Origin of the sequence: Micromonospora sp. NPDC049204 (genome assembly GCF_040647935.1) — a bacterium.
Classification (GTDB): Bacteria; Actinomycetota; Actinomycetes; order Mycobacteriales; family Micromonosporaceae; genus Micromonospora.
The window spans coordinates 198,529-255,426 of the sequence record NZ_JBEZDC010000010.1 but is presented as its reverse complement, the minus strand read 5'-3'; the positions used below and the strand labels follow the sequence as shown (position 1 = coordinate 255,426).

Sequence of the window (56,898 nt, the reverse complement as noted above, 5' to 3'; positions counted from 1 at the left end):
CCAGCTTGGCATCCTCGCCCAGGATCGGGGCGACTACGCCGAGGCCGAGCGCCGCTACCTGCAATCGCTGACCATCAACGAGGAGCTGGGTAATCGGGCTGGCATGGCCAGCAGCTACGGTCAGCTCGGCATTCTCGCCCACCTTCGGGGCGACTACGCCGAGGCCGAGCGCCGCTATCAGCAATCGCTGATTATCGACGAGGAGCTGGGTAATCGGGTGGGCGTGGCCAGCAGCTTCCACCAGCTTGGCATCCTCGCCCAGGATCGGGGCGACTACGCCGAGGCCGAGCGCCGCTACCTGCAATCGCTGACCATCAACGAGGAGCTGGGTAATCGAGCTGGCATGGCCAGCAGCCACGGTCAGCTCGGCATTCTCGCCCACCTTCGGGGCGACTACGCCGAGGCCGATCGCCGCTATCAGCAATCGCTGACCATCGACGAGGAACTAGGCAATCGGGCTGGCATGGCGAGCTCAATCAGCGAGCTCGCGACCCTGCGTACCGAAGCAGGTGGATTCGCCGAGGCAGTGACCTTGCATTGCCAGGCCCTCGCGATACGGCTCGAAATCGGCGTTCCCCAGGCCGGTTTCGATATCGCTCGACTCCGTGACCTCCGCGGGAAGCTTGGAGAACGCAGATTTGGCGACATCGTCACCCCCATCTTCGACGAACAATCGTTGCAGACGCTGACGGCCCTACTCGATCAGGCAGGAAGTCCAGAAGAAGAAGACGGCACCTAGGCTCCCACCCGGCCCGGCGAACTCACGTCGCTTGTGGAATCAGGGATCCTTCATCCGCCGATTGCCACGCTGATGGTCGTCCCGCAGGATGGCCGCGTGGACGCCTGGCAGTCGATCGACGACCTCATCGTGCAACAACGGATCATCCTGGCGTTGCAGGCGATCTGTCGGGCCGAGGAATGCAGCCTCCGGCAAGCGATTGACCTCTTCGGGGACCGGTACGAGCTTCTCCGGCGGACGAGGCCCGATGACTTCCAGGTCACCCGCGACGAGTACGGGCACGGTGCCTATACCTGAGCGGTCGGGCGGCGCCTGCTCTCCCGATGAGCGGATGCCGCGACGATGGACGTGGGCGTAGCGTGCGGTTGATGGTCGGTGCTGCTTCTTCGGATCGGTTATCGTCTCCCTCATCGCTGTTGGCCGGGCTGGCGAGGAATCCGGCAGCGCCGATCGACGTGCTGCTGCGGCTGGTGGAGATGTGGCCGGAGCAGGCATGCGAGGGGCTGCGACGCCGCCGCGAGCTGCTGCCGCCGGTGCGGGACGCGATGCTGCGTCATCCCTCACCCACGATCCGCGGCGCGCTCGCCAGCCACCCGCAGGTCGACCCCCTGGCGCGTGCCCACCTGCTGGCCGACCCGGCGTGGCGGGTGAGACTTCGCGCGTTCGGCCGACCCGGTCAGGCACCGCTGCCGGACGACGTGCTGGTCAGGTTGTTGACCGAACTCGACGATCCCCCCTCCGACGTGCCGTTCAGCCGCGAGGAGTTGATCGACGAGTTGTTCGGCGCGATGGGGTACGACCGACGTCTGATCCGGCTGGCCGCCGTGCACCCTCGGCCGGGTGTGCGCCGGTACGTGGCCGGCTCCGCGATCTGGCTGGACGAGCGGTCGCGCCGGGCGCTGCTGGAGGATGAGGCGCCCGAGGTGCGGGCGGTCGCCGTGGCGTCCGACGCGCGCCGCCACCAGGTGATGGAGCCTGCGGATCTGCCGGACCAGCACTGTCACGCATTCTGGTACGTGCTTCAGCGTCCACTGTCCCCGGCGCTTGTCGATCAGGTGCTCGCCAGCGGCGACGCGGCCGCGCTGCGGGTGATGGCCGAGAACCCGAGCGTCCCACCGGACGTGGTCGAGACGCTGCTGCGCCACCCCGACCCGTCGGTTCGGCAGGGATTGGCCGGCCGCGTTGACCTGAGCGGCGACCAGCTTGTCCGGCTCTCCACCGACCCGACGGTCGAGGTCCGAACCGCGGTCTCCACCCATCCCGGCCTCAGCGAACCGCAGCGGGCCAGCATCGACATCGACGTGACCACGGTGCCGGACGACGGCCACTTCGGCTCCGCGGACGTACGTTGCCGCGAGATCCCCTATACCGACGGCGCCGCGCCGGAACTCACCGATGCGCTGCGCTGGGCACGCTCGGTCAACCCGCTGCTCCGCCGCCGCGCGGCCCGAAACTCCGAGTTGCCGCCGGACCTCGTCGACATCCTCGCCGAGGACCCCGACCTGGGCGTACGGGTCCTGCTCGCCCAGCATCACCCGGCCGCGCCGCCCGCGCTGCTGCTGCGCTGCTTCCTCGAGTACCACTGCTGCGGCCGGGACCGGTTGAGCGAGCTTCCGCAGTTTCCCACCAACGGGTTGGCCCGCTTCTCCGACGACCCCGACCCGACGGTACGACGGCTCGTCGCCCTCGATCCGCACGCCAACCCGGAAGTCGTCGATCGATTGAGCACCGACCCGAGCGCCTCCGTGCGACAGGCGATGGCCAGCAGCCCACGGCTCCCCGCACCGCGGATCGTCGCGCTTCTCGATGATCCCGAACTGGCCGAGGCCGCCGCGGCCAACCCGGCCCTGCCGGTCGATCAGATGCAGCGCATCCTGGACGGGACGCCCGTGGGCTGACACGAGGCGACCGACGCGTACGCCGGCCCGGCCCGGCCCTCACGCCGGGTGCTGATCCACCAGCCGGCCGGTCAGGCGCCTTTCAGGCCAGCGAAGACGACCGCGAGCGTACGGGCCTGCAGAGGCTCGTCCCACCCACCGTGCAGGGCCCCTTGGCAGACGCTGGCGAGGAGCGCCATCACTTCGGGTAGCCGTACCGGGGCGGCGACGGAGCCGGCGGCCTGGGCCTGTTCCAACAGCCGGGCCACCGCCTTCTCGAGGTGACCGACCGCGTCGGGCAGCCGGATGTTCACCCCGGACCCGGCGAGCAGGTCGACGACCGTCTTCTTCGCCGCGGCCTGTGCCACCAGGTGGGCAAAGAAGGCGAACAGGTCTCGCTGGGCGGCGTCTTCGACGAGCTGTGCGAGCAGTCGCTTCATGATCGCGGCGAGCAGGTCGTCCTTGGTGGGGAAGTGGCGGAAGACCGTACCGATGGCGACACCGGCGCGCCGGGCCACCTCCTCGGTGGAGGCTCGGGGACCGAACTCGGCGAAGACTGCCTCCGCGGCGTCCAGAATGCGTGCGCGGTTGCGCTGCGCGTCGACGCGCAACGGCGGACCCTCTACCAAAATGAGTCTCCACTCACTATTCTCGGCACAAGTCGAGTGCTGACTCATTATCAGGGAGGACGACCGTGACACCAAGAGCGATCTTCGAGAGCATGCGCGCCCAGTGGCTCGCGAACCAGCCCACCTTCGAGGCCGACCTGCTCACCGACGACGTGGTGATCGAGACACCGTTCGCCGCACCCGGGCGCCCTACACGTACCGAGGGAAAGCAGCGGGTGCTTGCGTACACACAAGGGAGCCAGGCGGTGTTCCCGGTCCGGTTCGACGACTGTCGTAACGTGGTCGTGCACGAGACCGCGGACCCCGAGGTGATCGTGGTCGAGTATGAACTGGTCGGCACTCACACAGAGACGGGGACAACCGCCTCGGCGCCGTTCATCGGGGTGCTGCGGACCCGGGACGGCAAACTGGCCCACTGGCGCGAGTACCAGCACACCCTCGCCATCGCTGAGGCCGTCGGTCAGGTGTAGGCCCGGATCAGGACCAGGCGTTGCGCCCTGCGATGGTCGTGGGGGAAGATCAGGTTCATGACTCACCGGAAAGGCGCCGCGCGCCTCGCAGAGTGAGACCGGCGGCGAGCGCCGGGCGCGCGTGCTGACCGGCCTCGATCGAGAGCTGGACCGCTACGCCTGGGCGGAACGGCTGGTAAACCGGTCCGAGCGCCCACAGGTCAGGCTCGAAGGCGTACGGATGGCGCTCGCGGCGATGCGTGAGTGGCGCGCCGCGCCCGCACGGCTGACGCCGATGCTGACCGGCCTCCTGCGGGACGACAGCTCCGAGGTGCGGTCGGCGGCGCTGCACACGTTGGCGGCTTCATTGACCGCGTCCCGTCTGGCCGCCGACGAGCTCGCGGGGCTGCTGGACGATCCTGAGTTCGGCGCGGTGGCCGCTACCGCGCTGGGCAGCGTCGGCGACCACCGGGCGGTGCCGCATCTGGTCCGGCTGATGCTGTCCAACAGCGACGAGCCGCGTCTGGCTGAGGCGTTCAAGGCGGTTGCCCGGACGGGTGCCGATGCACAGGTCCCGGTGGCCGCCGCCCGGCAGATCTTGGCCGTGCTACCGGATTCGTGCACGCCGGACCTGCCGATGCGGGTCCTGGCCGCGTTCGGGCCGGCCGCCGCTGCCGCAGTGCCGGAACTCATTGACCGACTCGAAGGGGCCGAGAACGACACCCCGGACTGGGCGATCCACGTTCTCGGACAGATCGGGCCAGCCGCCGCAGCCGCAGCAGCGCTGCTTCGGCGGCACCCGACGCAGTGCGCGACGCTTGCCCTTCTCAGCGTCACATCGGACCGGGCCGTGGCCGACCAGTATCTCGCCGGCCGGCCCGAACAACCTGGCCGCCGAGACCAGATCGCGCCAGCGGTGCTGACCTGGCTGGCCGAGCACAATGGGCTCACCGCCCGCCAGCACAAGCAGCTGCTGAGCCTGTTCCGGGCGCCCGGATTCACGCAGGTGAAATCGGCCGGCGCGGTTTGGCTCCACAACGGTCCTGCGGTGGCCGCGGAACTGCTGGGAGTTCTACCGGATTACCTGTCCGACGACCTGTACGGGCCAGAGGCGCTGCGGGTCTTCGCCGCGATGGGGTCGCACGCGCGACCGGTGCTCGACCGGCTGGATCGATTCGTGGCCTCCCGGCACCGAGTCGGCATGAACATCGGCGACTTTGACGCCGAGATGCGCGCGGACGAAAGGCTGCACGCTGCCGCCATCGCCACCCGCCGGATGATCGCCGAATAGGTCGCCCTCGTGAATCCGCTTCTGCCGGGTCGGTCGCTACGGGGTGGTGTCATGGCGGGCGCGCAGCGCCGAGGACCGCCAAGGTCGCCGACCGCCATCCGTTGACCGGGTGATGGAGGACGCCGGCCGGTTGCTGTTACTTTGCCGGCCGTGGATGATCAGCTGACGTGGATCGACCGAATCATCGACGTGACCGGATGGCACCAGGAGCCCGCGGACGGTGCTGGCTGGGAGCAGGTGGAGTCGGAGCTGGGCGTGGTGCTGCCTTCGGACTTCAAGGAGCTGTGTCGACGGTTCGTACCGGGGGCGTTCTCTGCGTACCTGGACCTTCTAGGGCCCACGGACGACTATGCGCAGCCGCTGCTTCCGACGTGGGCCTCCCTCCGGCAGTGGGCGGCCGGGCACGAGTCCGCGCGGCTGTGGGCCCCCTACGAGATGTACGAGCCCGACAAGGGGTCGGGGCTGATCCAGTGGGGCAGTGATCAGACCGAGGGAGAGTACTACTGGTTGGCGGACCGCTCAGTGGAGCCCGACCGGTGGCAGGTGATCGCGCGTCGGGAAACCGACCCGTGGCACCAATTCGACATGTCGACGGCCGAGTTCGTCTATCGGGTGATCGCGGATCCGGAGTTCAAGCCGTTCACGGTGGCCGATCCACCACGGCGACCATTCTATCTGCCGCACTGGGGGCCGTTCCCCACGAGCGCTGACGACTGGGACGCTCTCACCGACCCGAACCGAAAGAGCTGAACGACGTCCCCGGGACCGCTGACGCGGCAGGTGTTCGGCGCTCAGGTGGGCCGCTCGCGGCGACCTAGGATCGGCGGGTGCTGGCTGACGAGGATGGTGGGGTGGCAGCAGGAGCAGTGGTTGCACCATTGCCGAGACGCGGCGGAGTTCCATGGCGCGGTCGGGCGAACGAGTTGGCGACCACCCCGGACGCGCTGGAACACCTCCGGCTGACGTCGGCCGGGTCTGGCTGGTCGGCCGGTGACAGCGACTGGTATCTGCGAACGCTGAGCAAGGCCGGCCCGGTCACCGCCTATCTCTTCCGCTGCCGGCACTGCGGCAGTCACCTCGCGTATTCCGACTCGGCCTGACCGCCCGTCCTGGACGGGGAAGGTTGTTGTTGGCGGCCGCAGCCGTGACGGAATGGGGTCGCTGCCGAGCTGGCGGCCCCGCACAGCATCTCGTGCTGGCAGGGCCGCCATGGCTGTTCGCGAGAAGCGGCTTGCGTGAGACGCCGAGTCAGCCCAACGGCTCAGGTGCGACTACCGGCGCGACTACAGCGGCCGAGATCGCTGTGGCACATCGTTGTAGCGAGCGGTCAGCACTTCGAGCATGTGCTTGTCCGGCCCAAGAAAATACAGTCGCCGGCCGGTTCCGTCACGATTGACCTCGCCGACCTCCGACGGCCGCTTTCCGGGTGGGTCGGCGGTGTACGGCGTACCTTCGCGGTCGAAGCGGGCCTTGATGCGGTCGAAAAGTTCGTCTGTCACCAGGAAGGCGTAGTGCTGGGGCTGCACCTCGACCGGTGGGGCCGCGAAGTTGATGACAACCGAATCATCGAGTTGCACCGATTGGAAGAAGCCGTTCTCCCAGGGTTCGCGGAGGTCGAGCAGGCCCTTGAAGTAGTGGGCGGCAGCGTCGCGATCAGACACGGGGATGATCAGGTGGTGCAGGGACGCGGGCATTGTCGTTCCTTGATGTCGTGCCACCTCCATCACCACAACGTCGTTGCGGCCAGACGCGATGACACCTCGCGACGACGATAAACCAGCTGTACCCGACACCTCAAGCATGGCTGCCGGGCAGGTGGTCGCGGAATGGCGGGGCCGCTGCTGGCCGCCGTGGCCTCGCTGCCGGGAAGTGGACGTGGCACGTCGCGCCTGGTAGGCAGGCGGGTGTGCGCATCGTCTCCCTGCTGCCGGCGGCCACGGACATCGTGGCCATGCTCGGCCTGACCGGGCATCTGGTCGGGCGTACCCACGAGTGTGACTGGCCGCCGGGGACCCTGGCCGACATCCCGGCGGTGACGGCGACCTCCCTGCCGGAGGCCCTGACGAGCCGGGAGATCTCGGCGGCGATCGCTGGTGACGCGCACCGGGGATCATCGCTGTACCAGCTCGACGTCGCGATGCTGGAGGCCCTGAAACCGGATCTGATCCTGACCCAGGATCTGTGCGATGTGTGCGCGGTCTCCTACGAGCGAGTCAACGACGCGGTTCGCCTGATCGATCTCGACACCAGGGTGGTGTCCCTGGAGGCGCGGACCATCGACGGGATCCTGGACACGGTTGATGCCGTGGCCGCGCTGACGGACACCGAGGGCAGGGCGGTGGAGATCCGAGCCGACGCCGGGCGTCGCCTCGCCGCGTTGCCGGGACCGGTGACCGGCGCGCCGACGGTGCTGTTCGTCGAGTGGCTCGACCCGTTGATGCCCGGCGGGCACTGGGTGCCGGAGCAGATCGCCTATGCGGGTGGGCGGTCGCTGCTGCTCGGGCCGGGCGCGCACAGCACCCCGCAGCGGTGGTCGGTGGTCGCCGACCTGGCTCCCGAGGTGGTGGTGTTCGGGCCGTGCGGGTTCACGCCCGAGCGCACCTTCGACGAGCTGTCGGTGGCGGCCGCGCAACCCGCCTGGGCGGACCTGCCCGCGGTTCGTCAGGGGCAGGTGTGGGTGGTCGACGGGCCTGCCTACTTCAACCGCCCCGGCCCGAGGGTGGTCGACGGCGCGGAGATCCTTGCCGGCATCCTCGCTGGCCGTCCCGACTCCCGCGCTCGACAGGTCCCCCTCGACGTCGGTTGACACTGCCGCGCCCGACCGGCACGGTGTCGACCGGGGTGCCGTCGATGCTGACCCGGCCGAGGACGTCAGTGCTCCGGGAGGTCGTCGTCGACACCGACCAGCACGACCTCCAGTCGGCGGGGGCCGTGCACCCCCTCCACCCGGTTGAGCTCGATGTCGCTGGTCGCGGACGGGCCGGAGATCCAGGTCTGGGGTGCGCGTGCGTCGAGGCGGGTCAGCGCCTCCGGTAGCAGGCCGACGACCTGGTCAGCGCGGACGACACAGATGTGCCGGTCGGGCACCAGGGTGAGCGCTCGCCGCCCCTGCGTCGGGCCGGCGTCGAGGATGATGGTGCCCGTGTCGGCGACCGCCACTGCGCAACCGGTCAGGACCGCGTCCATGGCGTCGAGCTCGGCCGGTGCGAGTGGGGGAGCGTCGCGCCGCACCTGCCCGGCACAGCCGGCCAACCAGTCGGCGGGCACATCGGTGGGGACGGCGAGCCGGTCCACCTCGGCCAGCAGCCCGGCCAGGGCGCCGAGGCCCCGGTGGACCGTCGCCCGGTAGTCCTCCAGCCGGTCGACGAAAACCTCGACCAGGTCGGAGCGGTCGTCGGTCCGACGGTATCGGCGGGGCACCGCCACCGGTGGCGGGTTGTCGGCCAGGGCCGTCCGGAGCCGCGCCAGGATCTCGTCGCGCGCGTTCACTGCTGCTCCCACCACTCCCGGAAGGTCTGCGGTGCGGGCAGCGGCAGGTCCCGCGAACGGGTCCACGCCGAGGCGGGCCAGGGCAGCCGGCGCAGCGTTCGAGCGCCGGTGCGTCGTTCGCGGTACGCGCCGAGTGGACCCGCGCCCGTGCGGGCCAGCCGCAGGGCGGCGGCCCAGCGTCGAGGGCTGCGCATCACCCAGGACAGGACGCGCATGGCGGCCCGTTCCGCGAGTGGGTGCGGCGCCTGCTGGCGGAGGTGGACCAGGATCTCCGGAATGTTGATCTTCACGGGGCACACGTCGTAACAGGCGCCGCAGAGCGTCGACGCGTACGGCAGGGACGCGTTGTCGGCCACCCCGGTCAACTGGGGCGACAGGATCGCGCCGATCGGCCCCGGGTACACCGAGCCGTACGCGTGCCCGCCGGCCCGCTCGTACACCGGGCAGACGTTGAGGCACGCGGAGCAGCGGATGCAGGACAGCGCCGGCCGCCCGACCGGGTCGGCGAGCACCGCGGACCGGCCATTGTCGACAAGGACGACGTGTACGGCCTGCGGGCCGTCGCCGGGGGCGACGCCCGTCCACATCGAGGTGTACGGGTTCATCCGCTCACCGGTCGAGGACCGCGGGAGCAGTTGCAGGAAGACCTCCAGGTCGGTGAAGGTCGGCAGCAGCTTCTCGACGCCCACGACGCTGATCAGCGTCTCCGGGAGGGTGAGGCACATCCGCCCGTTGCCCTCGGACTCCACCACCACGAGCGTGCCGGTGTCGGCAATGGCGAAGTTGGCGCCGGACACGGCGACCCGGGCCGAGAGGAACCGTCGCCGCAGGTGGGCGCGCGCCACCTCGGCCAGGGCGGCCGGCTCGTCGCTGAGGTCGGCCGGCGCGTCGGGCATGCGACGCTGGAAGATCTCCCGGATCTGTGTCCGGTTGTAGTGGATCGCCGGCACCAGGATGTGCGAGGGGGTGTCGTCGCCGAGCTGCACGATCAGCTCCGCCAGGTCGGTCTCGTACGCGGTGATCCCGGCCGCCTCCAGGGCCTCGTTGAGCTCGATCTCCTGGGTGGCCATCGACTTGACCTTCACGACCTCGTCGGCCCCGGTGGCCCGGGTCAGCTCGACCACGATCCGGCAGGCCTCGGCCGCGTCCCGGGCCCAGTGCACGGTGGCGCCGGCGGCGGTGGCGGACGCCTCGAACTGCTCCAGCAACTCCGGCAACCGCCGTTGGACGTCCGCCTTGATCGCGGCGCCGGCGTCGCGCAGAGCCTCCCAGTCGGGCACCTCGTCGACGACCCGGGCGCGCTTGCCGCGGATGGTGCGGGTGGCCCGGTGCAGGTTGGCCCGCAGTTGCGTGTCGGCGACGGCCGGCTTCGCCGCGGTGGGAAAGGGCAGCGGCGTGCGGATCCGCCCGTCGCCGGTGGCCGGTGCGACCGGCCTGGTCACGAGTTGGCCCCCGTCGCGGCGAGGATCTCGGCGTAGTGCAGGGCCCGTACGCCGGAGCGGTGGCGGTCGAGGCCGCCCCCGATGTGCGCCAGGCAGGAGTTGTCGGCGGCGGCGAGCACCCGTGCTCCGGTCTCGCCGACCCGGGCGCACTTGTCGGTGAGCATCGCGGTGGACACGTCCGGGTTCTTCAGGGCGAAGGTGCCGCCGAAACCGCAGCACTCCTCGGCGTCGGCCAGCTCGACCAGCCGGATCCCGCGCACCTGACGCAGGAGTCGCAGGGGCCGGTCACCCAGCCGGAGCAGCCGCAGGCCGTGGCAGGTGGGGTGGTAGGTCACCGTTTCCGGGAACTCGGCGCCGACGTCGGTGACGCCGAGGACGTCGACGAGCAGCTCGGACAGCTCGTAGGTGCGGGCGGCCACCGACGTGGCCGGCGGGTGCAGCCGCGGGTACTGGTCGCGGATCATCGCGGTGCACGAACCGGACGGCACGACGACGGCGTCGTACGCGTCGAAGACGTCGACGTAGTTGCGCACCATCGGCATCGCCTCGGCCCGGTAGCCCGTGTTGGCGTGCATCTGCCCGCAACAGGTCTGGCCCGTCGGGAAGTCGACGGTGTGGCCGAGCCGGCGCAGGATGCGGGTGACCGCGATGCCGGTGGCGGGATAGGCGATGTCGTTGACGCAGGTGATGAAGAGGGCTATCCGCATGGCGGTGTCGACCCGCCTTGACTGTGTTGGTGTGAGCGAGTACACACTGGCGAGCAAGATCCTATCGGAAACGGCTCTGCCGCCACCAGGCACCGGAGGATGGTTCGTGAGATTCATGCGAGTCGGGCCCGTCGGGCGGGAACGCCCTGTCCTGTACGTCGACGGGCGGCACCTCGACCTCTCGTCGCTGACCGCCGACATCGATGCGGAGTTCCTCGGCGGCGACGGCATCCGGCGCGTCCGCGAGGCCACCGACCTGCCCGAGATCGACGTCTCCGGTCAGCGGGTCGGCGCGCCGATCGCCCGTCCCGGTGTGGTCCTCTGCGTCGGCCAGAACTACGCCGCGCACGCCGCCGAGTCGGGTGCCGAGCCACCCACCGACCCGATCATCTTCTACAAGGCGCCCAACACGGTCGTCGGCCCCCACGACGACGTCCTGATTCCGCGTGGCTCGACGAAGACCGACTGGGAGGTGGAGTTGGCGGTGGTGATCGGTCGGCAGGCCCGCTACCTCGCCTCGCCGGCCGACGCTCTCGGGCACATCGCCGGGTACGTGCTGTCCAACGACGTCTCCGAGCGGGACTTCCAGCTCGCCGTCTCGGGGGGTCAGTGGTCGAAGGGCAAGTCCTGCGAGACGTTCCAACCGCTCGGCCCGTGGCTGGTCACCGCCGACGAGATCGACGACCCGCAGGCGTTGCGGCTGCGCTCCTGGGTCAACGGTGAGCCCCGCCAGGACTCCAGCACGAAGGACATGATCTTCGACGTGGCGTACCTGGTCTGGCACCTGTCCCAGTACACCGTCCTGGACCCGGGCGACGTCATCAACACCGGTACCCCGCAGGGCGTGGCGCTCTCCGGCCGGTTCCCGTACCTGGCCGGCGGCGACGTGATGGAGGTCGAGATCGAGGGCCTCGGCCGGCAGCGCAGCACGCTGAGAGCTGCCTGATGGCGGTGCCTGTCGACGCGGAGGACTATTCGGGAGGGGAGAGCGGCATGCGGTGTGACGGTCTGGTGGCGGTGGTGACCGGAGGTGGTTCGGGGATCGGCCACGCCTGCGTGCGGGCGTTCCTGGCCGCCGGCGCCCGGGTGGGCGTGCTGGATCTGGATCTGTCGGGTCTCCCCGAGGACCCTCGCGTGCACGGCGTCCGCGCGGACGTGGCCGACCGGTCCTCCCTCGACGCGGCCGTCGCCTCGGTCGCCGACACCTTCGGCGGCATCGACATCCTGGTCAACAACGCCGCCATCTCCGCCGTGGGCACGGTGGAGGACGACGACGACGAGCGGTGGAGCCGGGTGCTCGACGTCAACGTCACCGGCGTGGCCCGGACGAGCGCCGTCGCGCTGCCGTACCTGCGCCGGTCGTCGGCCGCGGCGATCGTCAACATCTCCTCGATCGCGGCGACCGTCGGCCTGCCCCAACGCGCCCTGTACTCGGCGTCGAAGGGCGCCGTGCACGCCCTCACCCTCGCCATGGCCGCCGACCTGGTGACCGAGGGGGTCCGGGTCAACTGTGTCGCCCCCGGCACCGTGGACACGCCCTGGGTGGCCCGCCTGCTCGCCGGCGCGGCCGACCCGACGGCGGAGAAGCGGCACCTCGCGTCCCGCCAGCCAACGGGGCGGCTGGTGACCGCCGAGGAGGTGGCCGCCGCCGTCGTCTACCTCGCTTCGCCGGCGACCGGGTCGGTGACCGGGTCGTCGCTCCCGGTGGATGGCGGCATGTCCGGCCTGCGACTACCCGCTCGGGTCACCTCCGCGCCCGCCCCCGCCGGACCGGACGCGGTCGGCTCCTGAGGGGTCCGGGGGCGCGTGACATGATTGCGCCATGGGGAAACAGCAGGACGTCGGCGAGCCCGACCGTCACAGCGGGTCCGACGTCGCCGACCACCGTCCGATCGGTGGCAGCGCGGACGCACGGCTCGCCCTCGCTCAGGACCCCAACACGCCGCAGATGACGCTTATCGACCTGGCGTCCGATCCGTCGGCCGTGGTCCGCAAGGCGGTCGCCGCTCGGGCCGACGCGCCCGCACAGGCCCTGCGTCCGCTGACCCGAGACCATGATCGTCAGGTACGGGAGGCCGTGGCGAGGAACCCCTCCGCCTCGATCGCCAACCTCATGCGTCTGGTCAAGGACGCCGACCGGTGGATCCGCTGGGCGGTCGCCGGCAACCCCGCCTGTGACGAGTCGATCCGCCGGGTCATGTCCGAGGCGTCGGACAAGGAGCTTCGCGGTCTCCTCGCGGAGAGTCGTGAGCTGGAGCCGGAGTTGGCCGCCCGGCTGATCGACGACGTGTCACCCGAGGTACGCGAACGCCTCGCCACGCACACCCACGACCCCGATGTGATCACCGCCCTGTTGGCCGATCGCACCGCACGCGTACGCAAGGGGGTTGCCCGCAACCCGCGGACCACCGCCGCGCAGCGCAGCGCGCTCGCCGCGGACCCGGTGGTCGACGTCCGCGCCGCGCTGGTGCGTGCCGTCGAGCTGGGTGAGGCGGACCTGGCGCTGCTGCTCGACGACCGCTCGGTTCAGGTACGCCTGGCCATGGCCACGAGCGAGCTCGTTCCGCCGCACATCCGGCAGGCGCTAGCCCGCGACCCCGACGAGATGGTGGCCAGCGCGGCCCGCGACTTCCGCCCGGGGTCCGGCACCTCCTCGGCGGTCCGGGCTCCCCGCATCGCGCACCGGCCCTCCACCGCCGGCGCGGGCCGTCGCGGCGGCACGTCGCGGTAGGGCGGCGCCGGCCTCGCAGAGTGCAGCACCTGTACTCAGGATGGTTTCCAAACATTCACATGTGTCGTCCCGATCCTCTCTAGGCTGCGAATGTCCAGTTTTTGGGCGTATGTCGGCAGGAGAGGACCAGCGGTGCGTATCAGAAGATTCAGGTCAAGGTTCGTGGCGATGGCCGCGGCGGTGGCGGTCGCCGTGGCGGGGGGACCATTCGTCGGCGGTACGGCACACGCCGCCGCGCCCTCCCAGTTCAGCGTCGTGGGCGGTGCGATCCGACCGGCGACCGGCACCCCGGTGCCCGCCTCCGGAACGCACGCGTCGCTGTGGAGCAATTCCCATTACGCCACCACGAGCGTCAACGGCTCCGGGCGGGTACTGATCGGGGCCATCGGTGACAACTGCCAGGGCTGGCCGACCGTACGGGTGAGCGTCGACGGCGTCAGTGTCGGCCAGACCACGATCGTCAGCGCGACGAGTTACGGCACGTACCCGGTCGGCGCGGCGGTCGGCGCCGGCCAGCACACCGTGCAGGTCCAGTTCGTCAACGACTTCCGGGACGACGCCTGCGACCGCAACGTCCACATCGCGTACGCGCGGATGGAGACCGCCGGCGCCACCGACACGACGTTCAGCTTCGCCGTCCTGCCGGACACCCAGCAGGAGGTGCTCAACGGTAGCGACACCCGCTTCCTCAACCGCACGAACTGGCTGGTGCAGAACCGGTCCGCGCTGGACCTTCGCTTCGTGACCTCCTCCGGTGACGTGGTCAACTGGGACACCCCCGACCACTCGCAGTACGTCATCGCCCGCACCGCGATGCGGCCGATCGAGAACGCCGCCATCCCGTACGCGCTGGCACTGGGCAACCACGACACCCAGGCCACCGGCGTCGGCGGCTCCGCCCGCGACCCCGCCCACACCCGCGAACTGCTGCGCGACACCACCGTGTTCAACCAGTACTTCACGGTCAGCCAGTACCGGGCGGTCCGGGGACAGTTCGAGGCTGGCAAGGTCGACAACTCCTACTCGACCTTCGAGGCCGGCGGCGTGCAGTGGATGGTGCTGACCCTGGAGCTGTGGCCCCGGGTCGCGGCCGTGAACTGGGCCAGAAGCGTCGTCGCCGCCAATCCCCGGCACAACGTCATCGTCGTCACCCACGACTACATCGACGGCAACGGCAATATCGAGCAGAGCGCCGGCTACGGCGAGACCAGCCCGCAGTATCTCTTCGACAACCTGGTCAAGCAGTACGCCAACATCCGGTTCGTCTTCTCCGGTCACACCGGCATCGCCGGCAACCGGGTCGACACCGGAGTCCACGGCAACAAGATCTACTCGTTCCTCCAGACGTTCCACTCCAACAGCACCAACCCGGTCCGCCTGGTCGAGGTCGACACCGCCGCCAACTCGCTGCGGACCTGGATCTACGCGCCGCACAACAACCAGTCGTTCACCGCGTACGACAGGTCGTTCACCGGTATCGGGGTGGTCCGCTGACCCGTACCCCGGTCAGTGCTGTGGCCTTGGCGGTTGGCGGCGGAACCGCCGCTTCAACCGCCGAGGCCCGGCAGCCGGATGGTGACGTGTGTGCCCCGGCCCGGCTCGCTCCGCACCTCGATCGTGCCGCCGTGTGCCTCGGTCAGGTGGCGTGCGATCGCCAGACCGAGCCCGCTGCCGCCCGTCACCCGGCTGCGCGACTCGTCGGCCCGCCAGAACCGGTCGAAGATCTTCGGCAGGTCGGCCGGGGCGATGCCGCTGCCGGTGTCCCGGACGGAGATGGTCGAGCCGTTCGCGTCGACAGTCACCGAGCCGCCGGACGGGGTGTGCCGGATGGCGTTCGAGATCAGGTTGCCGACCACCTGTCGTAGGCGCACCTGATCGGCGTGCACGACCGGATCTCCCACGACGCTGAGGTCCAGGCGAACCCCGGCCGCGAACGCGCTGCCCCGATGGCTGTCGACCACGTGCGTGAGCACGTCCCGCAGGTCCGCCGGCCGCAGGTCGATCCGCAGCGTGCCCGCGTCGGCGGCCGCCAGGTCGCCGAGGTCGTCGATGACGTGCTGGAGCAGCAGCGCCTCCTCGTGCAGCAGCGCCAGCAGTTGGGCGTCGGTCGGCGCCAGGTTGTCCTGCGCCGCCTCCAGCCAGATGCGGATGTTGCTGAGCGGGGTCCGCAGCTCGTGCGCCACGTCGTTGACCATGGTGCGGCGTTGCGCCTCGGCCCGTTCCCGGCGTTGCGCGGAGTCGTTCAACGCGCGCGCCAACCGGCCGATCTCGTCGCGCCCGGACACCGGGGCGGGTGTGCGCAGTTCGGCCGCGACGGCGAGGTCGCGCAGCGGCCGCACCAGGCGCCGCCCGACGAGTACGGTCGCCGCGACGGTGGCGAGCAGGACCGCACCGGTGACCGCCACGATCCGTCCGATGCTGCCGCCGGACAGGCTCAGCGTGGTGCGGCCGGTGCCGGGCGCGGTGACGAACAGCAGCGCGCGGGGTGCCACGTACGGTCGGAGTTGGGTTCTGCGCCCTGATTCGACGCACCCCTGCACGACGCCGGCCGGCCCGGCCGGCGTGAGCAGCGACGGCGGCTTCACCTCGGTGTCCTCGTGCGCGGTCCGGACCACCGCCGAATCGCCGAGGTACGCCGTGAAGGACGGCGTGATGCGCAACTGCGAGGCACGGTCGCCCAGGCTGAGGCAGCGGGCGGTCAACGTGGTCAGCGTCTCGAGTGCCTTCTTCTCGGCGGCACTGACCAGGCTGTCGAGTTCGAACCCGCAGCCCTCCGTCACGGACCGGGTCAGTGGCCGCTCGGCCTCGGCGCGGACGGTGGTGAGGACGACGCTCGGGCGGCCGGTCTTCGCGGTCCGGATGACACCGTCGTAGCCCACCTTGTGGAAGCAGCTCAGGGCGTTCTTGGCCACCTCGCTGAGCACGTACCGGTCTTCGGGCGGCACGATGTACGGTCCGACGGCTCGCTCGTCGATGTGTTCGGCGCCGCCGGTCAGGCCCAGGTCGACCTGGAGCGGATCCACCACGGCCGAAGGACGGATGTTGCCCAGCGCTGGGCCGGCCTGCGAGTCAAGGATGATCTTGTGGTCGTCGGTGGTCAGCGTGATGCGCCGGCCCAGCTCGGCGGCGCGCGAGTGCACCAGGTCGGCGGCGCCGGACCAGTCGTCGTGGGTGGCCGCGTAACCGACAAGCGCCTGGTAGACGGCCCTCTCGTCGGCGACGGCGCCGCCCTGCTCGTAGTTGATCGCGCGGGTGGTGGTCGTCGCCGCCAGCCAGGCGGTGGCCGAGATCGCGGCCAGCGCGATCACCACGGAGGCGACCAGCAGCCGGGTCACCAGACTGTGCCGCAGCGGCACCCTGTCCTTGCTCACGGCGTCGGACCCGGAGCCAGCTTGTAGCCCACACCGTGCACGGTGAGCAACTGCTGGGGACGTCTCGGGTCGTCTTCGATCTTGCGGCGCAGGTTCATCACGTGGACGTCGATGGTGCGTTCGGTCGAGCTGCGGTCGAGTCCGCGGGTGTGGTGCAGCAGTTGTGCGCGGGTGAAGACCCGGTCCGGCTGCTCGGACATGGCGGCCAGGATGGCGAACTCGCCACGGGTGCACTCGATCCGCTCGCCGTCGACCGTGACGTGGTGCCCGACCGGATCGACGGTGATCCGACCGGTCTGCCGGATGCTCCGGGCGGTGGGCTCGGGTGTGCCGCGGGACGCGCGGCGCAGCAGGGTGCGGGTGCGGGCCACCAGTTCCCGAGGGCTGAACGGCTTGGTCAGGTAGTCGTCGGCGCCGAGTTCCAGTCCGAGCAGCAGGTCACTCTCGGCGCTGCGCGCGGTGAGCATGAGCACCAGTACGTCCGATTCCTGCCGCAGCGTGCGACACACCTGTAAGCCGTCCAGTCCCGGCATCATCACGTCCAGGATCAGCAGGTCGGGCCGGTCCCGGCGGGCGGCGTCCAGCGCCGCGCGCCCGTCGTGCACCACGGTCGTCTCGTGCCCGGCGGCCACGAGATAACGGCGGATTCCCTCCGCGTGCCGCAGATCGTCGTCAGCGACCAGGACCATCGCACACATGCCGGCGATGATAGGTCGCCGGTGCGGCACCGCACCGATCTCCGGCCCGACCTGACAGATTCCTAACGGCAGCTCAGACGCTGGACAGTGACTCGGTGGGGTCGAGCGAGGCCGCCCGCATCGCCGGATAGACCCCCGCCAACACCCCGATGACCAGCGCACCTCCCAGTCCGGCGGCGGCCGCTGCCGTCGGGATGGTCACCGGCCAGTGCTGGAGGGTGGCATAGCCCGCGACGGCCACCGTGCCGGTCACCACCCCGGCTGCTCCGCCAAGGGCCGAGAGCACGATCGACTCGGTCACGAACTGGATGCGTACCTGGCCCCGGTTCGCGCCCAGGGCCCGGCGCAGGCCGATCTCGCGGCGCCGCTCCAGCACCGAGATGTACATCGTGTTCGCCACCCCGATGCCGGCGACGAGCAACGCGATCCCGGCGAGCCCGAGCAGCAGCGAGCTGAAGGTCTGCCGCACCGCCTGCTTGGCGGCGAGCCCGTCCGAGGGACGACTGACCAGCACGTCGCTCGGATGCTCCGGGTTGGCCGTGGCGGCCAGGACCGAGCGCACCGCCACCACCTGGGCGTCGGTGGTCTGCACATAGATGCGGGTCGGGTGCCCGTCGAAGCGCAGCCAGTGGTTGGCCGCCCCCCAGCCGACCATCGCGGAACGGTCGATCTCGGGCGCGAGTGGCACCGGGTCGAGGATGCCGATCACGCTGAACCGCTGCCCGCCGAGGTGAACCTGGATCGGCTGGGAGAGGTCGACGGCGGTGAAGCCGAGCCGCTGGGCGGCGACCGCGCCGAGGACCACGGTCGGCAGGCGTTCCATCGCGGAATCCAGGAAACGGCCGGAGCGTACCCGGCCGTCGATCGCCGCGAGCAGGTTCGTCCTGGTGGCGACGACCGCGATCGCGTTGTAGTCGCCCGGGCCGGTCCGGTCGGATCGGGCGACGTTCAGCCCGAAGTCGGCGGTCGCGCTCGCCACCGTCACCGGCCCGATCCGGGACACCATGTCCACCGACTCGACGGGCAGCTGGACCGGTGGTTCGCGGTTGGGCGCCGGCGTGACCTGCAGTCGGTTGGTGCCCAGGGCGGCCAGCTCCTCCTCGAGCGCCCGCTGGCTCGACGCGGGAATTCCGGTGACCAGGACCAGGGTGGCGATGCCGATGGCGATGCCGAGCGCCGACAGCGCGGCGCGCGCCGTGCGCGTCCGAATGCCGAGCAGGCCCAGACCGATCAGGTCGGCCGGGGCCAGCCGTACCGGTGCGGCGTCCCGGTCCACTCGCGCCGCGTGACGGGTACGCCTCATACCGGCGCACCGCCCGCCGCGGAGTCGGACACCAGGCGGCCGTCGAGGATGCGGAGCTGTCGGGGCACCCGGGCGGCCACCTCGTGATCGTGGGTGATCAGCGCGATCGTGGTCCCCTCCCGGTTCAGCTCGGTCAGCAGGTCGAGCACGGCCGAGCCGGTGGCCAGGTCGAGCGCCCCGGTCGGCTCGTCGGCCAACACCAGCGCGGGCCGGTTGACGAGCGCCCGGGCGATCGCCACCCGTTGGCGTTCGCCGCCGGAGAGCGCCTGCGGGTGGTGGTCGGCGCGGTGGGCCAGACCGACCCGCTCCAGTGCCGCCCGGGCCAGCGCCCGGCGGTGCCGGCGGTGCACGCCGGCGTAGAGCAGGCCGGTCGCGACGTTCTCGGTCGCGCTCAGCCCATCGGTGAGATGGAACTGTTGGAACACGAAGCCCAGCCAGCGGCCGCGCAGGCTGGACAGCTGTCGGTCGGACATGGTGGTGACGTCCCGCCCGCCGAGCAGCACCCGGCCCTCGGTGGGCCGGTCCAGCGTGCCCATGATGTTGAGGAGAGTGGACTTTCCCGAGCCGGACGGCCCCAGGATGGCCACGAACTCGCCCGCGTCGATCCGCAACGAGACGTCGCGCAGCGCCGTCACGTCCTCGCCGTAGCGCCGGGTGGCGCCGTCGATCTCCAGCACCGCGCTCACGACGTCGTCACCACCCGGGTGCCGGCGGCGATGCCCGTACCGGTGATCTGCACCATGCCGTCGGCGAACAGGCCCACCTTCACCGCGGTCAGGGCGCCGTCGGAGATCTGGACGCCGTAGCCGCCGCCGCTGAGCGCGAGCAGGGCGCCGACCGGGACGGCGAGTACGTCGTGCGCGGTGGTGCCGGTGAACCGGACCACGACGGCGGCCGAGCTGATGTCCTGGATCGCCGAGGCATCGTCCACCGCGATGACGACCTGCACCTTCGGACCCTCCGCGCCCGGGTTGTCGCCGTCCGACGAGCTGGCCTGGACGTTGCTGCTCACCGAGGTGATGGTGCCGCCGGCGTGCGAGCTGTCCGGGAGAGTGATCTGCACCTTCTGCCCCGCCCGGAGGTCGTCGGCCCGGCTCGCGTCGATCTCGACGGTGACCGCCTTGGTCTTGTCGCTGATCGCCATCAGGTTGCCGGTGGCGTCGTCGCCGAGCTGCGCCGAAGCCGCGCCCACCCGCACCGCGCCGGGCAGCACCAGGATGTCGCCGAGTGTCACGGTGCCGGTGGCCGGACGGATCCCCTTGGCCGCCTGCCAGCGCCGTACGGCGTCCTTCAGCGATGCGGTGAACACGGCGTCCTGGCTGGTCAACACGGTCTGGTACGCCTTCGTGCCGGAGGCTGTCGGCGTCGAATCCGGCGTGGTGGCCTCCCCGGTCGCACCCGGGTCGTTCGCGGCCGGTGTCGGCCCGCCCTGGACGGTGACCCGGGTTCCCGGTGCGGGTTGCGGCCCGATCCGGTAGTCGAGCGCCCGGAGGTTGTCGGCCAGCACCTTGACGTCGCGGCCGACCATGCCGACCACGTCGATGTCGCGGAACATCGGCGACGACCCGTAGAAGAGGGTCACCGGTCGGTCGCCGGCCCGATACAGGATGTCGCCTCGGGCGATGGTGCTGCCCGGCTGGGGCAGCCAGGTGAGCACCCCGGGCGCGACGCCGCGCAGGGTGCGCTGCTTGCGGTAGCCGACCGTGCCGCTCTCGGTCCAGTAGTCGGAGAGGTCGGTCCGGACCACCTCGGCCGTGGCCACCCTGGACGCGGCCGGCTGGGCGGCGGGGGAGTCCCGGTCGCCGCTGGCGTGGACGGCGTAGACCACGCCGCCCAGCGCGAGCACGCCGCAGGTGATGGTGATGATGAGGGGTTTCGTCCGCACGGTCGGCTACTTCTGCGTGAAGGCCGAGATCTCGCACTGACGCTGGATCTCCATGCCCTCGTCGCTGTTCGCCTTCTCGAGGTTGGCCTTCGTCTCCGGCGCGACCCAGATCTTGGCGTTGTCGGTGCCCCCCTGCCGGATCTCCATCGACAGGCCGTGGTCCCGGACGCACTGCAGTTGCTCGCGGAGGTCGTCGGCGTAGTTCGGGTTCTGGTGCGGGTCGAGTTCCGGAGCGCCCAGCGGTTCCTTGTCGGCACACGCGTCCACGGCCGGCTGGTACTTCTTCTCGTCCATCTTGTAGCTGAGGAGCGGGCCGCCGTTTCCGTCCTTCGCCGGTGCCGAGGGCACGCCGTGCTGCGTCCAGCAGGCGTAGTAGGCGCCGTACAGGCGGTCGATCTCCTGCTTGCTCGCGCCGAGGGGGAGCTGGCGGTCGGCGCCGCCGGTCGAACCGGCCGGGCCGGCGCTCGCCGACCCGGTCGCGCCCGGGATCGCGGCCACCTGCGGCCCCGGTCCCTCCGCGTCGCCGCCGCAGGCCGCGAGTGACAGCAACAGGACCGCCAGCCCGACCATCTTCACGTTCGCATTTCGCATGACGGTCAGCCTGGTCGCCACATGTCAGCTATTCGTTAGGTGCGCACACCGGTTTCGAGGGCCATCCGGTAAGCCCACGTTGATGACGTGTTAGGTTAGCCTGCCCTAATCCGCCGTCCCGGAGTTGCCCATGACCGCACCGACCCGACAGCGGGACAGCCGCCGATGACAGCCGCCGAGATCACCGGTGGTGTGGTGCTCCGTCGCGCGCTCCGTCGACAGCGCAATCGGGTCGTTCTCGGCGTCGCGCTGCTGTGCACACACCAGGCCGCCGAGGCCCTCGTGCCGGTCGCCATCGGCGTCGTCATCGATCGTGCGGTCGCCACCGGGGACGGCGGCGCGCTACTGCTCTCGCTCGCCGGCCTGGCCGCCCTGTTCACCGTCCTCGCCTTCGCCTACCGCACCGGCGCTCGGCTGGCGTACGCCGCGGTCGAACACGAGGCGCACGCCACGCGCGTCGACATCGTCCGCAGCGCCCTCGACCCGCGCGGACACGGTTCCGGCATGCGGGACGGAGAGCTGCTCTCCGTCACGGCCTCCGACGCCGAGCTGAGCGCGCTTGTCGTCCGGGTCGCCGGGCTCACCGCCGCGGCGTTCACCGCCATCGTGGTCGCGGCCGTCGCGCTGCTCGTCGTCGACATCCCACTCGGGCTCGGGGTGCTCATCGGCGTACCCCTGCTGGTCGTCGCCCTGCAACGGATGGCGCCGCTGCTCACCCGGCGCAGCACCGCGCAGCAGGAAGCCCTCGCGGCCACGACCGCGCTCGCCGTCGATCTCGTCACCGGCCTGCGCGTGCTGCGCGGCATCGGCGCCCAGGACCATGCCGCACGCCGGTACGCGGGCGCCAGCCGCCACGCGCTCGACGTCACCCTGCGTGCCGCGACCACCAAGGGACTGCACCTCGGGCTCACCACCATGGTCAACGGTCTCTTCCTCGCGGCGGTCGCCGGTGTCGCGGGCTGGCTCGCGCTCCAGGGCCGGCTCACCGTCGGCGAACTCGTCGCCGTCGTCGGGCTGGCCCAGTTCATCGCCGAACCGGTGCAGACGCTCGGGTACTGCGTGCAGTTGTTCGCCATGGCCCGGGCCTCCGCCGGTCGGGTCGCCCGGGTTCTCGGTGCCGCGCCGGCCACCCGCCCGGGTAGCGGCGCGCCGCCGGCCCCGAGCCCGTCGCGGCTGACCCTCGACGGGGTCCGCTACGCCGGCCTGCACGACGTCAGCCTGCACGTCCGCGCCGGTGAGGTTCTCGGCGTGCTCGCCTACGATCCGGGCGACGCCGAGGCGCTTGTCACGCTCCTGTCCGGCGGTGTGTCCCGCCCGGACTACCAGGGCTCGCTGTGCGTCGACGGTGTGCCCGCCGACGAACTGCACATCGACGCCGTACGCGCCGCCGTCCTGGTCGAGCAGCACGACGTGGCACTGTTCGAGGGGACCCTGCGCGCCAACCTCAGCGCCGGGGCACACGTCGACGACACGCTCCTGCGGTCGGCTGTGCGTGCCGCCGCCGCCGAGGACGTGCTCGCCGCGCACCCGCACGGGCTCGACCGCCTGCTCACCGAACGGGGGGCGAACCTGTCCGGCGGGCAGCGGCAACGGATCGGGCTGGCCAGGGCACTCGTCGCCGACCCGCCGGTGCTGGTGCTGCACAACCCCACCACGGCCGTTGACGCGGTGACCGAGGGGCTGCTCGCCGAGGGCCTGGCCGCGGCTCGCGGCGCGGCGGACCGCGGCACCGTGCTGATCACCACCAGTCCGGCGCTGCTGCGCGCCACGCATCGGGTCGCCGTGCTCGACCGGGGGCGGATCGTCGCCGAGGGTCCGCACGAGAGGCTGCTCGCCACCGACACCCGCTACCGCGAGGAGGTCCTGCGGTGACCGACGCGTCAATCGAAAGCCGGCAACTGCTGCCGACGGCCACCGCTCGGCAGACCTGGGTGGCCCTCCGTAGCGAGGTGGGCCGCCTGCCGGGGCTCAGCGTCACCGCCGGCACGTTGCTGGTCGCCGCCGCCGCGACCGGGCTCGTCGCCCCCTGGGTGCTCGGTCGCCTCGTCGACGACGTCATCGCCGGATCCGACACACCGCGGATCGTCGCCTGGGCGGGTGTGATCGCGGGCGCGGCGGTGCTCGCGGGGCTCCTCACCGCGGTCGGAGCGGCGGTCGCCGCCCGACTCGGCGAGACCGTGCTGGCCCGGCTGCGGGAACGGGTGCTCGACCGTGCCCTGCACCTGCCGTCGGCCACCCTGGAACGGGCCGGGACCGGGGACCTGGTGGCACGTGCCGGCGACGACGTGGCCGTCGTGACGAACGTGATCGCCACCAGTGGTCCCGCCTTCCTCGGCGCGCTGCTGTCCGTCGTGCTGACCGCGTTGGGGCTCTTCGCCCTCGACTGGCGACTCGGCATCGCCGGGCTGGCCGCCGCCCCGGCGTACGCGGTGGCGCTGCGCTGGTACCTGAAGCGGTCGATCCCGTACTACGTCCGGGAACGGGTGGCGACGGGCGAGCGCGCACAGGCGACGGCCGAGGCGCTGCGCGGCGCGGCGACCGTGCGCGCCTACCGGATGGAGGACGACCACGTCGCACGGATCGCGGGCCGCTCCGCCGTGGCCCGTGACCTGTCGCTGGAGATCTTCGGACTGTTCACGCGGTTCGGGCTGCGCATCAACCGGTCGGAGTTCGTGGGGCTCGCCGCCGTGCTGCTCGCCGGGTTCCTCCTGGTCCGCGACGACCTCGTCACGGTGGGTGCCGCCACCACCGCAGCGCTCTACTTCCACCGCCTCTTCAACCCCATCGGGCTGCTGCTGTTCGAGTCGGACTCCGTCCTGCAGGCCGGGGCGAGCCTCGCCCGCCTCGTCGGCGTCACCACCCTGCCGGCCACCACGTCTCCCGAGCGTCCCGAGCGAGCCAGACCCGAGCCGGCCGCGCTGGAGGTGGTCGTCGAGCAGCACCGATACGACGACGGACCCGTCGTACTGCGCGACGTCACCCTGCGGCTGGCACCCGGTGAGCGCGTCGCCCTCGTCGGCGCGAGCGGGGCGGGTAAGAGCACGCTCGCCGGCATCGTCGCCGGCATCATCGCGCCGACCCACGGCGCGGTGCGCCTCCGCGGCGTGCCGCTGGCGGACCTCGGTGAGCACCGCCTCCGCCGCGAGATCGCGCTGATCAGCCAGGAGGTGCACGTCTTCGCGGGGCCGCTCGCCGACGACCTGCGCCTGGCCGATCCGGACGCCACCGACGCGGAGTTGACCGCCGCACTCGACCGGGTCGGTGTCACCGACTGGCTGCGTACCCTGCCGGAGGGCCTCGCCACCTTGGTGGGGGAGGGCGGACGACGCCTCACCTCGGCCCAGGCCCAGCAGCTCGCGTTGGCCCGCCTCGTCCTCGCCGACCCCGCCGTCGCGATCCTCGACGAGGCCACCGCGGAGGCGGGCAGCGCGGGCGCACGCGACCTCGACCGCGCCGCCGTCGCGGCCACCGAGGGCCGGACCACGCTCATCGTCGCCCACCGACTCAGCCAGGCGGCCACCGCGGACCGCATCGTCGTCCTGGACCACGGCCGCATCGCCGAACAGGGTACGCATGCCGAGTTGCTCGAGGCCGGCGGCGGGTACAGCCGGCTCTGGCGTTCCTGGAGCATGCCGGACCTGGTGCCGCGCGGGCGGGAGAGCACCGAGCAGGCCCGCGACCAGCCGGTCCGAGGCTGAGCGGCCGACGGGGGCGCGTCAGCCGGCCGTGGCCCCCGCCCGCCGCGGGGGCGGCGGTGTCAGCCGAAACGGGGAGTGCCGGGAACTTTCCGGGACCGGCCGCCGACCACCAGAGTGCGCGGCTCAGCGGCGCGATCCGACGACGGCTTTCGGTATGGAGGAGCGCCCGTGGCACCCAGGACGGTGGTCTGTGCGCAACGGAGGCGCTGACGACGATCAGGTGACCCGCTGGGCGCAGGAGGCGGGCCGCGGCGACCGGCAGGCCGCCACGGCGTTCGTCCGGGCACTGCAGGACCAGGTCTGGCGGTTCCTGTCGCACCTGGCGGGGCCGGGTGAGGCCGACGACCTGACCCAGGAGACGTTCCTGCGCGCATTTCGCAACCTGCCCGGCTTCGCCGGCCGCTCCTCGGCACGTACCTGGGTGTTCACGATCGCGCGGCGCGTCGCCGTGGATCACGTCCGGGCGGCGGTCGCCCGGCCACGATTGGCCTCGGTGCCGGACTGGCAGGCGGCAGCCGAGGCGGCCGGTGCGATCACGGCCGGCGCCGACGAGGGTGTCACCCTCCAACAGGTGATCTCCGGTCTGAGCCGGGAGCGGCGCGAGGCGTTCGTCGCCACCCAGATGCTCGGCCTGTCCTACGCGGAGGCCGCAGAAGTCTGCCAGTGCCCGGTCGGCACCATCCGCTCCCGCGTCGCCCGGGCCCGCGAGGACCTCGCCGCGGCCTGGCAGATCGACAGTGACCAGACCAGCGGGAAACGAACCGGCTGACCTGTTCGGCGTGGGTGGGCGCCGTCGCTCAACTCTGGGCGTAGCGGGTGCCCGTCCAGCGATAGGTGCGATCCACCGGCACCTCGGGCTCGGCGTACTTCTTGGTCGAGGAGATGACCAGCCGCCCGCCGGTGACCTCCACGTCGTCGACCACCTCGGCCACCGGCCCGACCCAACTGCCGACCAGTTGGCCGCTGCGCCCGGTGACGACCAGGACCTGACCGGAGGCGTCCTCGTCGCCGGCGCCGGCCAGACAGGACCCGTACACGACCGCCTCGTCGCGGCCGTCACCGTTCAGGTCGCCGAACGTCGCGCCGCCCTCGTCGTACGAGGACGAGATCCTGATGTGCGGAGCGTCGCCCGGCTGGCCGCCCCTGCCGTCGACGAAGCGGATCCTGCCGGTCAGGCACTCGTCGCCCGCCGACGCCGTCATGGTGATCGTGGCGTTCGCCCAGTCGACGCCGCGCACGCTCAGCGGCGTCGGAGCGCTGCCGGTCGCGCTCGGTGTGCCGGTCGGTGACGACGACCGCGACGGGGTCCGCCGGTCGGGTGGTGGTGTCGAGGGCGACGTCGTCCCCGGTGTGGGCGGTGGCGCCGGCGTGGGGGAGACGCTCACCGACGGCGTCGGGGTGGGCCCGATGATCGGTGGGTCCCGGTCCGGATCGGGACCCAGTCGGGTGATCGTCGCGATGCTCCCGGCGGCGACCGCCACCACCGCGGCGAAGGACAGCGCGACCTTCGTCCTGGTACGACGCCGGGCCCGGCGCACGATCACGTCGGCCGAGGGCGCGGCGAACGACAGGTGGCCGCTGTCGGCGTACGACCGCAGCATGAAACCGGCGACGGCGTCTCGACCGGGATCCGGCTCCGGGGGTGTCACGACGTGACCGCCTCTCCGCTCGACGTTTCGCTCAGATGCTCCGCCAGTTTCGCCCGGCCGCGGTGCAGCCACGACACCACCGTGCCCTGCGGTACGCCGAGGCTGGCGGCTATCTCGGCGGTCGGCAGGTCGGCGATGTAGTGCAGCACGATCACCCGGCGCTGCCGCTCGGGCAGCGTACGCAGGGCGGCGACAAGCGCCACGTGGTCCGGCTGGACCGCCGGTACGGGCGGCACGACGGGCTGGCGGCGTAACGCGCGGGCCGCGACGGTGAGCCGACGCAGCCGGTTGGTGGCGAGGTTCCAGGCCACCCGGCGCACCCACGCGACCGGATCGTCGTACGAGGAGATGTCGCGCCACTTCTGCCAGGCCCGCAGGAACGCCTCCTGGCTCACGTCCTCGGCCTCGGCCCGGTCGCCGAGATACGCGTGGATCTGCGCGCTGATCCGGCCGTAGCAGGTCTGGAAGAACCGGTCGAAGGCGGCACGGTCGTCCGGCTGGTCGCCTCGCACGGCACCTCCTGTGGTCGCGGGTCCTCCACCACAGACACACCCGGGGCCGGCCGCGGATTGCACCTGACCCGGGTGCAATCGGCGGGACCACAGCGGTGTGTCCCAGGTAGAGCATTCCCACCGACCACCCTGGAGGAACTCGTGTTGCGTACCGGCCTCATCACGACCGTCACCGCCCTCACGCTCGGCGTATCGGCGTGCGCGGCGCCGACGCAGGACGTCCCCAGCACGCCCGCCGCGAACCCGACGGTGCCACCGTCGTCGCCGTCGAGCCCGTCGGCGTCACCGTCCGCGGAGGAGGCGTCGCCGTCGGGCGACGGCGTCTTCTCGGGTACGCGCAAGGTCGCCATCGCGATGGAGTCGGGTCCACCGGCGTACCTCGTGGTCGGGGCGGACGGGAAGGTCGTCGGTAACGTGCGGCTGACCGAGCGCAGCGTCTTCGTCCCCGTCCCGGCCGGTGCCCGTCACCAGATCAGGACCGCCTTCGCCGACAACTCGTGCGTGGGGGTACGCCGCGACACGGGCGGGCCGCCGACCCTCGTGGTCGCCGTCTGCGCCCCGGAGGCGGAGGGGCAGCTCTTCCGCTTCGTTGAGACCGACCAACGGGACAGCGAGGGCCGCCGCACCTACCGGATCGAGAGCGCGTCCGGTCCCGTCACCTTCGACTCGCGCGACGGGCTGCACGTCCAGGACCCCGCCAACGATGCCCGCGTCACCGGATTCGCGGTGCTCGACCGGGGACCAGCCTGATCAGGCCGGTCCCCGGTCGGCGCCACCCGTGGCGTCAGCCCAGACGGGCCTTGATGGCCTCGATGATGCGCGGACGCAGTTCGGCGGCGCGGACGACCGCGTCCACCGAGCCGACCTCGACGGCGCGCTGGATGTTGTGCACCCGGTCGAACTCCGTGGCCACCTCGCCGAGCTTCTCCGCGCGCACCGACGAACGCAGCTCGTCGAGTTCCGCGGTCAGCGCGGCGCGTTCGGTGCCGGCCACGGCGGCGGCGCGCGCCTCCAGGTCCCGCACCCGGGGGTCGGCCGCCGTGCGGGCGTTGACGTCGGCGGCGAACACCACCGCGGCCGCGGGTGCGCCACCGAGCACCGACGCGAACGAACCCTCCAGGGCGAGCACCGTCATGTTCGGGTTCAGTGCCTTCGAGAACACCACGAACGCGCCGCCGTGGTAGCGCGAGATCACACAGAAGACGATCGGCCCCTGGAAGTTGACGATCGCCCGGCCGATCTCGGCGCCGTACTCCAGTTGCAGCTTGCGCATCGACTCCGGTGAGCCGTCGAAGCCGGACAGGTTCGCCAGCACCACGAGGGGTCGGTTGCCGCTGGCCGTGTTGATCGCCCGCGCCGCCTTCTTCGACGAGCGGGGGAACAGCGTGCCCGCGGTGTAGGTGTCCGGGCCGTCGGTGGGCGGGAAGCCGTGCCGAGGCACCGACCGGGACTCGATGCCGAGCAGGCACACCGGGATGCCGCCGAGGTGGATGTCCTGTACGACGGCGGTGTCCGCGTCGGCCATGCCCGCCCACCGCTCCAGCGCCGGGTGGTCCTGGTCGGAGAGGGCGCGCATCACCGTACGGATGTCGAACGGCTTCTTGCGGTCCGGGTTGTGCTCGACGGAGAAGATCTCCCCGACGGTGCGGAAGGCACTGCCCGCCACGTCGTGGGGGAAGTCGGAGATGTCGCGGTCGGTCGGGTCGGTGGTGGCTGCCCGTCGGGGCGCGTCCTCACCGGGCGCGACGTACGTGTGGTCGTAGTGCGACATCACCACGTCCCGCGCGGCCGTCAGGTTCGGCGCCCAGTACTGCGCCTGCCCGTTCGGCCCCATCACCCGGTCGTAGCCGCCGATGCCGAAGTTGTCCTCGGCGGACACGCCACCGGAGAAGTCGAGCGACTGCTTGCCGGTGAGCACCATCGCCGAGTCGGGCGTCATCACCAGGATGCCCTTGGTGTGCATGAGCATCGTCGCCTCGGCGTTCCAGTACGGCTGGGCGCCGACGTTGATGCCCGCGACCACGATGTTGATCTCACCGCCGGCCTGGGTGAACTCGACGATCCGCTTCAGGGCCGCGGCCACCCAGTCCATGTTCTCCGTACCGGTGGTCATCGAGATGCGCGCCCCGGCGGACAGCGCCCACCACTCCAGGGGCACGTTCATCCGCTCCGCGAGGTCCAGTGCGGCGATCACGCGCCGGCACTCCGGCTCGGACAGGGCGCCCAGCGCCTTGGTCGGGTCGCCGAGCAGGACCACCCGGGTGACGCCCTGCGGGTGCCGCTCGGTCGGCGTGGTGACCACCCCGGCGACGATGGCGGCGCTGTTGCGCCCCTTCGGCCGGTCCACCGGCACCAACACGTGCTCGGCGTCGAGGTCGTGCTCGACGAAGTCACCGAGGCGACCGGTCAACTCGTACGGGTACACGGTGTTACGGCTGCTCGCCCGCAGCACCTTCAGCCGGTACTCGTCGAGCGGCTCGATCGGCTCGACCGGCGGCTCACCGACGGCCAGCTCCGCGCCGCCCGCGGCGTCGAACGAGATCCGTACGGCGATCTTGCTCAGCTCGCCGGTCCGGCGGTCCCGCTGCCGCGCGACGAACAGGATCTCCTCCAGGCCGGCGCCGACGGTCGTCGGGCGGACGCGCCCGGCGATCATCTCCATCTCCTCGCGGGTCAGCTCGCTCGGCGGCCAGACGTAGAGCACGATCCGGTTGGTGTTGAAGCGGGTCTTCGACGGTCGCAGCGACTGGGCGCGGCGGATCGAGTCGAGGCACGCCGCGATGGCGTCCTCGGCCGTCGGCAGCGCCACCAGGCGGCCGTCCTGCTCGCGAAGCTCGGTCAGGTCACGGACCTGCGCGAACGCGACCAGGCGTTCGTCCGCCCGGTTGTCCCGCGCCACGCACTGGAAGAGGTAGACCTCCTCGTCGGACGACGGCAGCCGGGTCAGGTCGAACTTGTGCAGCCGCTCCAGATGCATCCGCTGCGCGATGTAGGGGTGCAGGCCCCGGATCAACCGGTCCTCGGCCATCGCGTCGTCCGACGGGCGGAAGGTGAAGTGGTGGTGCATGACCGCCCCGCCGCGACCCGCGACGGTGGTGGTCACCCGACGGACCTGCGGCGGCAGCGGGTGCGCGGCGACGGCCTCGGCCAGCGCGGCCGCCATCGCGTCGAAGTCCTCCGGCTGGTTCTCCCAGCCGAGGTAGATGTCGGCGTCGACGGAGTCCTCGTCGCTGGCCAGCTCGGCCAGACCGCGCAGCGCGCCGCCCAGCGCGTCGAAGCGCACCGCGGCGGAGACGACGCTCGAATCGGCGCGCTCGGCCACCACGAACGTGCAGCCCGCGGCCTCCTGGGTACGCACACTGGTGAGAGCCCGGTTGCCGTAGTACCGCCGGGTCAGCACCTCCAGCATGACCGCGTTGTCGAGGTGGTCGCGGACGAGCCGCTGGCCGAGCAGCCGGACCAGTGGTTCGGTGCTGCGGACCATCTCGGCGATGCGCTCGGCGCGGTCCGGCGCGTCCGGTTGGGCGTCCAGGTGCCGCAGGTGCCCCCGGACCCCGGCGTAGACGCGGGCGCGGTTGCGACGCAGCAACGGCTGGGCGAACCAGGCGAACACCACGCCCCGGGCGAGGTCGGCGATCACGGGGAAGCGGACCTGCGTGGCGGCGATCAGCCGTTCCAGCGCGAGGCCGACGGGTTCGCGAAGCGCCTCGTTCGGCGGGGTTTCCTCCAGCCACGCGCGAAGCAGCGCCGCGACGACCGTGGCGTCGGCGGACGCCCGCTGCTGGGCGAGGAAGATCCGGAAGACGGCGGCCTCGAGTGCGGGGGAGCGCTCCAGATCGGTGACACCGTAGTGGCCGAGCGCCTTGGCGAGCTTGGTCTGGAAGGCGTCCGGCAGCCCGGCCCGCTCGACGTCGAGGCTCTGCAGGTAGGTGTGGAAGTACTCCCGGGCGCTGTGCACGTGCGCGGCGCCGCCGTCCTCGCCCGTCGGCCGGTTACGGCTCAACTCGGCGAGGTCGGCGAACACCTCGATGAGATCGAGTTCCGCGGCCAGCGGCCGCGTACCGGCCTCGGCGGCGGCCCGGCGGGCCGTGAGGTAGTCGTCGAGCACCCGACGGTCGTCGTGCGGGTCGACGTCGAAGCCGAGGAGCAGGCCGCGCAGGTCCTCCTGACCGCGCCTGCTGTGCGTGGACGCCGGAACGTCCTCGGCGGCGGTGGGCAGGTCCAGCTCGACGGCCTCGCCGGTCTGGTCGGCCGTGGTGTCGTCGGCCTCGTCCGCGAGCGGCTCCAGGCGCAGCAGCGGCGCACCCGCCTCCACCTGGTTGCCCACCGAGACGGCGCACTCCTTCAACCGCGCCTTGAACGGCGCCCGCAGCACCGTCTCCATCTTCATGGCTTCCAGCACCAGTACCGGTGCGCCCGCCTCGACCTCGGCGCCGACCTCCAGCGGCGTGGCGACGACGAGCGCCGGCATCGGGGAGCGCAGGACGCCGCCCTCGTCACGGCTGACCCGGTGCGTCACACCGTCCACCTCGACCAGGTGGGTCGGCCCGTGGGTGCCGGTGAGCAGGCGGTACCGGATGCCGTTGACGACGATCTGACCGGTGTGCCGGTCGAAGCGGTCCAGCTCGACGTCGGCGGTGCGCACGGCGGTGCCCGCCTCGATGCCGACCCGGAACCGGTGCGCACCGACCCGCGCCACGCGCGTGCGATAACTGACGCCACGCAGTTTGAGGTCCAACGGCCGGCCGCTGGCGTGCTGCACCTGCGGGCGCCCACCGGACGCCGTCGACAGCAGACGCTGCCGTTCGACGCGCTCCTCCTCCTCGTACGACTCGATGGCGGCTGCCGCCAGCGCGACCGCGGAGTGGCGGTGCGTGACCAGCCGGCCCTCACCGCGGACGCGGTCGATCCAGCCGGTGTCCGCGCTGGCGTCGATCACCTCGGGCTGGTCGAGCAGGTCGAGCACGAAGCTCTTGTTCGTCGCGCCGCCCTCGATGATCACCGTGGTTTTCGCCATCGCCCGACGCAGCTTGCCGAGCGCCTCGTCGCGGTCGCGGCCGTACGCGATGATCTTCGCGATCATCGAGTCGAAGTCGGCCGGGATGGTGTCGCCCTCGCTGACGCCGGTGTCCACCCGGATGCCCGGGCCGCTGGGCAGGTCCAGCCGCGCGATGCGGCCGGGCGACGGCGCGAAGTCACGGTCGGGATCCTCGGCGTTCAGCCGCGCCTCGATGGCGTGCCCGCGCTCGGCCGGCGGCGTGCCGTCGAGGCGCCCACCGGAGGCGACGTGCAGTTGCGCCTTGACCAGGTCGAACCCGGTGGTCAACTCGGTGATCGGGTGCTCGACCTGGAGGCGGGTGTTGACCTCGAGGAACGCGAACAGTCGATCGCCGGGGTGGTACAGGAACTCGACGGTCGCCGCGCCCCGGTAACCGACCGCGATGGCCAGTCGCTCGGCCGACGACTTGAGCTCGGCCGCCTGTGCCGCGTCGAGCACGGGCGAGGCCGACTCCTCGATGACCTTCTGGTTGCGTCGCTGCACCGAGCAGTCGCGGACACCGAGCGCCCATGCCGTGCCCTGCCCATCGGCGATCACCTGGACCTCGACGTGCCGGGCTCCGGTGACCAGGCGCTCCAGGAACACGATGCCGCTGCCGAACGCCCGCGCCGCTTCCTGGCTGGTGCGCTCGTACGCGTCGTCGAGTTCGGCCTCGTTGCGGATCACGCGGATGCCGCGTCCACCGCCGCCCGCGGTCGCCTTCAGCATCAGCGGGTAGCCGACCTGGGCCGCCGAGGCGCGTGCGGCGTCCAGGGTCTCGACGGCTCCACGGCTCCACGGCGCGACCGGCACACCGACCTTCTCCGCGATCAGCTTCGAGCCGATCTTGTCGCCGAGTTGGCGCATCGCGTCCGCGCTCGGCCCGACGAACGTGACGCCGATCTTCTCGCACAGCTCCGCGAAGGCCGGATCCTCGGCGACGAAACCCCAGCCGACCCAGGCGGCGTCGGCCCCGGTCTCGATCAGCGCGCGTTCGAGCACCGCCAGGTCGAGGTATGGGCGGGCGGATGCCGGACCGAGATCGTAGGCGATGTCCGCTTCGCGGACGAAGGTGGCGGTACGGTCGACGTCGGTGTAAAGAGCAACGGTTTCGAGCCGTCTGCCGGTTTCCGCAGCCAGCTCGTGGACCGCGTGGATGAGCCGCATGGCGGCTTCACCTCGGTTGACGATGGCGACACGGTTGAACACCCGACTGACCCCTTAGCTAGACCTCGAACCGGGTGCCGCGAGACGACGGCTCCCAGTAGTGATCACCCTTCCGGCTGGCGGCGGCCAGCGCTATGGCGCAACCACCGAACCCACCGTCGCTCAGTTGTAGGAAGTGCACAAAAGTTTTTGGCGCCCCGGGACGGCGCCCGCAGTTGATCAAGGCGGTGTGCTGGGTTCACGTCGCCCGCCTCCGCTGTTCACCCTCGCCTGATCGGCTGGTCGAGACGATCATCGCCGGTCCGGTCAAGCGCCGGTCCGGCTCGACCATCCCGGCGTAGGCCAGGAAAACGAACCAAGAGAGGAGCGCAGTGCGGCCCTTCAACCTCGTGCGCCCGAGTCTGGCCCTGCTGCTCGCCGCAGGGCTGAGCGCGCTCGTGACGCCCGCCGGCGCAGCCCCCGCCTCGGCGGCAACCGTATCCGGCACGCCGATCACCGTCACCTCGACCGAGCAACTCGCCCCGGGCGTCACGTACGAGTCGTTCCAGGTCACCACGCCCCGGGGCGTCACCGTCGGCTACCTGCTCACGGCCGACCTGAAGAAGAACAAGGTCTCCCTGGACCTGCTGCACCCCGACGCGGTCGCGCAACGCAAGGTCATCTCATCGATGGCCAACGACCAGGGCGCCATCGCCGGCGTGAACGGCGACTTCTTCAACAACAGCGAGACCCACGCCGGCGTCACGCCCACCTACTCGTCGTCCGGTCCGGAGATCGCCGACGGCGAGGGGTTGAAGTTCGCGGTCCCGACCGCGCAGCGCTTCGGCCCCGGTCTCGCCCCCGGCACCTCGACCCGGGACGTGTTCGGCGTGGGCGTCAACGGCAAGGCGCGCGTCGACACCCTGAGCCTGAACGGCGAGGTACGTAGCACCAAGGGCACGATCGCCCTCAGCGGGCTCAACCAGTACGCGCTGCCGGTCGGCGGGGTCGGCCTGTTCACCTCCGAGTGGGGTGCCGCCTCCCGAATCCGGTCGACCTGTGGCACCGACACCAGCCGCAGCGACCCGTGCAGCGCCCACACCTACGAGGTGACCGTACGTCGTGGCGTGGTGACCGCCGTGGGCTCGACGCCCGGCGCGGGCGCGATCCCGGCCGACACCCAGGTGCTGGTCGGCCGCGAGGGTGGCGCGGACACGCTCGACGACCTCGCCGTCGGCGACCACGTGCAGGTGCGGGAGAAGCTCGACTCCACCGGCGAACCGAAGCTGACGTTCGCGGTCGGCGGCGCGCCGATCCTGCGCGACGGTGCGCCGCTGGCCGGCCTGGACACCAGGACCGCCGCGGTCCGCAGCTCGGCCGGTGTCAGCCCGGACGGCCGGACGGTCTACCTCGTCGTCCTGGCCGGGCGTGCCCCGGCCAGCGCCGGCTTCACGATCGCCGAGCTCGCCGATCTGATGCGCTCGCTCGGCGCCCACGACGCGGTGAACCTGGACGGCGGCGGTTCGAGCACGATCGCCGTCCGCGAGCCGGGCCAGGCCGCGGCCACCGCCCGCAACAGCCCGTCCGACGGTACGGAGCGTCTGGTCGCCAACGGCATCGGGATCTTCGTGGGCAAGCACTAATCGTTGCCCCTCGAGTTCGCCCGCCCGATGCTCGATTCGCCACGGCCTGGCGTGCGGGCGGTCAGCCCGCGAACCTGACAGCGCCAGCGGAGCCCCCGATCAATCGATCTTGATAAGTGAAGCTGTCGTACGGGTGTTCTAGTGTTTGGTCATGGTCGAGGAGTTGGCGCAGGCGGACGACGTGGTCGCCGCCTGCGTCGACGACGCCACCTGGCCGCTCACCGACGGTGAGCTGGTCGCGGCCCTCGACGCCGCGCACCGCCTGGAGCGACGCCTCGCCGCCGTCACACTCGCCCTGGTCCGTGAGATCGACGGTCGCGGCACCGCCCACGCGCGGGGCGCTTCCAGCACCGCGGTGTGGCTGCGCGAGCGACTTCACCTCACCGTCCCCGCCGCCCGCCGCCTCGTCGACCTCGCCGCCGCCCTGGACACCGCCAACCCCGGGATACGCGCCGCGCTGGCCCACGGGGACATCACCGTCGAACAGGCCCGGGTCATCGCCGACACCGTCGCCACCGTGCACACCGCGGCCGGTGCGCAGGCAGCCGACAAGGCCGTCGGCGTTCTGGTCGACTGGGCTGGCCAGTTCGACCCCACCCTGCTGCGCACACTCGGCACCCGCATCCTCGAGCACGTCGCCCCCGACATCGCCGACGCCGCTGCCCGAGCCGCCCTCGAAGCCGACGCCTGCCGCGCCGCCCGCGACCGCCACCTCACCCTCTCCACACTGACCGACGGCCGCCTGCGCCTCACCGGCGTCCTCGACAGCGAAACCGCCGGCCTGCTTCGCGCCGCGATCGACCCACTGACCGCACCGTCTGGCCCCGACGACCACCGCGCCCCCGGGCAACGCCGCCACGACGCCCTCGCCGACCTCTGCCGCCTCACCCTGCGCACCAGCGACCTACCCGAGCACGGCGGCGACCCCGCGCAACTCGTCGTCACCACCAGCTTCGACGCCCTCGCGGGGCACCTCGGTGCCGGCACCCTCGACACCGGCCTCCAGCTCACGCCCGAGACGATCCGCCGGCTCGCCTGCGACGCGGCGATCCTCCCGGCCGTCCTCGACAGCACCGGTCAACCGCTCGACCTGGGCCGACAACGGCGACTCGTCACCGGCGCGCTGCGCCGCGCCCTCGTCCTGCGCGACCGCGGCTGCGCCTTCCCCGGCTGCGACCGCCCACCCCGGTGGTGCGACGCCCACCACATCCACCACTGGGCCGACGGCGGCGCCACCAACCTCACCAACGCCGTCCTGCTCTGCGGCCACCACCACCGACACCTGCACCACAGCAACTGGGCCGTGCAACTCGGCGGCGACGGTCACCCCGAATTCATTCCACCCGCCTGGCTCGACCCCAACCAGATCCCCCGCCGCAACCACTACCACCGACGCGAGTGAACACCGGCACCCACACATATGCCGAAACGGAATCCGCCGCGTTGGAAGCCAGATCCGCCTACTTCCCCGGGCAACGATCTAGTCCTACATCACCAGATCACGCCGTGCCCTCCCGAGGCCCCGGCCAGCCCTTCCGCGCCCAGACACCGGTCCGCCCCCGACCGTGACCAGGCCTGGCCCCCCACCGTGACGAGGCCTGGCCCGCTTCCCACCGGTACCGCCGGACGGGGCGCATTCGCGTCCTGCCCGGAGCGGGTGATCCGCCCTCGCCCGAAACTGTCACCCTCGGTCGGACAATGAGGTCGACCGAAGGGACCCGATGACCGTTCTCGACACCCGGGCGCTCAACCGCGCGACGCTCGCCCGGCAGTTGCTGCTCGACCGCAGCGACCTGCCGGCGCTCGACGCCGTCGCCCACCTCGGTGGCCTCCAGGCGCAGGAGCCGCAGGAGCCGTTCGTCGGGCTGTGGTCGCGGCTGCGCGCGTTCGACCCGACGGTTCTCTCCACCCTGCTGATCGAGCGACACGTGGTGCGTACCCACCTCATGCGTCGCACCGTCCACCTGGTCGTCGCCGACGACGCCGTGGCCTGGCGTCCCCGGCACGACGCCATGCTGCGCCAGCGCGTGCTCGGGGTCTACCGTGCCGAGCTCGACGGGGTGGACCTCGACGAACTCGCCGCTGCCGCCCGGGCGTTGGTGGCCGACGGCGAGCCCCGCTCGATGCCCGAGATCGGGCGTGCGCTCGGCGAGCGCTGGCCGACGGCGGGGATGCGGGCACTGGGTGAGATGGCGATCGCGCTGCTCCCGATGACACAACTGCCGCCGCGCGGGGTGTGGCGGTCGAAGGCGGGCGCGCGCCACGTCCTGCTCTCCGCGTGGCTCGGCCGGGAGATCGCGCCGCCGGCGGCGGAGGGCACCGATCCGGTCGGCCAACTGCTCGTACGCCGCTATCTGGCCGCGTTCGGCCCGGCGGCCACGGCCGACCTGCGGGCCTGGTGCGGCCTCGCCGGGCTGCCGGCGACGGTTGCCGCGATGCGGGACGAGCTGGTGACCTTCCGCGACGACCGTGGCCGCAAGCTGATCGACCTTCCCGACGCGCCGCGCCCCGACCCGGAGACACCCGCCCCGGTACGGTTCCTGCCGGCGTTCGACAACGCGATCCTCGGCTACGACGACCGCAGCCGGATCATCGACGACGCCCACCGTGGCCTCTCGGTAGCCGGCGAACGGGTGGTGCTCGTCGACGGACGGGTCGCGGCGACCTGGACCGTCGATTCGGGCACGGTGACCGTCAGTCCACTACGCGGCCTTTCCCGAGCGGATCGGGTCGCGGTGACCGAGCAGGGACAGGCGCTGGCGTCCTTCCTCTCCGACGACGGGAGCGACCGGGTGCGGGTCGGTTCGTCTCCCCGGTGACGGGCCAGGACGGCCCGACCCCGGGGAGACGAGAAGATCAGTCGACGGTCGGTGGCACCGTCCTCGCCGCCTCGGCGAGGGCCGCCGCCGCGCCGGCGTACGGGTTGTAGCTGTAGGTGCGAGCCTGGCCAGCCGGCACCGTGAAGTACGCGGCCGACAGTTTCGCCGGGTCGCTGGCGATCTCGCCACGCGCGGGGGCGTCGTTGCCGTCGTCCCAGCCCCAGGGCGCGTTTGCCGAGTTGTTCGAACAGCTCCAGGTGCCGACGCCGCAGTCGCCGGACGTGTCACCGGCGAACGTGCCCAGGCTGGCGAACAGGCTCGCGTTGGACCGCTGCGCCCACAGGCCGCCGGCGGCGAAGATGTCGATCAGCCGATAGCGCACGTCGCGGTCGTTGCTGCTGCTCGGCGTCTCGGCGACGGTCGACGGGTAGTAGACCAGGCCGTCGCCGTTGATGTCGTACTGCGGGTGCGCCTTGAGTCCGTGGCCCTGCGCCTCCTGCGCCGTCACCGGGTGCTGGAACGTGTCGTGCGGCGACGCCTGGAACCGCAGGGTGCCGTCGATGCTCTCCCCGCCGTTGGTCCAGGTGCTGCCGGTCGGCGTGTAGGAGAAGAAGTCATTGTGCGCGACCGTGACGGCCGAGCGGAGAACGCCGTACGTGGAACCGTCGCGCTCGATCGCGAACAGCGCGCCCTCACCGTCGTTCTCGTGCTCGGTCTCGAAGAACGGATGGTCGGTCCAGTCGCGGGGGTGGAAGAAGAAGTACGTGATGTACCAGTGGGTGCTCGTCTCCACGACGGAGTAGTACACGTGCGCGGCAAGTGCGGTGCCGGCCTGGCCAGCCCGGTCCCAGTTGTTGCGTCCGGCCAGGTCGCCGTCGAAGTCGACAGAGGTCAGGTAGTCCGACTGGCCACTCAGGGCGTGGCTGCCGGTGGCATCGACGTCCTGGTAGTGGATGGGCGCCCAGCGGAGGGCCAACTCGGCTCGGCTGACGGCGGCGACGGCGGGGGTCGGTGCGGCCAGCGCGGCAGCGGCCAGCGCTGCCGCAGCGCCTGCCGCGATCAGTGCCCGCACCACCCGGGGTCGCCGGGTTGTGCTGCTTGCGTCGAGCATGGTGTGCTCCCGTGTCCGAAGGAATAGACCGCAATGGATCATTCGGGGTTCGGGCACCCGGCGGGTGTCCCTACGGCGACGAGAAAGCGGACGATGCTCGACGAGATCGGGATCGGGTTGTATCGATGCTCGCCGGCTGCCATGCTGGGGTTCGGTCGTGCTCGGGAGCCGGCGCGCACCGCATCTTCTCCGGCCCGCAGGGCGCACGAGGTGGCTGGGTCACCCGTGCCGGGCAGCCCTCGTCGGCGGTCGGACACCCGAGCGCGGCACCGGCCACCACCTCGGTCCTCGGTGCCTGCTAGACCACGGAGGCACCGATGCTTCGCACGTTCCTCGCCGTCACGACCATGGCGCTGGCCGCCTGGGCCGGGACCGCCGTCGCGGAGGCGGCACCAGAACCGACACCGTCGGCCACGTCGGCACCCACGGCGGCGCCCACGCCCACTCCGATAGCCACGCCCACGCCCACTGCGGCACCCACGCCCACGCCGATACCCACTCCCACGTTCGCCTGCCCGCCGGCCCTGCCGATCGGCGCCGGCGTCACCGCTGTCACCACCACGAGCGTGACCATCTCGTACTCGATCTTCTTCCGCCCGCCCTGCGGCTACGACCCGCCGCTGACCCTCAGCCTCTTCGCCAGCCGCGAGGACGCCCAGCAGTGGAGGGCGCCGGTGGCGACGGCCGTCTCCGGGCCGGAGCGGACCGGCGCGGTGACAGTCGACGGGCTGACGCCCAACACCGAGTACTGGTACCGGTTCACCGCCCCCGACGGCAAGCGGGATCCGTTCATCTTCGGGTCGGCCCGGACCGCGGCGCTGACCTCGTGCCGTGCGACGGCCTCGATCGACGCCCGGTGGGGCAGCGGTTTCGTCGTCACGGCCACCGTGCCGAACATCGGAAGCCAGCCGCTGGACCGGTGGCGCGTCTCCTGGCGGTGGTCCGGAGACGAGCGGGTCGAGAACGTCTGGGGTGGGGTGCTGGAGACAGTCGGCGTCGACCAGACGGTCCGCAACGCCACGTACAACGGGACGCTGGCGCCGGGTGGTGTGGCGAGGTTCGGCCTGCTCGTGTCGACAAGCGCCGTGCCCGACGGGTTGACGCTGACGTGTAACGGGTGAGCGACGTCCGTCCCGCTGTCGCGGTCACCACGGCGGCGGCGGGACGGACGTCAGGTCGGTCAGGGCTTGCGTGCCACCGCGCCGTAGGCGTCGATCCCGACCGCGTCGGGATCTTCCGGTCGCCAGAGGGGGATCGGCACCAGGCCCGGCTCCACCATCGTCAGCCCGCCGAAGCAACTCGCGAGATCTTCCGGGCTGCGCAGGATGTACGGGACCCCGCCGCTCTGCGCCAACCGCTCCGCGCCGGAGACCACCGCCGGGCTGGTGTTCGTGCCGTCCCAGAGCACCAGGTGCGAGCCGGAGGGCATCGCGTCCATCGTCCGCCCGACGATGGAACGCGCCACGTCCAGGTCCGGCTCGTAGCCGAGCACACCCATGTACATGACGGCGATGGGCTTGTCGAAGTCGAGCGTCCGCGCCGCCTCGGCGAGGATCGCCTCCGGGTCGTGGTAGTCGGCCGGGACGTAGGTGGTGACACCCTCCGAGGTCGTGCTGGCCAGCAGTGCCCGAGCGTGCACCAGCACCATCGGGTCGTTGTCGACGTAGACGATCCGCGACTCGGGCGCGACGCTCTGCGCGACCGCGTGCGTGTTCTGCATGGTGGGTAGGCCGGTGCCGATGTCCAGGAACTGCCGGATGCCCGCCTCGGCCGCGAGGTGACGCACGGTCCGCACCAGGAACACGCGCGACTGCTGCGCCATGAGGACGATCTCCGGGTAGACCTCGGCGACCGCGTCGCCGGCCGCCCGGTCGGACTGGAAGTTGTCCTTGCCGCCCATCCAGTAGTTCCAGATCCGAGCGGCGTGCGGCACGTCGGGCTGAAGTTTCGCGGCGAGTTCGGCATCCGGACCGGCCATGCCAGGCTCCTATCGAGGGGTCGTCGGCGGGAGATCACCACTGCGGTGCGCAGCGGGATCGTACTCCGCTGCCGTCCACTGTCGACGCTGGACGCGGTGGGCGACGGTGCCCCACTCGATCCGGGGTCTTGAATTCCTACTTCATTGGTAGGAAACTCGATGGCATGCCGCTGCTTCGGTTGTTCACCTCCCGCCGGGTCGTCGACCTGATGCGGGTCGCCGCGCAGCTCTGTCCCGGCGCGCCCATCCCGGCCTGACCGGCTGCCCAGCCCTCGCCGGCCCCTTTTCTCGTCCGCGGCGCACTGTCGCGCCCGGCACCCGCATCCCGCCCGCGTGGCGGTGCATCTCGTCGAGGAGGACCTTGCCATGAGCAACGACGGCGGATCAGCGACGACCTTGGACCCCCGGCTCGACTTCGAGGCGGCCTGGCGGGAGTGGCATCGACTCCACGAGGAGGCTCGGGCCGACCCCCACGGCTTCCTCGCCGTCACCGATCTGCACTGGCTGACTCCGGGGCCGCAGCGGTTCCCCGACGTGCCGGGGGAGTGGCACACCGGCGACGAGGGACCCGTGGTGGCTCTCGGTCCGGGCGAGCGACTCGTCGTCGACGGCCGCCAGGTTCAGGATCGGCATGAGTTCGGGCCGATCGCCGAGCGTGGCGGCATCACCGTGGGCATCGAGGGTGGGGTGCTGGAGGTGGCCCGCCGGGGTGGGCGCGACATCCTCCGTCCCCGGCGCCCGGATCACCCCCTCCGTGTCGCCTACCGGGGCACCGCCACCTATCCGCCCGATCACCGGTGGGTCCTGAGCGGGCGCTTCGTACCCTTTGACAGCCCTCGGCCCACCACTGTCGGAGCGGCAGTGGAGGGGCTCACGCACGTCTACGACGCCCCCGGTCAGATCGAGTTCGCCGTCGACGGGGTGCCGCTGCGCCTGACCGCGTTCAACGGCGCCGCCCCCGGGAGCCTGTCGGTGCTGTTCACCGACGCCACCTCCGGCGTCACGACCTATCCGGCCAACCGGTCCCTGGCCGTCGCCGCACCCAGCGAGCAGGGTCTGGTGACGCTGGACTTCAACCGGGCCACCAACCTGCCGTGCGCGTACACCGACTTCGCGACCTGCCCGCTGCCCCCGGCGGAGAACCGGCTGCCGATCGCGGTCGAGGCCGGCGAGAAGACCCCGTACGAGCGGCTGGCCGTCGATTCGGCCGACCGTTCGTAGCCCCTGCGCACCCACCCCTGCGGGAGGATCGTCATGACCCAGTCCACCGACGCCCCGATCGACGCCGACAGCGACGCGCTGCGGACCTTGCTGCGTCACCAGGCCAGTACCGTCACGGTGGTCACCGCTCCCGGCTCGCCCGCGGTCGGCTTCACCGCCACGTCGTTCACCTCGGTGTCGCTGGCGCCGCCGATCGTCTCGTTCTGCCTGAACCTCGGGTCGTCGAGCTGGCCCGCGGTGGCCCGTGCCCGGCACGTGGCCGTGCACCTGCTCGCCCACCACCAGCAGCAACTGGCCCGGACCTTCGCGACGAGCGGCATCGACCGGTTCGCCGCACCCACCCGCTGGCGGACCGGTCCGGAGGAGGTGCCGATCCTGGACGACACCCTGGCCTGGTTGCTCTGCCGGGTCGTCGACCGGGTGACCGTCGGGGATCACGCCGTCGTGCTGGCCGAACCGGAGGTGCTTCGGCACACCGACGTCGGCTCGCCGTTGCTCTACCACCGGGGGCGCTACGCCGGTCTGGCCGGCGACCAGCCCGGACTGTCCCGCCGTCCCGCCGCCTGAACGGGCGCTCGCCCGCCCCAACCGTACGCAGGAGGATGCCGTGCAAGCGATCGTCGCCGCTCCGGACACCCACGCCGGGTTCCGAGTGACGGGCGTGCCCGATCCCACTCCGGGACCGGGGCAGGTTCTCGTCGAGGTACGACACGTCGGCGTCAACGCCGGCGAGATCCGTCACCTCGACGTCTGGCCGGCCGGCGCCGTGCTCGGGCATGACGCCGCGGGTCACGTGGTGCGCGGCGCCATCGACGGGTCCGGCCCCCGCGAGGGTGACCGGGTGGTCGCCTTCGGGCCGGGGGCCTGGGCCCGCCTGGCGGTGTTCGACGTGGACAGTGTGGCGGTGGTGTCCGCCGCCGTCGACCTGGCCGAACTGGCCGTGCTGCCCACCGTCGGCCTCACCGCCCTGCGCACCCTGCGGACGTCGGGCCCGCTTCTCGGCCGTCGGGTGCTGATCACGGGTGCGTCCGGGGGAGTGGGCCGGGTCGCCGTCCAACTCGCCAGGCTCGGTGGCGCGTACGTGGTCGCCGTGGTCGGCTCGCCGGCTCGCGGCGCGGGGCTGACGGACCTCGGCGCCGACGAGGTAGTGGTTGGTCTCGACGCGATCACCGACCCGGTCGACGTGGTGCTGGAGACGGTCGGTGGCGCCCATCTGGTGGCCGCCTGGGGCCTGCTGGCCCCGGGTGGGGTGCTGCACAGCATCGGCTGGGCCTCCGGCGAGCCGGCCGTCCTTCCGGTGAACTCCACCTTCACGCCGGGTGCGGCACGGACCCTGCGGTCCTTCGGCGACGCCACCGCCCCGGGGTCGGATCTCGGTCTGCTCGCGGACCTGGTGGCGCGTGGAGCTCTGCGCGCGCCGATCGGTTGGCGCGGCTCGTGGCAGCGCCTCGACGAGGCGGCCGATGCGCTGCGGGAGCGCCGGGTGGCCGGGAAGGTCCTGCTCGACCTGGACTGAGCCGAGGTGATTCCGCTGATTCTCCGATCAGGCAATCCCTGCAAACCCTATAGTCTTAGTAGGGTATACGTCAACGGATCGACGTCCACCCGTGCGATAGCCGACATCCGGCGACGGATTCGTTGACACCAACACTGCCCTGAAGGTGGACTCAACTCATGTCCAGCGAGCTGCGGCTGACGATCCGCGGCCACATCGACTTCGGTCGCGTGTGGTCGAGTTCCTGTCTGGCCTGACCCGGCACCCTCGCCCGTGACCCGGCCCGCCACACCGGCCCGCCGGGGTCTGGCGCACCGCCGCGCCACCACCGCACCGACACCGCCACCGGCCCACGCCCACGCGTCGGGTCCGTTGTCGGCACCCCGCTTCCGCCTGCCTGGACAGGAGATCTCCGCATGCCCGCGTACCGTCTGCGTACCCTGGCCGCCGCCGCGTTCGCCGCACTGCTCGCCGTCGTCGCCGGCTGCTCCACGGCCACCACCCCGGCCGCCGAGGCGGCCGGCCAGCCCCGCTCCGGCGGCACCCTCACCTGGGCCGTGGAGACCGAGCCGGTCACCCTCAACCCGCACCAGTACGCCCAGGCCAAGGCCCGCCTGCTGGTCTGGAACACCTTCGAGTCGCTGCTCACCTACGACCAGCAGGGCAAGCTCGTGCCCTGGCTGGCCACCGGCTGGACGGTCACGCCGGACGGGCTGTCCTACACCGTGACGCTGCGCGACCGGGTCACCTTCTCCGACGGCACGCCCTTCGACTCGGCGGCCGTCAAGGCCAACTTCGACAAACTCCGGGAGTCCGGGTACGCCCCGGGCGTCGCCGCCGTCCAACTGCGCAACCTCAAGGCCGTCGAGACCGTCGACCCGCGCACCGTACGGCTCGTCCTCAGTGCGCCGGACGTACTCATCCTCGACTTCCTCGCCTCCCCGCAGGGCGCGCAGGTCTCCCCGACGTCGCTGCGGCAGGCGAAGAACCTCAAGGCCGGTGGCACCGACGTGGTCGGCACCGGGCCGTTCGTGCTGGACCGCTACGTCCCCGGTCAGGAGCTGCGCTACCGGCGCAACGCCGGCTACGACTGGGCACCGCCCACCGCGACGCACACCGGCCCGGCCCACCTCGACGGGATCACCTACCGCTTCCTCAAGGAGTCGGCGGTACGCGTCGGCGCCCTCACGTCCAACCAGGTGCAGATCATCGAGGGGGTGCCGGCCACCGACCAGCCGCTGGTCACCGGCAACCGGACACTGCGCCTGAACCGCGAACTCAACTCCGGGTCCGCCTACTCCTACTACTTCAACACCTCCCACGCCCCCTTCGACGACCTGCGGGTCCGGCAGGCGTTCCGGGAGGCCGTCGACGTGAACACCGTGTTGACGTCGGTCTACCGCGACACCGTCACCCGCGCCTGGAGCGTGATCAGCCCGTCCAGCCCGCTGTACGACAAGCGCCTCGAAGGCGGCTACAGCGGCGACACCGCCAAGGCGAACACCCTGCTCGACCAGGCCGGCTGGACGGCCCGAGACGCCGACGGCTACCGGGTGAAGGCCGGCAAACGGCTCACCGTACGGCTCGTGCAGTCCGCACCCTTCGTCCGGGACCGCCGTGACGTCCTGGCCCAGGCCGTCCAGGCCGCCGTCAAGCAGAGCGCCGGCATCGACCTCAAGGTGTCGCTTGTCGACCAGGGCACCGCCACGGACTCGTTCCAGCGCAACGAGTACGAGGTCTTCGACAACTCGCGGGCCGACACCGACGCCGGCGCCGCACTCAACCTGCTGCTGCACTCGAAGGGCGGCATCAACCGCACCCAGGTCAACGACCCGCGCATCGACCAACTCCTGGAGACCGGTCAGGCCACCGCCGACCCGACGAAGCGCGCCGGCATCTACGCCGACGTGCAGCAGCAGGTCGTCGCCGAGCAGGCCCTGGCGCTGCCGCTGTACGCCCCGGCCGACCAGATCGCCGCCAGCACCGGCGTCGGCGGGGTGCGCTTCGAGCCCACCGCCGGGGTTCCCGCCAGCGCCTACGACCTGTGGATCGGCAAGTGACATGAGCCGCCCACCCGTACGTGCCGTGGCCCGCCGACTCGGTGCCGGCCTGATCGTGCTCTGGGTCGCGGCCACCGCCGCCTACCTGGCGCTGCTGGCCGCCCCCGGCGACACCGTGGACAACATCGTCGGCGACGGCGCCGACACCCCACAGATCCGCGCCCAGATCATCACCGAGTGGGGCCTGCAGCGCCCGGCCGTCGTGCAGTACCTCGACTACCTCCGGCGGCTCGGCGGCGGCGACCTCGGTCGCTCGTACCTGTTGCAGCGCCCCGTCGCCGAGGTGATCGGTGAACAACTCGCCCCCACCCTCGCCCTCGCGGTCGCCGCCGCCGGGCTCGGGGTGTTGCTGGCACTGCTCGTCGCGGTGGCCACGGCCGGGGACCGGCGGCCGTGGTTGCGTCGGGCCAGTTCCGGCACCGAGTTGCTGCTGGTCTCCACCCCGTCGTTCCTGATCGGGCTCGTGCTGCTCAGTGTGCTGTCGTTCCGGTTCGGGTTCTTCCCGGTCTCCGGCGACCAGGGGATCGCCGCGTTGGTGCTACCCGCCGTCACCCTCGCGCTGCCCATCGCCGGGCTGCTCGCTCAGGTGCTTCGCGACGGGCTCGACCGTGCCCTGGACCAGCCGTTCGTGCTCACCGCCCGATCACGGGGCGTCCGGGAACGAACGGTGCTGGTCCGCCACGCCCTGCGCCACGCCCTGCTGGCGGCCGTCAGCCTGGCCGGCTGGATTTTCGGCATTGTGATCGGCGGCACCGTCATCGTCGAACAGGTCTTCGGTCGGCCCGGCCTCGGCCAGGTCATCCTCACGGCGGTCTCCAACCGGGACATGCCGATGGTGCTGGCCGTGGTCACCCTCTCCGCAGCCGGCTACGTCGCAGTCAACACCACTGCCGACCTGGCGTACCTGCTGATCGACCCGCGTCTGCGAAGGAGCTGACCCCGATGACCGTCACCCTGGGCCCCCCGCTCACCGACGCTCCCGCACGGACTCTCGCCGAACCTGCCGAACCGGCCGCACGCCGACGGTCCCGGCCGCGACCCGGCCTGCTCGTCGCCGGGGCCTACCTGCTGCTGCTGGTCGTCGCCGCGGCCGGGCCGGCGGTGCTCGCCCCCGGCGACCCGCTCGCGGCCGACCCGTTGGCCGTGCTCTCCCCGCCGAACGCGGCGCACTGGCTCGGCACCGACCACCTCGGCCGTGACGTCTGGACCCGGGTGGTGCACGGCGCCGGGCACTCCCTCACCATCGGGGTGGCCGCCACCGCGATCGCGGTGACCGGCGGCGTGCTGCTCGGCCTGCTCGCCGGCCTCGCGCACCGGGTCGCCGACGAGGCGCTCAGCCGTACGCTCGACGCGCTGTCGGCATTTCCCATGCTGCTGCTGGCCCTGCTGTTCATCGCCATCGCCGGCCCCGGCACCGCCAGCCTGATCGTCGCCATCGGCATCGCCACCCTGCCGCACTACGCCCGCGTGGTCCGTGGTCAGACGCTTGTCGTCCGCCGCGCAGGCTTCGTCGAGCAGGCCGTCACCTTCGGCCAGTCCCGGTCCCGGCTGGTGCTGCGGCACGTGCTGCCCAACGTGGTCGGTCCGGTGCCGGTGCTCGCCGTGATCGGGCTCGGTGAGGCGATCCTGGCCGCCGCCGGGCTCAGCTTCCTCGGCATGGGTCCACAGCCGCCGTCGCCGGAGTGGGGCGCGATGCTCTCCGAGGGCCGCAACTACCTCCAGGTGGCCTGGTGGATCACCATCCTGCCCGGCCTGGCGGTCACCGCAACCGTGGTGTCGCTGACCGTCGTCGGCCGGCACTGGCAGGCACGCTTCGACGGGCGGCGGCGCTGATGGCCCCCCTGGTCACGGTCGAGGACCTGCACGTCGACTTCGACACCCCGACCGGCCCGGTGGCCGCGGTGCGGGGGATCAGCTTCACCGTCGAGCACGGCGAGTGTGTGGCAGTCGTCGGGGAGTCCGGCTCCGGCAAGAGCGTCACCGCTCGTACCCTGGTCGGGCTCGCCGGGCCGGGCGCGCGCGTCCGCGCCGCTCGGCTCGAACTGGCCGACCAGGACGTGCGGGGCCATCGACCGCGGGACTGGCGGCGGGTCCGTGGCCGGCTCGCCGGGCTGGTCCTGCAGGACGCGCTGGTCTCCCTCGACCCACTGCGGACAGTGGGTGCCGAGATCGGCGAGGTGCTCGCCACCCACGAGATCGTCGGCCGCCGGGAACGGGCCGGCCGGGTCACCCATCTGCTCGACGAGGTGCACCTTCCGGAGCCGGAGCGCCGCGCCCGGCAGTACCCGCACCAGCTCTCCGGAGGGCTGCGCCAGCGGGCACTGATCGCCTCGGCGATCGCTGGGGAACCAGCCCTGCTGATCGCCGACGAGCCGACCACCGCGCTGGACGTCACCGTGCAGGCGCAGATCCTGCGGCTGCTCGCCGAGCGACGCGCCGCCGGGGTGAGCCTGCTGCTGATCAGCCACGATCTTGCGGTCGTCGCCCAGATCGCGGACCGGGTCCTGGTGCTGCGCGACGGTCGGATCGTCGAGCAGGGTCCCACCGGCACGCTGCTGCGGGCACCCACGCATCCGTACACCCGGCAGTTGCTGGACGCGGTGCCCTCGGCGACGTCGCGGGGACGCCGGCTCGGGGTGCCCCGGTCCGGGGACGCACGGGCTGCCCTGCCCGCCCGGCGCGAGGTCCGCGCCGACGACACCGTGCTCGACGCGGCTGGGCTGACCAAGACGTACGGCGAGCAGACGGTCGTGCGGGACGTCTCCTTCACCATCGCCCGGGGCGAGACCCTCGGCCTGGTGGGGGAGTCCGGCTCCGGCAAGAGCACCGTCGCTCGGATCGTCGCCGGTCTGCTCGACGCCGACGCGGGCGCCGTCACGTTCGAGGGCACCGCGTGGGCCGGCGTACGGGAGCGGACCCGCCGCCCACTGCGGCGCCGGTTGCAGCTGATCTCCCAGGACCCGCTGAGTTCCTTCGACCCCCGCTACACCGTCGGGCGGGTCGTCGCGGAGAACCTCGGCAACGACGTCAGCCGCGCGGACCGGCGCGACCGCGTCGTCGACCTGCTGCGCCGGGTCGGTCTCGGCGCGGACCTGGTCGACAGGCATCCCCGGCAACTCTCCGGCGGCCAACGGCAGCGGGTCGCCATCGCCCGCGCGATCGCTCCCCGACCCAGCTTGATCGTCTGCGACGAGCCGGTCTCCGCCCTCGACGTCTCCGTGCAGGCCCAGGTCCTCGACCTGCTAGCGGACCTGCGGGCCACCGACGGCACCGCCCTGCTGTTCATCTCCCACGACCTGGGTGTGGTGCACCACCTCAGCGACCGGGTGCTGGTCATGCACGACGGCGCGGTGGTCGAGCAGGGCCCGGTCGGCGACGTCTTCAGCTACCCCCGACACGACTACACCCGGTCCCTGCTGGACGCGCTGCCCACGCTGGTCACCGCCGGCCGACCGTAGGAGGAACACCATGACCGACCAGAGCCTGCACCTGGCCGTGGCGCTCGACGGTCTCGGCTGGCACCCCGCCGCATGGCGGCTCTCGCGCGCCGACGCGACCGCGCCGCTGACCGCCCGCTACTGGAACGCCCTCGCCGGCGAGGCCGAACACGGCGCACTGGACCTGCTCACCATCGAGGACAGCCTCGACCTCCAGACGTCCCGGCCGGACGGCCCCGACGAGCGCACCGACCAGCTCCGGGGACGGCTCGACGCGGTGCAGATCGCCGCCCGGCTCGCCCCGCTGACCCGGCACATCGGGCTGATCCCGACCACCAGCACCACCCACACCGAGCCGTTCCACCTCTCCACGGCGATAGCCACGCTCGACCACGTCAGCGGCGGGCGGGCCGGTTGGCGGCCCCGCGTCTCCGCCCGCAGGGCCGAGGCCGGGCACTTCGGCCGTCGCGACGTCCCGCCGCTGGACCCGGCCCGGCTCGACGAACCGGAGGCGCTCCGGTTCGTCGACGACCTCCTCGCCGAGGCCGGCGACGCGGTGGAGGTGGTCCGCCGGCTCTGGGACAGCTGGCAGGACGACGCCGTGATCCGGGATGTGCCGACCGGCCGTTTCGTCGACCGGGAGCGGCTGCACTACATCGATTTCACCGGCCGGTGGTTCTCGGTCCGGGGTCCCTCCATCGTGCCCCGCTCACCGCAGGGGCAACCGGTCGTCGCCGCGCTGGCCCACTCGGCGGTGACGTACGCGTTCGCCGCCCGCCACGCCGACGTCGTCTTCGTCACCCCGACCGATGCCGGGCACGCCGAGGCGATCGTGGCGGAGGTACGGGCGGCCGAGGCGACCGTCGGCCGGACCGACGGGCGACTGCGCGTCCTCGCCGACGTGGTCGTCCTGCTCGACGAGTCGTCGACATCGGCCCGACGCCGCAGCGCCCGTCTCGACGAGCTGAACGGCGAGACGTTCACCTCCGACGCGGCCATTTTCGCCGGCACCCCGGGGCAGTTGGCCGAACTGCTCGCCGAGTGGCACCGCGCCGGCGTGGACGGTTTCCGGCTGCGACCGGCCGTGCTTCCCGACGACCTGACCGCGATCACCCGGGCGGTGGTGCCCGCGCTGCGGGATCGCGGTCTGTTCCGCGTCGACTATCCGGCCGGGACGCTGCGTGACCTGCTCGGCCTGCCCCGACCGGCCAGCCGGTACGCCTCCACGGCGACCGCCTGAGCACTGGAGACCCGTCATGCCCAAGCAGATCATCCTGGCCGCGCACTTTCCCGGCGTGAACAACACCACCGTGTGGAGCGACCCGGCGTCCGGCAGCCAGATCGACTTCTCCTCCTTCGTCCACCTGGCCCGTACCGCGGAACGGGGCAAGTTCGACTTCCTCTTCCTCGCCGAGGGGCTGCGCCTGCGCGAGCAGCGGGGCCGCATCCACGACCTGGACGTCGTCGGTCGTCCGGACACCCTGACCGTGCTCGCCGCCCTCGCGGCGGTCACCACGCACCTGGGTCTCGCCGGCACGCTCAACGCCACCTTCCGCGAGCCGTACGAGCTGGCCCGGCAGTTGGCCAGCCTCGACCACCTCTCCGGCGGGCGAGCGGCCTGGAACGTCGTCACCACCTCCGACGCGTTCACCGGGGAGAACTTCCGCCGGGGCGGCTACCTGGACCGCTCGCTGCGTTACGAGCGGGCCGCCGAGTTCGTGCGTACGGCGCGCGAGTTGTGGGAGTCGTGGCCGGCGGACGCGATCGTGGGCGACCGCGACGCCGGCCGGTACCTCACCGAGGCCGCCCCCGGCGGGTTCGCCCACCACGGCGACCAGTTCGACATCGCGGGGCACTTCACGGTGCCCCGCAGCCCGCAGGTGCACCCGGTGATCCTGCAGGCCGGCGACTCTCCGGACGGGCGCGAGTTCGCGGCGTCCAGCGCCGACGCGATCTTCTCCCGACACGGCACCCTGGAGGACGGCCAGGACTTCTACCGGGACGTGAAGTCCCGGCTGGCCCGGTACGACCGCCAACCCGACGACCTGCTTGTCATCCCCGGTGTCACCTTCGTGCTCGGCGACACCGACGCCGAGGCGCAGGAACGCGCCCACCACATCCGCCGCCAGCAGGTCAGCCCGCAGACCGCCATCCTGTTGTTGGAACAACTGTGGAACCGGGACCTGTCCGGGTACGACCCGGAGGGTCCACTGCCCGCCGAGGACCCGGACGTCTCCGGTGACGCGATCAGCCGGGGTCGCGCCGGCATGTATCCCGATCCGGTCGACACCGCGCGGCGGTGGCGGGCGCTGGCTGAGGAGAAAGGGCTCGGCATCCGCGATCTGATCATCGAGGTGACCGGGCGGCAGTCCTTCGTCGGCACCGCGCGGCAGGTCGCCGAGCGGATGAACTACTTCGTGCAGTCGGATGCCGCCGACGGCTTCATCCTGGTGCCGCACCTGACCCCCGGCGGGCTCGACGAGTTCGTCGACCAGGTCGTGCCGCTGTTGCAGGAGCGCGGCGTCTTCCGCGGCGAGTACACCGGCACCACCCTGCGCGACCACCTCGGCCTCGGCCCCGCCCGCCCGGTCGGTGCGGTGTGACCCCGCCGGCCCTCGTGTGTCAGCGACGGTGGAACGATCCGGACGCCGTCGCGCTGCGCGCGGCCATGACGGCGGAGATGCGCCAGCGGTACGCGGACCGCCTCGCCGACCCGATCCATCTGCCGGACGCGCAGGTGATCGCCCCGACCTCGGTCGCCTGGACCGGTGTGGCCTACACCGCCGACGCCACAGCGGTCGGGCACGCCGCGCTGCGCTGGCGCGGCGCCGACCTGGAGCTCAAACGGATGTACGTGCTGCCCGCCCATCGGGGGCGCGGCGTCGCTCAGGCACTTCTCGACGCGCTCCGGGAGGCCGCCGGTCGGCTCGGCGCGGCGCGGATCGTGCTCCAGACCGGTGACCGCCAACCCGACGCGGTACGCCGCTACGAGGTGGCCGGCTACCGGCCGATCCCGGTGTTCGCCCCGTACGACGTGTTGCCGTACTCCCGCTGCTTCGCCCTGGTGCTGCGCCCGACCCTGACCCTGCCCACGAAAGTGACGGTCCCGGCGTGAAGTTCCTGCTGATAACGCTCATCACCCACCTGCCCGACCCGGTCACCGGCCAGCGCAGGAGCACCACCGACCGGTTCCGGGACGTGGTCGACACGGCAGTCCTCGCCGAGGAACTCGGCTTCGACGGGTACGGCGTCGGTGAACGCCACGAGCGCCCGTTCATCTCGTCGTCGCCGCCCGTGGTGCTGAGCCACATCGCGGCCCGCACCTCCACCATCCGTCTGTTCACCGCGGTCACCACGCTCAGCCTGCTCGACCCGGTCCGCGCCTACGAGGACTACGCCACCCTGGACCACCTCAGCAACGGCCGACTCGAACTGATCATCGGCAAGGGAAACGGCGCGGCGCAGGCGCAACTGTTCCACGTCACCGCCGAGGACCAGTGGGACCGCAACCGGGAGGGCTACGAGCTGTTCCGCCGGCTCTGGCGAGAGGACAAGGTCACCTGGTCCGGGACGTACCGGCCGTCGCTCACCGACGCCGAGACCTGGCCGCGCCCTCTGCAACAGCCCATCCGGATCTGGCACGGCAGCGCCACCAGCAGGGACTCGGTCGACCTCGCCGCCCGCTACGGCGACCCGATCTTCTCCGCCAACGTCACCAACCCCATCGAGCCGTACGCCGAGCTCATCCGCCACTACCGGGAACGGTGGGTCCACTACGGACACGACCCGGCCGACGCGCTCGTCGGTGCCGGCACCGCGGGCTTCTACGTGGCCCGCACCTCGCAGGAGGCCATCGAGCGGTACCGGCCGATCTTCGACGCCCGGCTGGCCGCGTTTCAGCGACTCGGCGTGCCACCCGTCTTCGCCACCCTGGAGGACGCGATCGACCGCAGCTCGATGCTGGTCGGCAGCCCGCAGCAGCTCGTCGACAAGGTGCTGCGCTACCACGAGCAGTTCGGCCACGAGGTCATCCACCTCCAGGCCGACCACGACGGGCTGACCGACAAGCAGCACCGGGAGAGCCTGGAACTCTTCCAGGCCGAGGTGGCCCCGGTGCTGCGCCGGGAGATCCCCAGCCGCCCCTTCGCACCGCCGGCGACCGCCGCCGCGGCGGCCTGACCAGAAACGGGGACCACCATGCCGTCCACGCCACTGTCAATCCTCGACCTCTCCCCGGTGCCCGCCGGCGGCACTGTCACCGACGCCCTCCGCAACACCGTCGACCTGGCCCGCCGCGCCGAGCAGTCCGGTTACCACAGGTACTGGCTTGCCGAACACCACCTCGCCGCAGGTGTCGCCAGCTCCGCGCCGGCCGTGCTGATCGGGCAGGTCGCCGCCGCCACCAGCGTGCTCCGCGTCGGCTCCGGTGCCGTCCAGGTCGGGCACCGGACCGCCCTGTCGGTGGTCGAGGAGTTCGGCACCCTCGCCGCCCTGTACCCCGGCCGCATCGACCTCGGGCTGGGCCGCTCCGGTCAGCGGCGCATCGAGGCCGCCCGGGAGAGCGCCGCGCCCGCACCGCCGCCGGTGGCGGCCCGGCTGGTCGACGGGCTGCTCATTCCGCCACCGTTCTCCTACGCCAGCGTGCTCGCCTCACCACGCTTCGCTCTGAGCACCGCCCTGCTGCACCAGCCGGGCGCACAGCCGCCACCCTTCGCGGAGCAGGTGGCCGACGTGCTGGCCCTGCTGCGCGGCGACTACCGCGACGCGGACGGGCTGGACGCGCACGCCGTACCGGGGGAGGGCAGCGACCTTCAGGTGTGGCTGCTGGGCAGCAGCGGCGGGGAGAGCGCCCAGCTCGCGGGTGCGCTGGGCCTGCCCTTCGCCGCCAACTACCACGTCAGCCCCTCGTCGATCCTCGACGCGGTCGCCGCCTACCGGGCCGCGTTCCAACCCTCTGCCACGCTCGCCGAGCCGTACGTGGTGGTCTCCGCCGACGTGGTCGTGGCCGAGACCGACGACGCGGCCCGCCGGCTGGCCGCACCGTACGGGCCGTGGGTGCGCAGCATCCGCAGCGGCGAGGGCGCGATGCCGTTCCCGAGCCCGGAGCAGGCCGCCGCGCTGCCGTGGACCGACGACGACCGCGATCTCGTCGCCGACCGGGTGGACACCCAGTTCGTCGGATCACCCCAGGGGGTCGCCGAGCGGCTGCGGACCCTGCGGGACGTCACCGCCGCCGACGAGCTGCTCGTCACCACGATCACCCACGCCCACGCCGACCGGGTCAGCTCCTACGAGCTGCTCGCCAAGGAATGGATCAACTGAAGCGGCGTGCCTCTCAGTGACGGACCACACCGTTCTGGTAGGCCCACACGACCGTCTGCAACCGGTCCCGTGCGCCGATCTTGCCCATGGCACGCCCGAGGTGCGACTTCACCGTGCTGGTCTCGATGAAGAGCCGGTCGGCGATCTCGACATTGGACAGCCCCTGCGCGAGCAACTCCACGATCTCGGTCTCCCGTGCGGTCAGCTGGTGGGCCGCCGCGGCGTCCGAGCGGGGCGCGGGGGTACGCCTGGCGAACTCCGAGATCACCCGGCGGGTGACGGCCTGGTCGACGAGGCCGTACCCGTCGGCGAGGCGACGGACCGCCTCGATCAGGTCCTCCGGCTCGCAGTCCTTGAGGATGAACCCGCTGGCGCCGGCCTCCAGCGCGCCGAAGACGTACTCGTCGAGGTCGAAGGTCGTCACCACCAGCACCGCCGGTGGCGTTGCCGTGGCGACGATCTCTCGGGTCGCGGTGAGCCCGTCGCCGTGCGGCATCCGGACGTCCATGCAGATCACGTCCGGTTGCAGCCGACGGGCCAGCTCGACGGCGGCCGTACCGCTGGACGCCTCCGCCACGACCTCGATGTCCCCGGCCTCCTCGAGGATGACGCGGAAGCCGGCGCGGACGACCGCCTGGTCGTCGACGAGCATCACTCTGATCATGCCGGGGCCTCTCCCTTGGGCTGCGACGCGACGGGATCGTTCGTGGGTAGCGTCGCGGTGACCGACCAACCACCGGCCGCGGTCGCGCCGGCCGCGAACGTCGCTCCGATCAGCTGCGCGCGCTCGCGCATCCCGACCAGGCCGACACCGCCGGTCCGCGCCGCCGGCACGGCACGCCGGGCGGCGGGTTCGTTCACCACCTCCAGGGACACCGAGCGGGGCAGGAAGCGGAGCACCACCCGCGCCGCCGCGCCCGGGGCGTGCTGACGGGCGTTGCTGAGCGACTCCTGCGCGATCCGGTAGAGCGCGACGTCGGCGATCGGCGCCACCTCGCGTTGCTGCCCCTCGCGGACGAGCTCTACCGGACCGGCGAGGGTGCCGACGGTGCGGACCAGGTCATCGAGCATGCCCAGGCCCGGCACCGGTGCGCCACCGTCGCCACCCTCGTGCCCCGGGCGTCCGCGCAGCACACCGACGACCAGTCGCAGGTTGTCCAGGGTCTCCTTGCCCTGGCTCCGGATCCAGGCCACCCCGGCCTTCGCGGCGGCCGGGTCCCGGTCGATCAACCGCTCGACCGCCGCCGCCTGGACGACCATGCCGGAGAGGTGGTGCGCCGCCACGTCGTGCAACTCCCGGGCCATCCGGGCGCGTTCCGCGCCGATCGCCCCCTGGATCTTCGTGTGCTGTTCCCGGATCGTCTCCTCCGCTCGCAGTTGGACCAGCTCGACGTAGCGGCGGGACGTGGCCACGTACCTGCCGACGAAGGCCGCGCTGAGGTAGGTCAGAGCGCTCGCGGAGACGTACGCGACGGCCGTCAGGAGATTGGGGGTCACCACGACGGCCGCCCCGACCGACTCCACCACCACGGCCGCGCCGACGGCCAGCAGCGCGTGCCGGGACGGCAGCACCGACCCGATGGTGTACGCCACGACGAACGGAGCGACACCCCGGACGGTCGCCTCGGGCAGGGAGGCGCCGATGACCGGCAGTTGAAGGCCGACGACGAGCGCGAGGCAGAGCAGTGGGCGGACCCGACGCAGGCACAGCAGCATCGCCTGGACGCAGCACAGGGCGATGAGCAGCCACGCCCGCGCCGGGTCGAAGGACACCCCGTCCTCCGGTGCCACGAACCACACGAGCACTGTCAGCAGGACGAACGTCGTTACGGTCAGCGCCACCGCGAGCAGGCAGTCCCGGGGGAACACCCCCGTCACGCCGAGTCGGGTGAGTCGTCCGTCGAGCCATCTCGTCAGGCGCGGTGAGCCGGGTTCGGTGTCGGTGTGGTCCGTCATGCGGTGCGCATCCTTGCTCCGGATCGTCCCGGGTCGGGCGGGTCAGTAGGAGATGCTAGGTGCGAGCAGCCGGAACTCCACGGCGAACCAGCCCGCACCGGCGAGGGCGAGCAGGAGCAGGGCGCTGCCGGCGATCCTCCGCCAGCCGACGTGGCGTCGGACGTCGTCGACCAGCCGGACGGCGGCGGGCAGCACACCGAGCAGGCCGACCAGTTGCAGCACCTGCACGACGCGCAGCACCCCACCGGGGACGTCCCGCAGGCTCATGATGCTGCTGAGGGCCAGCACCCAACCGGCGAAGGCGAGGAGCGTGCCGGCGACGGCGACGCGGCTCAGGATCCGCGCGGTGCGCCCGGTCCGCTCGCGTGGGGTGCGGCCGAGCCGGCGGCGGACGTACGCGCCGATCGGCCAGGACAGGACGGTGAGCAGCAGCACGACTGTCGACCCGACGAGCACGGGGAGGGCCAGTGCGGAGCCGCGTGCGGGCTCGACCGGCAGCAGCGCGAACGCGGAGTCGAAACTGATCGCCTCGACCCGGTCGTCGGTCGCCCGCATGGCAAGCGTGCGCTGTCCGCCGACCTCACGCCAGACCCAGGGCGCGACCTCCTCGT

50 protein-coding genes and 1 pseudogene (1 of these 51 only partly in view) are annotated in these 56,898 nt (G+C 71.8%); 32 read left to right on the top strand and 19 right to left on the bottom strand.

All coding sequences use genetic code 11. The features are described 5' to 3' along the window. The 3 genes from AB0A90_RS20915 to AB0A90_RS20905 all read left to right on the top strand — a co-directional run. Nucleotides 1-739, top strand: a 739-nt coding sequence (locus tag AB0A90_RS20915; RefSeq protein ID WP_357250279.1) for a tetratricopeptide repeat protein, incomplete at its 5' end; no start/stop codon positions are given. 96 nt (nucleotides 740-835) lie between these two features. Then, nucleotides 836-1,036, top strand: a complete 201-nt coding sequence (locus tag AB0A90_RS20910; RefSeq protein ID WP_357250276.1) for a hypothetical protein — start codon at nucleotides 836-838, stop codon at nucleotides 1,034-1,036. A gap of 119 nt (nucleotides 1,037-1,155) precedes the next feature. Then, on the top strand, nucleotides 1,156-2,637 hold the full coding sequence (locus AB0A90_RS20905) for a hypothetical protein (RefSeq protein WP_357250274.1): 1,482 nt from the start codon (nucleotides 1,156-1,158) through the stop codon (nucleotides 2,635-2,637). A gap of 71 nt (nucleotides 2,638-2,708) precedes the next feature. On the opposite strand, the gene AB0A90_RS20900 is transcribed toward AB0A90_RS20905, so the two are convergent. Next, nucleotides 2,709-3,227: a helix-turn-helix domain-containing protein gene (locus tag AB0A90_RS20900; RefSeq protein ID WP_357250271.1), complete on the bottom strand. Its 519-nt coding sequence runs from the start codon at nucleotides 3,225-3,227 to the stop codon at nucleotides 2,709-2,711. An 83-nt stretch (nucleotides 3,228-3,310) separates the two neighbouring features. Between AB0A90_RS20900 and AB0A90_RS20895 the strand changes: the two genes are divergently transcribed. From AB0A90_RS20895 to AB0A90_RS20880, 4 genes and pseudogenes are all read left to right on the top strand, one after another. Beyond that, a complete protein-coding gene (locus AB0A90_RS20895) occupies nucleotides 3,311-3,715 on the top strand; it encodes a nuclear transport factor 2 family protein (protein ID WP_357250268.1) in 405 nt (134 codons plus the stop codon). A 121-nt stretch (nucleotides 3,716-3,836) separates the two neighbouring features. Further along, on the top strand, nucleotides 3,837-4,985 hold the full coding sequence (locus tag AB0A90_RS20890) for a HEAT repeat domain-containing protein (RefSeq protein WP_357250265.1): 1,149 nt from the start codon (nucleotides 3,837-3,839) through the stop codon (nucleotides 4,983-4,985). Between the two features lie 150 nt (nucleotides 4,986-5,135). Then, complete coding sequence (locus AB0A90_RS20885) at nucleotides 5,136-5,735, top strand: hypothetical protein (protein ID WP_357250262.1); 600 nt, start codon at nucleotides 5,136-5,138, stop codon at nucleotides 5,733-5,735. Nucleotides 5,736-5,828: 93 nt separating this feature from the next. Beyond that, nucleotides 5,829-6,085: pseudogene (locus AB0A90_RS20880) on the top strand (CbrC family protein). Nucleotides 6,086-6,268: 183 nt separating this feature from the next. Here AB0A90_RS20880 and AB0A90_RS20875 read toward each other — a convergent pair. After that, entirely contained in the window at nucleotides 6,269-6,679 is a 411-nt protein-coding gene (locus AB0A90_RS20875; RefSeq protein ID WP_357250259.1) for a VOC family protein, read from the bottom strand. 212 nt (nucleotides 6,680-6,891) lie between these two features. Between AB0A90_RS20875 and AB0A90_RS20870 the strand changes: the two genes are divergently transcribed. Beyond that, nucleotides 6,892-7,791, top strand: a complete 900-nt coding sequence (locus AB0A90_RS20870) for an ABC transporter substrate-binding protein (protein ID WP_357250256.1) — start codon at nucleotides 6,892-6,894, stop codon at nucleotides 7,789-7,791. Nucleotides 7,792-7,856: 65 nt separating this feature from the next. Here the strand turns inward: AB0A90_RS20870 and AB0A90_RS20865 are convergent, their stop codons facing one another. From AB0A90_RS20865 to AB0A90_RS20855, 3 genes are read right to left on the bottom strand one after another with little or no spacing between them, the layout of a single operon-like run. Next, nucleotides 7,857-8,474, bottom strand: coding sequence for an LUD domain-containing protein (locus AB0A90_RS20865; protein WP_357250253.1), 618 nt, complete (start codon nucleotides 8,472-8,474; stop codon nucleotides 7,857-7,859). Then, a complete protein-coding gene (locus AB0A90_RS20860; protein ID WP_357250250.1) occupies nucleotides 8,471-9,916 on the bottom strand; it encodes a LutB/LldF family L-lactate oxidation iron-sulfur protein in 1,446 nt (481 codons plus the stop codon). Before AB0A90_RS20860 ends, AB0A90_RS20865 begins: the two co-directional genes overlap by 4 nt. Beyond that, nucleotides 9,913-10,623, bottom strand: a complete 711-nt coding sequence (locus AB0A90_RS20855) for a (Fe-S)-binding protein (protein ID WP_357250247.1) — start codon at nucleotides 10,621-10,623, stop codon at nucleotides 9,913-9,915. The genes AB0A90_RS20860 and AB0A90_RS20855 overlap by 4 nt, the downstream gene beginning before the upstream one ends. Nucleotides 10,624-10,729: 106 nt before the next feature. Here AB0A90_RS20855 and AB0A90_RS20850 point away from each other — a divergent pair, with 106 nt between their 5' ends. The 4 genes from AB0A90_RS20850 (at nucleotide 10,730) to AB0A90_RS20835 (ending at nucleotide 14,848) form a co-directional block, all read left to right on the top strand. Next, nucleotides 10,730-11,569, top strand: a complete 840-nt coding sequence (locus AB0A90_RS20850) for a fumarylacetoacetate hydrolase family protein (RefSeq protein ID WP_357250244.1) — start codon at nucleotides 10,730-10,732, stop codon at nucleotides 11,567-11,569. Next, nucleotides 11,569-12,414, top strand: coding sequence for an SDR family oxidoreductase (locus AB0A90_RS20845; RefSeq protein ID WP_357250241.1), 846 nt, complete (start codon nucleotides 11,569-11,571; stop codon nucleotides 12,412-12,414). Before AB0A90_RS20850 ends, AB0A90_RS20845 begins: the two co-directional genes overlap by 1 nt. 31 nt (nucleotides 12,415-12,445) lie before the next feature. Beyond that, nucleotides 12,446-13,354, top strand: a complete 909-nt coding sequence (locus AB0A90_RS20840) for a hypothetical protein (RefSeq protein ID WP_357250239.1) — start codon at nucleotides 12,446-12,448, stop codon at nucleotides 13,352-13,354. Between the two features lie 168 nt (nucleotides 13,355-13,522). Then, entirely contained in the window at nucleotides 13,523-14,848 is a 1,326-nt protein-coding gene (locus AB0A90_RS20835) for a carbohydrate-binding domain-containing protein (RefSeq protein ID WP_357250236.1), read from the top strand. A 53-nt stretch (nucleotides 14,849-14,901) separates the two neighbouring features. Here the strand turns inward: AB0A90_RS20835 and AB0A90_RS20830 are convergent, their stop codons facing one another. From AB0A90_RS20830 to AB0A90_RS20805, 6 genes are all read right to left on the bottom strand, one after another. Beyond that, complete coding sequence (locus tag AB0A90_RS20830; RefSeq protein ID WP_357250233.1) at nucleotides 14,902-16,725, bottom strand: HAMP domain-containing sensor histidine kinase; 1,824 nt, start codon at nucleotides 16,723-16,725, stop codon at nucleotides 14,902-14,904. Continuing rightward, a complete protein-coding gene (locus tag AB0A90_RS20825) occupies nucleotides 16,722-17,423 on the bottom strand; it encodes a response regulator transcription factor (RefSeq protein ID WP_357250230.1) in 702 nt (233 codons plus the stop codon). Before AB0A90_RS20825 ends, AB0A90_RS20830 begins: the two co-directional genes overlap by 4 nt. A gap of 73 nt (nucleotides 17,424-17,496) precedes the next feature. Beyond that, nucleotides 17,497-18,726 carry an ABC transporter permease gene (locus AB0A90_RS20820; protein WP_357250227.1) on the bottom strand — a complete coding sequence of 410 codons (1,230 nt, stop codon included), beginning with the start codon at nucleotides 18,724-18,726 and terminating at the stop codon, nucleotides 17,497-17,499. Continuing rightward, nucleotides 18,723-19,412: an ABC transporter ATP-binding protein gene (locus AB0A90_RS20815; RefSeq protein WP_357250224.1), complete on the bottom strand. Its 690-nt coding sequence runs from the start codon at nucleotides 19,410-19,412 to the stop codon at nucleotides 18,723-18,725. The genes AB0A90_RS20820 and AB0A90_RS20815 overlap by 4 nt, the downstream gene beginning before the upstream one ends. Beyond that, a complete protein-coding gene (locus tag AB0A90_RS20810; protein WP_357250222.1) occupies nucleotides 19,409-20,611 on the bottom strand; it encodes an efflux RND transporter periplasmic adaptor subunit in 1,203 nt (400 codons plus the stop codon). Before AB0A90_RS20810 ends, AB0A90_RS20815 begins: the two co-directional genes overlap by 4 nt. A gap of 6 nt (nucleotides 20,612-20,617) precedes the next feature. Next, entirely contained in the window at nucleotides 20,618-21,202 is a 585-nt protein-coding gene (locus AB0A90_RS20805; RefSeq protein WP_357250219.1) for a hypothetical protein, read from the bottom strand. A 165-nt stretch (nucleotides 21,203-21,367) separates the two neighbouring features. On the opposite strand from AB0A90_RS20805, the gene AB0A90_RS20800 reads away from it, so the two are divergent. From AB0A90_RS20800 to AB0A90_RS20790, 3 genes are all read left to right on the top strand, one after another. After that, nucleotides 21,368-23,074, top strand: coding sequence for an ABC transporter ATP-binding protein (locus AB0A90_RS20800; RefSeq protein ID WP_357250216.1), 1,707 nt, complete (start codon nucleotides 21,368-21,370; stop codon nucleotides 23,072-23,074). Beyond that, the gene (locus AB0A90_RS20795; RefSeq protein WP_357250214.1) at nucleotides 23,071-24,900 is read left to right on the top strand and encodes an ABC transporter ATP-binding protein; all 1,830 of its coding nucleotides are present in this window, start codon (nucleotides 23,071-23,073) and stop codon (nucleotides 24,898-24,900) included. Before AB0A90_RS20800 ends, AB0A90_RS20795 begins: the two co-directional genes overlap by 4 nt. Before the next feature lie 190 nt (nucleotides 24,901-25,090). After that, a complete protein-coding gene (locus AB0A90_RS20790; protein ID WP_357250212.1) occupies nucleotides 25,091-25,669 on the top strand; it encodes a sigma-70 family RNA polymerase sigma factor in 579 nt (192 codons plus the stop codon). A gap of 28 nt (nucleotides 25,670-25,697) precedes the next feature. Here the strand turns inward: AB0A90_RS20790 and AB0A90_RS20785 are convergent, their stop codons facing one another. Together AB0A90_RS20785 and AB0A90_RS20780 are read right to left on the bottom strand one after the other, a co-directional pair. Continuing rightward, nucleotides 25,698-26,549 (bottom strand): hypothetical protein, encoded by an 852-nt coding sequence (locus AB0A90_RS20785; RefSeq protein ID WP_357250209.1) that lies wholly within the window; start codon nucleotides 26,547-26,549, stop codon nucleotides 25,698-25,700. Continuing rightward, nucleotides 26,546-27,061 (bottom strand): SigE family RNA polymerase sigma factor, encoded by a 516-nt coding sequence (locus tag AB0A90_RS20780; protein WP_357250206.1) that lies wholly within the window; start codon nucleotides 27,059-27,061, stop codon nucleotides 26,546-26,548. Before AB0A90_RS20780 ends, AB0A90_RS20785 begins: the two co-directional genes overlap by 4 nt. A gap of 144 nt (nucleotides 27,062-27,205) precedes the next feature. Here AB0A90_RS20780 and AB0A90_RS20775 point away from each other — a divergent pair, with 144 nt between their 5' ends. Further along, on the top strand, nucleotides 27,206-27,811 hold the full coding sequence (locus tag AB0A90_RS20775) for a hypothetical protein (RefSeq protein WP_357250203.1): 606 nt from the start codon (nucleotides 27,206-27,208) through the stop codon (nucleotides 27,809-27,811). A gap of 34 nt (nucleotides 27,812-27,845) precedes the next feature. Here AB0A90_RS20775 and AB0A90_RS20770 read toward each other — a convergent pair whose 3' ends face one another. Next, the gene (locus AB0A90_RS20770; RefSeq protein ID WP_357250200.1) at nucleotides 27,846-33,308 is read right to left on the bottom strand and encodes a carboxyl transferase domain-containing protein; all 5,463 of its coding nucleotides are present in this window, start codon (nucleotides 33,306-33,308) and stop codon (nucleotides 27,846-27,848) included. A gap of 329 nt (nucleotides 33,309-33,637) precedes the next feature. Between AB0A90_RS20770 and AB0A90_RS20765 the strand changes: the two genes are divergently transcribed. The 3 genes from AB0A90_RS20765 to AB0A90_RS20755 all read left to right on the top strand — a co-directional run bounded on the left by AB0A90_RS20765 (nucleotide 33,638) and on the right by AB0A90_RS20755 (nucleotide 37,707). Next, the gene (locus AB0A90_RS20765; RefSeq protein WP_357250197.1) at nucleotides 33,638-34,888 is read left to right on the top strand and encodes a phosphodiester glycosidase family protein; all 1,251 of its coding nucleotides are present in this window, start codon (nucleotides 33,638-33,640) and stop codon (nucleotides 34,886-34,888) included. Nucleotides 34,889-35,039: 151 nt separating this feature from the next. Further along, nucleotides 35,040-36,290, top strand: coding sequence for a DUF222 domain-containing protein (locus tag AB0A90_RS20760; protein ID WP_357250195.1), 1,251 nt, complete (start codon nucleotides 35,040-35,042; stop codon nucleotides 36,288-36,290). A 319-nt stretch (nucleotides 36,291-36,609) separates the two neighbouring features. After that, the gene (locus AB0A90_RS20755) at nucleotides 36,610-37,707 is read left to right on the top strand and encodes a winged helix DNA-binding domain-containing protein (RefSeq protein ID WP_357250192.1); all 1,098 of its coding nucleotides are present in this window, start codon (nucleotides 36,610-36,612) and stop codon (nucleotides 37,705-37,707) included. 37 nt (nucleotides 37,708-37,744) lie between these two features. Here the strand turns inward: AB0A90_RS20755 and AB0A90_RS20750 are convergent, their stop codons facing one another. Next, complete coding sequence (locus tag AB0A90_RS20750) at nucleotides 37,745-38,818, bottom strand: hypothetical protein (RefSeq protein WP_357250190.1); 1,074 nt, start codon at nucleotides 38,816-38,818, stop codon at nucleotides 37,745-37,747. A 317-nt stretch (nucleotides 38,819-39,135) separates the two neighbouring features. Here AB0A90_RS20750 and AB0A90_RS20745 point away from each other — a divergent pair, with 317 nt between their 5' ends. Continuing rightward, nucleotides 39,136-39,939 (top strand): cellulose binding domain-containing protein, encoded by an 804-nt coding sequence (locus AB0A90_RS20745; RefSeq protein ID WP_357250187.1) that lies wholly within the window; start codon nucleotides 39,136-39,138, stop codon nucleotides 39,937-39,939. Nucleotides 39,940-39,998: 59 nt separating this feature from the next. Here AB0A90_RS20745 and AB0A90_RS20740 read toward each other — a convergent pair whose 3' ends face one another. Next, entirely contained in the window at nucleotides 39,999-40,796 is a 798-nt protein-coding gene (locus AB0A90_RS20740; RefSeq protein ID WP_357250184.1) for an SAM-dependent methyltransferase, read from the bottom strand. Between the two features lie 366 nt (nucleotides 40,797-41,162). Between AB0A90_RS20740 and AB0A90_RS20735 the strand changes: the two genes are divergently transcribed. The 12 genes from AB0A90_RS20735 to AB0A90_RS20680 all read left to right on the top strand — a co-directional run bounded on the left by AB0A90_RS20735 (nucleotide 41,163) and on the right by AB0A90_RS20680 (nucleotide 54,331). Next, nucleotides 41,163-42,017: a DUF1684 domain-containing protein gene (locus AB0A90_RS20735; protein ID WP_357250181.1), complete on the top strand. Its 855-nt coding sequence runs from the start codon at nucleotides 41,163-41,165 to the stop codon at nucleotides 42,015-42,017. Nucleotides 42,018-42,050: 33 nt separating this feature from the next. Next, nucleotides 42,051-42,584: a flavin reductase family protein gene (locus tag AB0A90_RS20730; protein ID WP_357250178.1), complete on the top strand. Its 534-nt coding sequence runs from the start codon at nucleotides 42,051-42,053 to the stop codon at nucleotides 42,582-42,584. A 40-nt stretch (nucleotides 42,585-42,624) separates the two neighbouring features. Next, entirely contained in the window at nucleotides 42,625-43,533 is a 909-nt protein-coding gene (locus AB0A90_RS20725; protein ID WP_357250175.1) for a zinc-binding dehydrogenase, read from the top strand. A gap of 395 nt (nucleotides 43,534-43,928) precedes the next feature. Further along, nucleotides 43,929-45,572, top strand: a complete 1,644-nt coding sequence (locus AB0A90_RS20720) for an ABC transporter substrate-binding protein (RefSeq protein ID WP_357250171.1) — start codon at nucleotides 43,929-43,931, stop codon at nucleotides 45,570-45,572. Nucleotide 45,573: 1 nt separating this feature from the next. Further along, nucleotides 45,574-46,509: an ABC transporter permease gene (locus tag AB0A90_RS20715; RefSeq protein ID WP_357250168.1), complete on the top strand. Its 936-nt coding sequence runs from the start codon at nucleotides 45,574-45,576 to the stop codon at nucleotides 46,507-46,509. 5 nt (nucleotides 46,510-46,514) lie between these two features. Then, nucleotides 46,515-47,405 (top strand): ABC transporter permease, encoded by an 891-nt coding sequence (locus tag AB0A90_RS20710; protein ID WP_357250165.1) that lies wholly within the window; start codon nucleotides 46,515-46,517, stop codon nucleotides 47,403-47,405. Next, nucleotides 47,405-49,030 (top strand): ABC transporter ATP-binding protein, encoded by a 1,626-nt coding sequence (locus tag AB0A90_RS20705; protein WP_357250163.1) that lies wholly within the window; start codon nucleotides 47,405-47,407, stop codon nucleotides 49,028-49,030. Before AB0A90_RS20710 ends, AB0A90_RS20705 begins: the two co-directional genes overlap by 1 nt. Nucleotides 49,031-49,040: 10 nt before the next feature. Beyond that, a complete protein-coding gene (locus AB0A90_RS20700) occupies nucleotides 49,041-50,249 on the top strand; it encodes an LLM class flavin-dependent oxidoreductase (RefSeq protein ID WP_357250160.1) in 1,209 nt (402 codons plus the stop codon). A gap of 16 nt (nucleotides 50,250-50,265) precedes the next feature. Beyond that, nucleotides 50,266-51,612 carry an NtaA/DmoA family FMN-dependent monooxygenase gene (locus AB0A90_RS20695; protein WP_357250156.1) on the top strand — a complete coding sequence of 449 codons (1,347 nt, stop codon included), beginning with the start codon at nucleotides 50,266-50,268 and terminating at the stop codon, nucleotides 51,610-51,612. After that, nucleotides 51,609-52,124, top strand: coding sequence for a GNAT family N-acetyltransferase (locus tag AB0A90_RS20690; RefSeq protein WP_357250154.1), 516 nt, complete (start codon nucleotides 51,609-51,611; stop codon nucleotides 52,122-52,124). The genes AB0A90_RS20695 and AB0A90_RS20690 overlap by 4 nt, the downstream gene beginning before the upstream one ends. Further along, entirely contained in the window at nucleotides 52,121-53,188 is a 1,068-nt protein-coding gene (locus AB0A90_RS20685) for an LLM class flavin-dependent oxidoreductase (protein ID WP_357250151.1), read from the top strand. The genes AB0A90_RS20690 and AB0A90_RS20685 overlap by 4 nt, the downstream gene beginning before the upstream one ends. A gap of 18 nt (nucleotides 53,189-53,206) precedes the next feature. Next, on the top strand, nucleotides 53,207-54,331 hold the full coding sequence (locus tag AB0A90_RS20680; protein ID WP_357250149.1) for an LLM class flavin-dependent oxidoreductase: 1,125 nt from the start codon (nucleotides 53,207-53,209) through the stop codon (nucleotides 54,329-54,331). Between the two features lie 13 nt (nucleotides 54,332-54,344). On the opposite strand, the gene AB0A90_RS20675 is transcribed toward AB0A90_RS20680, so the two are convergent. The 3 genes in view from AB0A90_RS20675 to AB0A90_RS20665 are tightly spaced (at most 42 nt apart) and all read right to left on the bottom strand, a layout consistent with a single transcriptional unit that may run on beyond the window. Then, nucleotides 54,345-54,995, bottom strand: a complete 651-nt coding sequence (locus AB0A90_RS20675) for a response regulator transcription factor (protein ID WP_357250146.1) — start codon at nucleotides 54,993-54,995, stop codon at nucleotides 54,345-54,347. Continuing rightward, the gene (locus AB0A90_RS20670; RefSeq protein ID WP_357250143.1) at nucleotides 54,992-56,287 is read right to left on the bottom strand and encodes a histidine kinase; all 1,296 of its coding nucleotides are present in this window, start codon (nucleotides 56,285-56,287) and stop codon (nucleotides 54,992-54,994) included. Before AB0A90_RS20670 ends, AB0A90_RS20675 begins: the two co-directional genes overlap by 4 nt. Before the next feature lie 42 nt (nucleotides 56,288-56,329). Next, nucleotides 56,330-56,898: the end of a serine hydrolase domain-containing protein gene (locus AB0A90_RS20665; RefSeq protein WP_357250140.1), read on the bottom strand. Its footprint extends 1,468 nt past the window's final position; only the last 569 of its 2,037 coding nucleotides appear in the window; its start codon lies beyond the right edge, outside the window — the gene reads right to left on this strand; it ends in the stop codon at nucleotides 56,330-56,332.

Coding starts and splice junctions, on each gene's coding strand:
- AB0A90_RS20875 (WP_357250259.1), bottom strand. CDS start 6,679: ATGCCCGCGTCCCTGCACCACCTGATCATCCCCGTGTCTGATCGCGAC.
- AB0A90_RS20855 (WP_357250247.1), bottom strand. CDS start 10,623: ATGCGGATAGCCCTCTTCATCACCTGCGTCAACGACATCGCCTATCCC.
- AB0A90_RS20845 (WP_357250241.1), top strand. CDS start 11,569: ATGGCGGTGCCTGTCGACGCGGAGGACTATTCGGGAGGGGAGAGCGGC.
- AB0A90_RS20840 (WP_357250239.1), top strand. CDS start 12,446: ATGGGGAAACAGCAGGACGTCGGCGAGCCCGACCGTCACAGCGGGTCC.
- AB0A90_RS20835 (WP_357250236.1), top strand. CDS start 13,523: ATGGCCGCGGCGGTGGCGGTCGCCGTGGCGGGGGGACCATTCGTCGGC.
- AB0A90_RS20825 (WP_357250230.1), bottom strand. CDS start 17,423: ATGTGTGCGATGGTCCTGGTCGCTGACGACGATCTGCGGCACGCGGAG.
- AB0A90_RS20820 (WP_357250227.1), bottom strand. CDS start 18,726: ATGAGGCGTACCCGTCACGCGGCGCGAGTGGACCGGGACGCCGCACCG.
- AB0A90_RS20805 (WP_357250219.1), bottom strand. CDS start 21,202: ATGCGAAATGCGAACGTGAAGATGGTCGGGCTGGCGGTCCTGTTGCTG.
- AB0A90_RS20800 (WP_357250216.1), top strand. CDS start 21,368: ATGACAGCCGCCGAGATCACCGGTGGTGTGGTGCTCCGTCGCGCGCTC.
- AB0A90_RS20760 (WP_357250195.1), top strand. CDS start 35,040: ATGGTCGAGGAGTTGGCGCAGGCGGACGACGTGGTCGCCGCCTGCGTC.
- AB0A90_RS20755 (WP_357250192.1), top strand. CDS start 36,610: ATGACCGTTCTCGACACCCGGGCGCTCAACCGCGCGACGCTCGCCCGG.
- AB0A90_RS20750 (WP_357250190.1), bottom strand. CDS start 38,818: ATGCTCGACGCAAGCAGCACAACCCGGCGACCCCGGGTGGTGCGGGCA.
- AB0A90_RS20745 (WP_357250187.1), top strand. CDS start 39,136: ATGCTTCGCACGTTCCTCGCCGTCACGACCATGGCGCTGGCCGCCTGG.
- AB0A90_RS20740 (WP_357250184.1), bottom strand. CDS start 40,796: ATGGCCGGTCCGGATGCCGAACTCGCCGCGAAACTTCAGCCCGACGTG.
- AB0A90_RS20735 (WP_357250181.1), top strand. CDS start 41,163: ATGAGCAACGACGGCGGATCAGCGACGACCTTGGACCCCCGGCTCGAC.
- AB0A90_RS20730 (WP_357250178.1), top strand. CDS start 42,051: ATGACCCAGTCCACCGACGCCCCGATCGACGCCGACAGCGACGCGCTG.
- AB0A90_RS20720 (WP_357250171.1), top strand. CDS start 43,929: ATGCCCGCGTACCGTCTGCGTACCCTGGCCGCCGCCGCGTTCGCCGCA.
- AB0A90_RS20715 (WP_357250168.1), top strand. CDS start 45,574: ATGAGCCGCCCACCCGTACGTGCCGTGGCCCGCCGACTCGGTGCCGGC.
- AB0A90_RS20710 (WP_357250165.1), top strand. CDS start 46,515: ATGACCGTCACCCTGGGCCCCCCGCTCACCGACGCTCCCGCACGGACT.
- AB0A90_RS20705 (WP_357250163.1), top strand. CDS start 47,405: ATGGCCCCCCTGGTCACGGTCGAGGACCTGCACGTCGACTTCGACACC.
- AB0A90_RS20700 (WP_357250160.1), top strand. CDS start 49,041: ATGACCGACCAGAGCCTGCACCTGGCCGTGGCGCTCGACGGTCTCGGC.
- AB0A90_RS20695 (WP_357250156.1), top strand. CDS start 50,266: ATGCCCAAGCAGATCATCCTGGCCGCGCACTTTCCCGGCGTGAACAAC.
- AB0A90_RS20680 (WP_357250149.1), top strand. CDS start 53,207: ATGCCGTCCACGCCACTGTCAATCCTCGACCTCTCCCCGGTGCCCGCC.
- AB0A90_RS20675 (WP_357250146.1), bottom strand. CDS start 54,995: ATGATCAGAGTGATGCTCGTCGACGACCAGGCGGTCGTCCGCGCCGGC.
- AB0A90_RS20670 (WP_357250143.1), bottom strand. CDS start 56,287: ATGACGGACCACACCGACACCGAACCCGGCTCACCGCGCCTGACGAGA.